The organism is Jannaschia formosa (assembly GCF_003340555.1).
GTDB lineage: Bacteria > Pseudomonadota > Alphaproteobacteria > Rhodobacterales > Rhodobacteraceae > Jannaschia > Jannaschia formosa.
This window is the reverse complement of sequence record NZ_QPLJ01000004.1, coordinates 224,927-265,976: the sequence shown is the minus strand read 5'-3', so window position 1 is coordinate 265,976 and position 41,050 is coordinate 224,927. Positions and strand designations below refer to the sequence as shown.

Below are 41,050 nucleotides of genomic sequence, written 5' to 3'. Positions count from 1 at the left end.
GCCCTCAAAACCCTCACCCCCCCAACCCACGACATGATCTCCGACCTCCACGGATCCCAAGACTACCGCAGACACCTCTGCAAGGTCATGACAACCAGAGCCGTCAAGGCAGCCGGGTGAGGCGCATCGCCGACCGATGAGCGGACTATTTCCGATCCAACCCCTACTGCGGTCACTGAAATATTTCGCCCCCTGTCGTGATTTCTCCGGCCGTGACGGGCGGCGTATCCTTCTTCCCACGGAGCCGTGAACCCGTGACCCACCTCCGCGTCCCCCCTCGGTCACGCAGGGAGGCCATCATGGCCGACACGAAGAAGAAGCCCGCCAAGAGCGACGGCGGCTCGAAGAAGAAGTAGTATACCCTCGAACGACGATGCGGCCCTCGGAGCGATCCGGGGGCCGCTCCGTTACGCCACCGCGCATCAGAGCGTCCGGAGGTCGCCCTCCGCCGAGACGAGCAGGATCTGCCGCAGGCCCGGGGCCGACCGCAGGCGGCGGGCCAGGGCCAGGTCCGCGTGGCAGAGCGCCGTGGACAGCCCGTCGGCCAGGGTCGCGTCCTCCGCCTCGACGGTGACCGTGGCCCAGAAGGGCGCCGCCCCGGGGCGTGCGGGGTGGAGGATGTGTCCCGTGCGCCCGAGCGGGGTCGCCGCCGGGCTGGAGGTCGCGACCGCGCCGTCGCGCAGCGTGATCGTGCCGACCAACCCCTGCGCCGGGTCCTCGACGCCGAGACGACGCGGCGCGCCCAGCGCCGCCTGCTCGCCGATGTCGACGAAGGCGTCCGACAGGCCATGGGCGCGCAGCACCGCGACGACCCGGTCGGTCGCGTAGCCCTGCGCGATCCCGTTCAGCGTCAGCTTCTGCCGGGCGCCGAGCCGGACGGAGCCGCCGTCGAGGCGGACGCGGGACCAGCCGACCTGCGTGATGCCGGGCGCGGTCTCGCCCCGGGCGAGGGCCTCCCAGACCGGCTGGACCGTCGGATCGAACAGGCCCCCGGTCAGGCGATGCAGCGCGTCCACCCGCGCCAGCAGGTCGCGGAACGGGGTCGGCGCCTCGTCGAGACGCCCCTCCGCGTTCAGCCGCGACAGGAGAGAGGCGGGGTCGTGGAGGCTGAAGAGCCGCTCCATCTCCCTGATCTCGGCCAGGGCTGCGGCCAGCGCGGGGCGCGCGACCGCCTCGGGCGCCGACAGGACCAGCGTGGCCTCCGCCCCCAGCGCAATGCCGGACCAGCGCGTGGGCGCGCCTGCGAAGGCCGGGAAGGCCATGAGCCCCGCCGCCAGCGTCAGAAACCGCCGCCGCCTCATTTCGCCGCCATGGCGCTGCGGCGTCCCCGCCCAGCGAGGATCAGCGGCACGCATTGCTTCGGGTCGTCGTGGATCGTCACGCAGTCGAGGCACTGGAAGCACTCCGAATAGTCGATTGCGCCCGACTTCTTTATGGCCCCGTAGCGGCACTTCACCCGGCAGAGCTGGCAGGGCGACCCGCAGGCCTCCCGCCGGGCGATCCAGTCGCGTCCCCGGACGACGCCGCCCAGCGCCATCAGCGCGCCCAGCGGGCAGAAATAGCGGCAGAAACCCTTGAACAGGACCATCGACAGAAGCAGCAGCCCCCCTGAGTAGGCGACGTAGTACCATTCACGAAGGAAGAAGGTCGTGACCGCGGTCTTGAACGGCTCCACCTCGACGGCGGCGTCGAGCGCGCCGGGCGCCGCGACGGCAAGCCCCACCAGCCCCACGAGAACGACGTATTTCAGGTATTTCAGCCGCGCGTCCCAGGCCGCCGAGGGCTCGACCTGCGGCAGGCGCAGCAGACGGCCCAGATGGGCCGCGAATTCCTGCATCGCGCCGAAGGGGCAGAGCCAGCCGCAGAAGAGGCCCCGGCCCCAGGCGACGAGGCCCGCGATCACCACGACCCAGATCAGGAGCGAGAACGGATCGTAGAGCAGGAAGGCGTAGCTGCCCCCCTCCAGCGCCGCCCGCAGCGCGGCGAGCGGCGTCACGATCGACAGCTGCCCCTGCCCCCACCAGCCGACGAAGCCGGTCACGACGGCCAGCACGCCCAGCCGGATCGCGGTGAAGTGCCGGTGCCCCGCCAGCCGGGTCATCCCCGGTCCGAGCGCCAGCGCCAGCCCCGCCAGCAGCACCGCCAGCAGCGCGATGTCGACGCCGCGCGCCCGCAGTGCGTCGAGCCAGGGGGGCGAGGGGACATAGGCCTCGGGACGGGCGAAGAAGCGGGCGTCGGTCTGATGCGGGATCTCGATGGTGACGGCGCCGATCTCGGGCTGGAACATCCCGTGCTCGCGCACCGCCTCGACCTTCAGCAGCCAGGGCGCGGCGGGGTCGAAACCCAGCCGCCGGTCGGTGCGCAGGATCAGACCGGCGCCGAAGTCGACGGCCTCCTGCAACTGCCACGGCACGTCCTCGTGAAGCTCGATCAGGAGGTCGGCATCGCGCAGGGCGATCGGAAAGCCGCCCTGCTCGGCGGCGACCCAGTCGGGCGAGGTGTTGCGCACGAACTCCTCGGAGACGAGCCCGTGTCGCGCCGTCTCGACCACAAGCAGCGGCTCGTCGGTGTCCGAGATCGCCATGAAGGCGTCGAGGGTCGCCAGCCCCGCCTCGCTCAGCACCGCGCGGGCGATGGACCGGGGGCCTAGATCGACGAGCCAGAGGTCGAGATAGATGCCCTCCGGATCGGTGCTCGCCTCCGGGTCGTCGTCGGCCCAGACGGTGCCGGCGAACTGCGCGTCGATCTCGCCATTCGTGACGACGTGCCGGGTGACGAGGCCCTGCTCGACCAGATCGTCCCAGGTCAGGTCCTCGTCGACGGCCGGATCGGGGTAGGAGGGCGGCCCGGCCGAGACGCCGCCCATCTTCTCGCGCGCGACCTGGAGGGCCGCGGCCAGCAGGCTCTCATGCGCGATGCGCACGCTCGCCGTGGCCTTGGTCACCCCGTCGAGATAGACCAGCGCGCTGCCGTCGGAGCCCGTGCCGTAGGGCGAGCCGACGACGAGGCTGTCCGAAATGGAATGCCCCTGATATTGCTCGAAGAAGTCGTAGAACAGCTTCTCGGGCAGGCCGGAGACGAAGATCGGCTCGTTATGCGACAGAAGCTGGACGTCGAGGAACCGCCCCTCGGTATCGAGCGTCACCAGCATGTTGACCGGCGCGCCGGAGAAGCCCGGCAGCGGCGCCATCGGCTCGGTCTCGAAGACGTAGCCGGCGAGCCCCCCGCCCGAGTTCAGAAGCTCGTAGACGCCCTTGTCGTTGACCGCCTCGCCCAGCTCCATCGGCGCGACGATCAGGGGGGCGATGGCCTCGCGCGGCAGCGGCTCCGCCCGCACGGGCAGGCATGCCGTCAGCCACAGCAGCGCGGCGACGGCGAGCCGGGTCGCATATGAAGCAAGGCCTCGCATCGCGGCGACGATAGTCAGGCGGCAGCGCCCGACCCATGCGACCTTGGTGGCGGATTGCACGGGCGCATCCGGTGGGCCACCCTCGGCCCATGAAGATCGAGACCCCGGACCCGCCAGGCCCTGTCACGGTGGCCATATCGCTCGGCGCGCTGCTGGCCGTCTGGGTCGTGGCCGCGCGGCTGACGGCGGACCCGACGATCCTGCCCGGCCCGCTGGCCGTCTGGCAGGTCATCCTGGAAGAGGCCGCCTCGGGCGAGCTCGGCCGCCATGTCGGGGCGACGCTCCGCCGGGTGGCGCTGGCCTTCGCGGCGGCGATGGCGTTCGGCACCGCTCTGGGCGTGGCGCTCGGCCTCTCGCCGCGCTTCGACCGCTGGGCGGGGCCCTGGGTGACGGTGGCGCTCAACGTGCCGGCGCTCGTGGTGATCGTGCTCTGCTATCTCTGGATCGGGCTGAACGAGACGGCGGCGATCACAGCCGTGGCGGTCAACAAGACGGCGATGGTGGCCGTCATCCTGCGCGAGGGCATCCGAAGCCTCGACCCCGGCGCCTCCGAGATGGCGAAGGTCTACCGGATGTCGCACATCGCCCGCATTCGCCACGTCGTGCTGCCGCAGCTCTGGCCGTTCTTCTCGACGGCGATCCGCAACGGCATCGCGATCATCTGGAAGATCGTCCTGGTGGTCGAGTTCCTCGGCCGCTCCGACGGGGTCGGCTTCCGCATCCACCTCTTCTTCCAGCTCTTCGAGATCGACCACGTTCTGGCCTATTCGGTGACCTTCATCGCGGTGATGCTGGCCTTCGAATACGGCGTCGTCCGCCTGCTGGAGACCCGCTCGACCCGCTGGCGCGAGGCGCGGGCGGCCTGACGGCCGTTCACCTTTCGTCAAGGTTAACGCCTGCCTCCTTCCTGTGGCCGAAAATACTCCGGGGGGCCGGCCGTCAGGCCGGCGGGGGCAGAGCCCCCTCCCCGCTCACGGCCGCAGCACCGCCAGGGCGAAGCGCGCCTGCGCGTCGGTGACAACCTCGCCGACCCGCCAGCCGGCATCGGAGGCCAGCGCCTCCAGCCGCGCGCGGTCGAACTTGCGCGACGCGCTGACATGGATGCGCTCGCCTGCCGCGAAGCCGATTGCCTCGCCGGCGAGATGCGCGACCTGGTCGCGGGTCGAGACCAGCGCCATGTCGATCCGCGCCCGGGCGGCGTCCCAGCGCGCTTCGTAGGCGAAGGCGTCGAGGTCGAAATCCGCCCCCTCACCGTTCAGCCGAACAAGGACGTTGCCGATGAACTCCGCCGTCACGCCCTGCGCGTCGTCATAGGCGGCGACCAGCGTTTCCGCCTCCTTGATGAGATCGGCGCCCAGCAGGAAGGCCTCCGCCCCGTCCCAGCCCCGTGCCCGGGCGAGCAGCGCGACGGCCTCCGCCCGTGGCAGGTTGCCGATGGTCGAGCCGGGGAAGAACCCCACTTTCGGCAGGGCGCTTACGGCCTCGGGCAGGTCGACCGGCCCGGTGAAGTCCCCCGCCACCGGATGGACGGCGAGGCCGGGATAGCGCGCGCGCAGGTCGCGCGCCGTGGCGGCGAGGAAGTCGGCCGAGATGTCGATGGGCACATAGGCCCCGAAATGCCGGCCCGCGTCGAGCAGGATCCGCGTCTTCACCGACGCGCCCGATCCCATCTCGACCAGCGCGCCGCCGTGCGGGACGAGCGCCGCGAACTCCGCCGCGTGGGCCCGCAGCAGCGCGGTCTCGGTGCGGGTCAGGTAGTATTCCGGCAACCCGGTGATCCGCTCGAACAGCTCGCTGCCGCGCCGGTCGTAGAGCCATTTCGGCGACAGCGTCTTCGGCCGGCCGCGCAGCCCCTCCAGCGCATCGGCGACCAGCGGCGACAGGTCCGCGAGGTCCCTCATGCCACGTCCCTCGCCAGCCGCAGGCCCATCATCTGCCAGCGCTGATGCGGGTAGAAGAAGGTCCGGTATGTCGGGCGCATCTGCTCGGACGGCGTCGCGCAGGAGCCGCCGCGCAGCACCATCTGGTTGACCATGAACTTGCCGTTGTATTCGCCCAGCGCGCCCTCGGGCGTGCGGAAGCCGGGATAGGCGGTGAAGGGCGAGGCGGTCCATTCCCAGACGTCGCCCCAGATGCCGGCCCCGGGCTTCGGGCGCATCAGGCCCAGCCGGTCGCCATCATCGAGGAAGTTGCCGGCCAGTTCGACGTCGCGGAACGCCACCTCGTGCTCGGCCTCGGTCGGCAGACGTGCCCCGGACCAGCGGGCGAAGGCGTCGGCTTCGTAGTAGCTGGCATGGCAGACCGGCGCGTCGAGTGCCACGGGCTGCGGCCCGCGCAGCGTGTAGGTCCACCACTGGTCGTCCTGCCGCCACCAGTAGAGCGGCGCGTCCCAGCCCTCCCGCTGGCAGACGGCGTGGCCCTCCATCAGCCAGTGGCGCGGGTCGGCATAGCCGCCATCCTCCATGAAGGCGATCCAGTCGCGGTTCGTCACCGGGCGGTCGGCGATCTCGTAGGGGTCGAGCCAGGTGCGGTGGCGCGGGCCCTCGCAATCGTAGGAGAAACCGGGCCCCTCATGGCCGATCTCGACCAGCCCGCCCTCGTGGCGGGTGAAGGCCAGCGGCGTCTCTCCGGGCACCGGCAGCGGCTTCGGGTCGGCATAGACCGGCAGCAGCGGGTTGAAGCTGAGGCCGTGCAGCAGGTCGGTCACCAGAAGCTCCTGATGCTGCATCTCGTGATGGCAGCCCAGTTCCACCAGCGCGGCGATGTCGTCGGCGTCGTCGCGGCCCGCGTTCAGCAGGTCGGCCAGCGCGTCCTCGACATGGGCGCGATAGGCGCGCACCGCCTCACCGCCGGGGCGGGAGACCATGCCCCGCTTGTCGCGCGCATGGCGCGGGCCGGCCTGGGTGTAGTAGCTGTTGAAGAGGAAGGCGAAGCGATCGTCGGGCGAAGCGTAGTCCGGATCGCGCGGCTTCAGGATGAACTCCTCGAAGAACCAGGTCGTATGGGCGAGATGCCATTTTGGCGGGCTCGCATCCTCCATCGACTGCAGCATCGTATCCTCCGGCGCGAGCGGCGCGACGATCGCCGCGCTGCGCGCACGGGTCCGCTCGAAGAGGCGCAGCGCGTCACGCGGCGGAAGGGGAAGGGGCTTGGCGAGGTTGCGCATGTGCAGTCTCCGGTCTGTGTCGCGACGGACGAGAGTCCGTTCTACCCTCGGTTGAAGGTGACGCGAGAGCCAGTCAAATCAACGTCAGGTCACAGACATGCGACGGTTCGCCGTCAGACCGTCTCCGTCACCTTGCGCAGGTGGCGCGGCGCGTCGGGGTCGACGCCGCGCGCCCGCGCGACCCGTTCGACGGTCGCGTAGAAGGTTGCGATCAGTGACACGGGGTCGAGCAGCGGGTGGCCCGTACGCGCGACCGGCAGCGCCGTGGCGCGCGTGGCGCGGTCGGAGGTGACGAAGACCGAGGCGCCCTTCCCGGCCATGCCGTCGGCGACCTCGACCAGCGCCGGCTCGGCGGCGTCGGCCGCGGCCAGGGCGATGACGGGAAAGCCCGGCTCGACGATCGAGACGGGCCCGTGCAGCACTTCGGCCGAGGAATAGCTCTCGGCATGGAGCTGGCAGGTCTCCTTGAACTTCAGCGCCGCTTCGCCTGCCATCGCGTAGGCCGGACCGCGCCCCAGGCAGTAGAGCGAGGAGCGCCCCTCCAGCCCGTCGGCCAGGGCGCCCCAGTCCTGTGCCACGGCGGTGCGCAGCACCTCGGGCAGGTTGCGCAGCGCGGTCAGCAGCGCCGCGTCGCGGCGCCATTCCGCCAGCAGCCAGACGCCTGCGACGACCGAGGTCACGAAGGTCTTGGTCGCCGCCACGCTCCGCTCCTCCCCGGCGTGGAGGGCGAGCGTGTGACCGCAGGCATGCGCAAGATCGCTGTCGGGGTAATTCGTGACGGCAAAGGTCTCGGCCCCGCCTTCGGCGGCCATGCGGGCCATCGCGACGATGTCCGGGCTCTTGCCGGATTGCGAGATGGCAAGGCAGGCGGCGCCGTTCAGCCGCAGCCGCGCGCCGTAGATCGAGGCGACCGAGGGGCCGACCGACGCGACCGGCACGCCCGCCAGAAGCTCTGCGCAATACTTGAAGCAGGTCGCTGCGTGGTCCGAGGAGCCGCGCGCGACGGTCACGAAGACCCGCGGGTCGAGGTCGCGCAGCGCGTCCCCGGCGGCGCGCATCGGTCCGGCGCCCTGCGACAGCAGCCGGTCTACGGCGTCGGGAATCTCCTGCACTTCTCGGTGCATATGGGTCTGGGTCATGTCGGCCTCCGTTGGTGATGTAGACCCCGGCGGCGTCCGGGCCACAACCCGTCAGTCGAACAGGTCGCCCTCGCGCCGCGGCGCGTCGAGCCCGAGATGCCGCCAGCCCTTGTGCCCCAGCATCCGGCCGCGCGGCGTGCGGGAGATCAGGCCCTGCTGCAGCAGGAAGGGCTCAATCACCTCCTCCAGCGCGTCGCGGCTCTCCGACAGGGCGGCGGCTATGGTCTCGATGCCCACGGGCCCGCCGCCGTAGTTCTCGGCGATGAGGGTCAGATAGCGCCGGTCGGCGCCGTCGAGGCCCAGCTGGTCGACGCCCAGCCGGGTCAGGGCGGAATCCGCCAGCTCCCGCGTGACGCGGCCATCACCCTCGACCACTGCGAAATCGACCACGCGGCGGAGAAGCCGCCCGGCGATGCGGGGCGTGCCGCGGGCGCGGCGCGCGATCTCGCGCGCGCCGTCGTCGGTGGCGGGGGCGCCCAGAAGGCGGGCGCCACGGGTGACGATCTGGTGCAGCTCGTCCTCGGTATAGAAGACCAGCCGCGTCGGGATGCCGAAGCGGTCGCGCAGCGGCGTGGTCAGCAGGCCCAGCCGCGTCGTGGCGCCGACCAGCGTGAAGGGCTGCAGGTCGATCCGCACGGTGCGCGCCGCCGGCCCCTCGCCGATGACGAGGTCGAGCGCGAAATCCTCCATCGCCGGGTAGAGAACCTCCTCCACCACGGGGCTCAGGCGGTGGATCTCGTCGATGAAGAGGACGTCGCGCGCCTCGAGATTGGTCAGGATCGCGGCGAGGTCGCCTGCCTTGGCGATGACCGGCCCCGACGTCATGCGGAAGCCGACGCCGAGCTCCCGCGCCATGATCTGCGCCAGCGTCGTCTTGCCGAGGCCCGGGGGGCCGTGAAACAGGACATGGTCCATCGCCTCGCCGCGCATCCGCGCCGACTGCACGAAGACCCGCAGGTTGGCGCGGGCCTCGGCCTGGCCGATGAACTCGTCGAGCGATTGCGGCCGGAGGGCGCGGTCGTCGCTCACGTCGTCGGGCACGGTCGGGTCGAGCAGCGGGTCGCGGTCCATCTACCTCTCCCCCGGGGCGAGCCGCCTCAGCGCGGCGCGGATCAGGCCCGCCGTGTCGTCGGCCTCGGCCGCCGCCTCGGCGACCGCCCGCGCGGCGTCCTGCGGCGCGTAGCCGAGATTGGTCAGGGCAGACAGCGCCTCGGACTGGGCCGAGGAGGCGGCGCGGGCGCGCGGCGCGGCGCCCATCGTGGGCGCGACCGGCGTGGGCGCCTGCGCGGCGGCGATGTCGGCCTCCGCCTCCTCCATCAGCATCATCGCGGGCGCCTTGCCCCGCAGCTCGTTCACCACGCGCTGCGCGATCTTGGGGCCGACGCCCGGCGAGGCCCGCACGGCCGCCGCGTCGCCCAGGGCGATGGCGCGGGCCACCCCCTCGGTCCCCAGCGTCCCGAGGATTGCCAGCGAGACCTTCGCGCCCACGCCCTGCACCGAAGTCAGCAGGCGGTGCCATTCCCGCTCCTGCACCGTCCGGAAGCCGAAGAGCTGAAGCAGGTCCTCGCGCACCAGAAGCTCGGTCCAGAGCGAGACCGGCGTCCGGATCGGCGGCAGCTCGGCCACGGTTCGCTCGGAGACGTGGACGACATAGCCCACGCCGCCGACATCGAGCAGCACCTGGTCGGTGCCCTTCCAGTCGAGCCGTCCGGTCAGCCGTCCGATCATTTGGCCGCCGCGATGGCGCTGGCCAGCCGGTTCGAGGTCTGCAGGTGGAACGCGTGGCAGAGCGCGACGGCCAAAGCGTCGGCGGCGTCGGGGCTGTCCGGATCGCAGCCAGGAAGCTGCATCCGCACCATGTGGTCGATCTGCTGCTTGGCGGCATGGCCCGCGCCGACGACGGTCTTCTTGACGAGGTTCGGCAGGTATTCCCCCACCACCAGCCCGGCCTGCGCCACGGCCAGCACGGCGACGCCCCGGGCCTGCCCCAGCTTCAGCGTGCCCAGCCCGTCGCGGTTGACGAAGGTCTGTTCCACCGCGGCGGCGTCCGGCGCGTGGCGGGCCACGACGGCCGACAGCTCCGCGTGAAGGCGCATCAGCCGCGGCGGCAGGTCGCCCGTGCCGGTGCGCACGGTGCCGTTGGCGACATGACGCAGGCGCGGGCCCTCGACCTCGATGACGCCCCAGCCGCAGGCGGCAAGGCCGGGGTCGATGCCGATGACGCGCATGGTGGGGCCTCGATGTTCGCCTCTCGTTCCAGCGGGGTTAGCACGGGCAGGCGACCGAGGCCAAGGGGCGGAGGACAGACATGCGTCGCACGCATGACGGGCATGCTTGCGCGATATTTGTGCGGAATGAAAACTCCCCCTACCTGCAGGCCATCCGCGGTTGCACAGCCGCCCCTCCCCCGTTCGATCCGGCCCTGGGCTGGATGCCAGCACATAAAAGGACTTCTTCCCATGGCCGCGTTCGACGCCTTCCGCCCCGCCCTCCCCGCCGCCCACGGCTCCGTCTTCTCGAACCTGCTGGGCAACCTCGTGGCCTGGAACGACCATCGGGTCACGGTGCGGATGCTGAACGGCCTGACCGACCGCGAGCTGTCGGACATCGGCCTGCAGCGCACCGAGATCGAGCGCTTCGCCGAGATCCGCCGCTAGAATCCTTCCGCATCCCGGACGCCCGCTCTCGACATGAGGGCGGGCGCTTCGATTCCGGTGGTGCCCGAACCGACGGCCTGGCGCCCATCGGATGGGCGATCCGCCCCTCTCCGCGACCGGGAATGCAAGCCGTTGCGGAAAAGCCATGGGATGGGCGCGATCCTCGACGGGCAGAGCGCGTTCCGCCGCGCCCGGAGGACGCCAGCGCCCGGCATGGATCCGTGTGGCTTCAGAGGGTTGCGGGCCGCCGTCGCGGGAACGTCATCCGGTGATGCCGGCACGCCTCCGGTTCCATGCAACCACGTCATGGGTGCCTTTCCCAACCCGCAATTGTGGCCGCCCGTTAGCGCTCACATATCCCTCTCGACAGCAACGCCCAACAGGAAAGGGACAAGCAATGATCAACCTATGCGACGCCCTCCACGCCGTTCGTGCCCGCCGGGCCGCCTATGCCGCCCTCGTCCGCCTGGACGAGCGCTCGCTGGAGGATATCGGCATGAACCGAGCCGACGTGGACAGGCGCTGGGGCTGACCCGGCGCATGAGGGGCCGGGCCCCTCGCCCAACCGAGACGCTGCGACCGCCCGAGGGACCGGGCCCGCAGCTTAACCGAACATGAAAGGGACCAAGCCATGTTCAACCTGCGCAACGTCCTCCGCGCCGCCCGTGCCCGCCGGGCGACCTATGCCGACCTGATCCGCCTCGACGAGCGGTCGCTCGAGGATATCGGCTTCAACCGCGCCGACGTGGACATCCGCTGGGGCTGAGCGTCGGGCTCACCGCGCCAGCGTCAGCGTCGTCCAGTCTCCCAGTTCCGCCCGGCGCACCGGGCGGAACCCCGCCGCCTCGTAGGCGGCGATCACCTCGTCGGCCTGCGGATTGAGAAGGCCCGACAGAATCACATGGCCGCCGGATGCGCGCGCCATGGCGGGGGCCAGCTCGATCAGCGGACCCTTCAGGATATTCGCGAAGATCAGGTCGAAGGGCCCGCCGAGGTCCGGATGGTCGAACCCTGCCGCCTCGACGCAGGCCACCTCCCCTTCCATGCCGTTGACGGCGAGGTTGGCCTCCGCCACCTCGACCGCAACCGCGTCGATGTCGGAGGCGATCACGTGCGCCTGCGGGAAGACCCGCTTCGCCGCCATCGCCAGCACCGCCGTCCCGGCGCCGATATCGGCGACCGAGGACGGCGCCCCCCCCTCTTCGATCAGCGCCTCGAGAGCCAGCAGGCAGCCCTGCGTCGTGCCGTGATGGCCGGTGCCGAAGGCCATCGCCGCCTCGATCAGCAGCGCGACGCGGCCCTCGGGAACGCGGTCGGCATCGTGGCTGCCGTAGACGAAGAAGCGCCCCGCCTCGACCGGCTGCAATTCTCGCCGGACATGGGCGACCCAGTCGGTCGGAGGGATTTCGGACACGGTGAAGGGCCGCGCACCATGGGCCGCAGCAAGGATGGCCAGCGCCGTCTCGTCAGGCGCCTCGGCGAAGTAGGCGCCGACCTCCCAGAGGCCCGAGCCATCCTCCATCTCGAAAACGCCGACCCCGTCGGGCTCCAGCTGCTCCTCCAGCATGTCGCCCAGCGCCTCGGCCTGGTCCTTGCCCGGAAGGGTGGTGAGCGCGCTCCAGGATGCGGGGGTGATGGTGTCTGACATGGGGGCCTCCGGCTTCGAGGGGCGCCTAGCGCGGGCGGGCCCGCAGGTCCAGCGCGGGAACAGTCCCGCTTGACGCAAGGGCACCGGACGGACACCGTGGAGAAACGGTCGCGATCCGGTCCGCGCCCGCATCGAAATGGGACAAGCATGATCCGTCGGGCATTCGCAGTGGCGGCCATGTTGGCCGCAGGGACCGGGACGGCGCAGGCCGTGACGATCAACGAGACCCTGACGGAGCTCGACTCGCAGGCACTTGCAGCGCCATTCGATGCGGTCGTTTCGCTCACGCTCGGCTGGCGCGGCTGCAGCGGATCGCTCGTCTCGACGACGCATGTTCTCACGGCGCGGCACTGCACCGACACGATCGCGGCGGGCAGCACCACCGTCACCTTCGACGACAAGACCAATCCCGCCTTCACGCGGAACGTCACCGCCATCGCCGAGATGCCCGATTTCGGGACGTTCTGGGACGGCACCGACATTTCGATCCTGACGCTCGCGCAGCCGGTCACGACGATCGCCCCGATGCGCCTGGCCATCGGCGCAGCTGTGGGCGAGGTCGCGCGGATGGTGGGCTACGGCGTATCGGCCGTGGCCGACGCCATCGACGGCACCGCCGACGGAGAACGCTGGGCCGCCGACAACATCATCGACAAGATCCAGAACTCCCTCATCGAGGCAGATTTCGACAACCCTCGGGCACGTCCAACACGCTCTTCAACTTCGGCAGTTCCGCCACGATGCTGCCCTTCGAGGGCGCGCCGGCAGTCGGCGACAGCGGCGGCCCCCTGCTGGTGAAACGGGGCGGCGAATGGCAGATCGCCGGCGTGCTGACCGGCGGGACGACGCCCTACGGGGAATACGGCGACATCTCGCAATGGACCTCGGTCTTCGCGCCCACGGCCCGCAGCTTCATCGAGAGCGAGAGCGCCGCCGCCTTCGCTCCGATCCCGCTGCCCGCGACGCTGATCCTGATGCTGGCCGCGCTGGCGGGACTAGGGGCGACACGACGCCGCGCGGGCTGACGCCGGCGCCCGGCGGCGCCGATCTGGACGATGCCTCCATGTCATGGCACCCCCGGGTCCATGACCCCTTTGACACCCGAGGCCGTCGAGGCCCTCTTCACCCGTTCCGACGACAGCTTTCTCTTCGCCCGCTGGGGCCGCCCCATCGCCCCGGTCATGTTCGGCGTCGAGGACAGCACCATCGCAACCTTCAAGGGCGCGCTCGAGGCGCTCTGCGTGCTCACCGGCCAGAAGATGGCCGAGACCGACCCGGAACTCGGCGCCAACATGATGGTGTTCTTCATCCGCGACTGGTCCGAGCTGACCGAGACGCCCAACCTCGACCGGCTGATCCCCGACCTCGGTCCGCTCGTCGCCCGCCTCGACGCGGCGGGGGCCAACCAGTACCGCATCTTCCGCTTCGACAGGACCGGCGCGATCCAGGCCTGCTTCGCCTTCCTGCGCATGGACGAGGAGCTGGGCGCCGTCCCCGCCGACATGCTGGCGCTGAACCAGATGGTGCAGGCGCTGCTGCTCTGGTCGGACCGCGCCTTCACCGATGCCTCGCCGCTGGCACTGATCGAGGATCGCGCGGTGCTGCGCCCCGACATCGCCGACCTGATGCGCGCGGCCTACGACCCGCTGATCCCGGCGATGTCCCAGGACAGGGCGACCGCGCTGCGCCTCGCCGCGCGGCTGGGGCGCGTGCAGTGACGCCGCATCGCTGGCCTCTCCGCGTCTATTACGAGGACACCGACATGGCGGGGATCGTCTACCACGCCAACTACCTGAAATACATCGAGCGCGCCCGCTCCGAGATGGTGCGGGAGGCGGGGATCGACCAGGCCGCCATGCGCGCCGAGGGCCGTGTCTTCGTCGTCGCGCGGATCGAGGCGGACTACCTGCGGCCCGCCTTCTACGACGACAGGCTGGTGGTCGAGACGCAGGCCACCAGCTTCCGCCCCTCGCGCTTCGTGATGAGCCAGGTCGTCACCCGCGAAGCAGTGCCGCTGTTCCGGGCCGAGGTGACGGTGGCGCTCACGGACATGCGGGGGCGGCCGCAGCGGCTGGGTCCGGAGATCGCGGCGCTCTTCGCGGGCTCCTGACCCCACGAAGCAGGGCAACCGTCGCCATGCACGGCGCGCGCGAGGGGGTGCTCGCCCGGCTTCTCCTCCCCTGCCAGAGCCGCGACCGGACGACGCAGGGTCCGCGCGGCCCAATCCGGAACGCGCGCCGGCCGGCCGGCAGAGGCACCGGCTGCGCCGCCGATTTCGCGACCCGCTCCTCGCCGGGGCGGCACGTGCCCCGCCTTCTTCCCTCCACAAATATCCCCGCCGGAGGCTCCGACCTCGCCGCCCGCACCTCCGGTCTCGGACCATGAGCCGCCGATGCGGCCGGGGGTCCGGGGGGCGTCCCCCGGCCCCTCCGCCGAGCGCGCCGCAGCCCGGATCGCACACCCTCCGCGGCGGGCGCGACATTCCGCCTATGCACGGATGGCCCTCGCCAAGGCGGCGGGATTCTGCTACCACCTCCGCCAATCACGAGCCGTGAACGGCCGAGAGCAGAGGACGGGGCAGTCCATGGAAACCGAAGTGCTGGCCGCCGCCAGCGAGATCGACTTTTCGATCTGGGCGCTGTTCTGGCGCGCGACCTTCGTCGTCAAGCTGGTCATGATCGCGCTCTTCGCGGCGTCGATCTGGGTCTGGGCGATCTTCATCCAGAAGATCGTGCAGTTCCGCCGTGCTCGTTCGCGCGCGGCGGCCTTCGACAAGGCATTCTGGTCCGGCGAGCCGCTGGACGAGCTCTACGACCAGATCGGCGACAAGCCGCGCTCCGCCTCGGAGCGGATCTTCGTCGCCGCCATGACCGAATGGTCTCGCAGCCATCGCGACGACGGCGGCCTGATCCTCGGCACCCAGGCGCGCATCGACCGAACCATGGACGTCGCCATCGGGAAGGAGCGGGACCGCCTGACCTCCGGCCTGACCTTCCTCGCCACGACCGGCGCGACGGCGCCCTTCGTCGGCCTGTTCGGCACGGTCTGGGGCATCAAGCACGCGTTCGAGCAGATCGCAATCAGCCAGAACACCAACCTCGCCGTGGTCGCACCCGGCATCGCCGAGGCGCTGCTGGCGACCGGCATCGGCCTCGTCGCCGCCATCCCGGCGGTGATCTTCTACAACAAGCTCAACCGCGACGCCGACCGCATCATGGGCAATTACGAGGCCTTCGCGGACGAGTTCGCCACCATCATGTCGCGCCAGCTGGACGCCGCCTGAGATGGCAGCGGGCACCATCCAGCCCGGCGGCTCGGGCGGCAATCCGCGCGGGCGCAGGCGGCGGGGCTCCGGCTCCGCGCCGATGGCCGAAATCAACGTCACGCCCTTCGTGGACGTGATGCTGGTGTTGCTCATCATCTTCATGGTCGCCGCGCCCCTTCTGACCGCCGGCGTGCCAGTCGAGCTGCCCGAGACCGCCGCCGCCCCTCTCCCGCAGGAGCAGGAGGAGCCGCTGGCCGTCACCGTCGCCGCCGATGGCGTGGTCCAGATCGGCTCGACCGAGGTCCCGCGCGACGAGCTCGTCACGCGTCTCCAGGCCATCGCAGGCGAGCGCGAGAGCGACCGCGTCTTCCTGCGCGCCGACGGCGCCGTGCCCTATGCCGAGATCATGGTGGTGATGGGCGCGCTCAATGCCGGCGGCTTCCGCAACATCGGCCTCGTGACCGAACCGGGCGGGCCGACGCTGACCGGGACAGGGTCCCCGGAGAGTCAGTAGGATGGAACGGCGCAAAGCCGTCGCGCTGTCGGCCACGGCCCATGGCGGCGTCCTCGTCTGGGCGCTGGTGGCCGGCTGGCTGCCGCCCGTGCCGGAAGAGGACAGCATCTCGGTGGCCGAGGTCTCGGTGATCTCTGCGGCGGAGTTCGACGCGCTGGTCTCGGCGCCACCCGCCGAGGCGCCGGCTCCCGCCGCGCCCGCATCCCCCGCCCCGCCGGAGGAGAGCGCGCCGCCGCCGCCCGCGCCGCGCGCCGAGGCGCCCCCCGTGCAGGCGCCCGCCCCCGAGGCCCCGGCGCCCACCCCGCCCGAGGCCGCGCCCGAAGCCGTGCAGATCGTCCCGCCGCCGCGCACCGAGGTCGCCCCCGAGACGCCCGAGGCGCCCTCCACCCCGTCGGAGGCGCCCGACGCGCCGATCTCCGAGCGCCCGGCGCCGCGCCCCGCGCCGCGGATCGCCGCGGCCCCCGCGCCCGCGCCGCCACCGGCGACCGAGACCGCGCCGGTCGCCGAGGCACCGCCGACCCCGACCGAGGTCGAGGAGCCGGTCGCCCCCGCCGAGACGGTCGCAGCCCCCGAGGAAGCGGCAACCGCCATCGCCCGCGAGGACGAGACGCCGTCGCGCGCGCCCGAGCGCTCGATCCGGCCGGGCCGCAAGCCCGCGCCGCCGCAGCAGGTCGCCTCCGCCGAGGCGCCCGCCCCTTCGCCGACGCCCGCCCCGTCGCCGACGCCCGCTCCGGCCCCCACGCCCGCGCCGGCCCCCGCCGAGGCGCCGCGTGCCATCGACACGACCAGCGCGCTCGCCGAAGCCCTGGGCAACGCGCCGGCGGAGGCCCCTGCCTCCGCGCCCGCTCCGGCTGCGCCGGCCGGCCCGCCGCTCACCCAGGGGGAGCGGGACGGGCTGCGCGTCGCGGTGTCGCAATGCTGGAACCTCGGCTCGCTCTCGACCGAGGCGATGCGCACCCGCGTGACCATCTTCATGCAGATGAACCGGGACGGAACGCCGCTTACGAACAGCATCCGGCTCGTCGGCTCCGAGGGGGGAAGCTCCGCCGCGGCCAGCCAGGCCTTCGAGGCCGGGCGCCGGGCGATCATCCGCTGCGGCAGCGACGGCTTCGACCTGCCGGAAGAGAAATACGAACAGTGGAAGGAGATCGAGATGACCTTCGACCCCGAACAGATGCGGTCACGATAGCATGTCGTGTCTTTTCGTGCTTCTTCTGGGCATTGCTTACTGCAGCGTCGATTTCCCAGCCGGTAGGGAGGCAAAGGTTCTCAGCGAGGGCATTCTGACAACACCGGCTGATCGTCGCCCGAGAGATGAACCTGCCCCTGAGGAACCAAGTTTCGAGGACGGAGCCGCCGCGCTACCTAACGAGGTTCTTCGCTGCTGGAACCTCGGCTCGCTCTCGGCCGAGGCGTTGCGTACCCGCGTGACCATCTTCATGCAGATGAACCGGGACGGCACGCCGCTCACGAACAGCATCCGGCTCATCCGCTCCGAGGGGGGAAGCTCCGCCGCGGCCAGCCAGGCCTTCGAGGCCGGGCGCCGGGCGATCATCCGCTGCGGCAGCGACGGCTTCGACCTGCCGGAAGAGAAATACGAACAGTGGAAGGAGATCGAGATGACCTTCGATCCCGAACAGATGCGGTCACGATGACGTGGTCCTTGTTGAGTATCCGCGACGATGCCGCGATAAGGCGGAAACCGTCGCCAGCCCGTATGAGGTGCGCGTGAGACATCTTCTGACAGCCCTTTGGCTCGCCGCGATCGCCGCGCTCGGCCTGACCGCTCCGGTCCTGGCCCAGGACGGCCCGCTGCGCATCACCATCACCGACGGGGTCATCGAGCCCCTGCCCTTCGCCGTCCCGACCTTCGTCGCCCGCAACGACGCGGCCGCCGACGTGGCACAGGACATCACCCGCGTGATCGCCGCCGACCTGACCAATACCGGACTCTTCCGCGAGATCCCGCAGGACGCGCATATTGCGCGCGTCTCCAGCTTCGACTCGACCGTGCAATGGTCCGACTGGAAGGCGGTGAACGCGCAGGCGCTGATCACCGGCTCGGTCCTCGTCGAGGGCGACGGGCGCCTCGTGGTGCAGTTCCGCCTCTTCGACGTCTTCTCCGAGGCGCCCTTGGGCGAGGGGCTGCAGTTCGTCGGCACCGTCGACGGCTGGCGCCGGATGGCGCACAAGGTGGCCGACGCCGTCTACAGCCGGATCACGGGCGAAGGCCCCTATTTCGACAGTCGCGTCGTCTTCGTCTCCGAGACGGGACCAAAGAACGCGCGGCAGAAGCGCCTCGCCATCATGGATTACGACGGCGCGAACGTGCAGTACCTGACCTCGTCGGACAGCATCGTGCTGGCGCCGCGCTTCTCGCCCGACGGGCGCCGGATCATCTATACCGGCTACGAGAGCGGCTTCCCGCGCGTGACGATCCTCGACGTGGCGACCCTGCAGCGGCGGACGCTGGGCGACCTGAACACCAACATGTCCTTCGCGCCGCGCTTCTCACCCGACGGCAACCGCGCCGTCTACTCGGCCGAGGTCGGGGGCAATACCGACCTCTACATGCTGGACCTGAACACCGGCGCCTCGACCCGGCTGACCACCGCCCCGTCGATCGAGACGGCGCCGAGCTTCTCGCCCGACGGCAGCCGCATCGTGTTCGAGAGCGACCGCTCCGGCGCGCCGCAGCTCTACATCATGCCGTCGAGCGGCGGAGAGGGCAGCCGGATCAGCTTCGGCGAAGGACGCTATGGCACCCCCGTCTGGTCGCCCCGCGGCGACCAGATCGCCTTCACCAAGCAGAACGCGGGCCGCTTCCATATCGGCGTGATGCGCGTCGACGGCTCGGAAGAGCGGCTTCTGACCGGCGCCTTCCTCGACGAGGGCCCGACCTGGGCGCCGAACGGCCGCGTCGTCATGTTCACCCGCGAAAGCCCGGGGGCGCAGGGCGCGCCGGCGCTCTATTCCGTGGACATCACGGGCCGCAACCTTCAACGGGCCGCAACGCCGGCCGCAGCCTCGGACCCGAGCTGGGGTCCGCTGCTTGACTAGGATCAAGAGCATGAAAATCCAGGTACTTCTTTTCGTCTCCGCCCTCGCGCTCTCCGGCTGCGCCGGCGGGATGTTCGGCAACGGGGGCGCGGGCGACGTCAGCGACCAGGGCTTCGACGGCACCGGCGCCGGCGGTTTCGGCGCGGGATCGGGCGGCGTCAACGACCCCTCCTCGGTGGCGTTCTTCCAGCAGAATGTGGGCGACCGCGTGCTGTTCGCCGTCGACCAGTCGACGCTCTCGCCCGAAGCGGAGTCGGTCCTGGCCGCGCAGGCGCAGTGGCTTCAGGCCAATCCGTCCTACACCGCGCTGATCGAAGGCCATGCCGACGAGCAGGGCACGCGCGAATACAACCTCGCGCTCGGCGGCCGCCGCGCGAACGCGGCCCGCGACTACCTCGTCGGCCAAGGCGTGTCCGCGTCGCGCCTGCGCACCATCTCCTACGGGAAGGAGCGGCCGATCCAGGTCTGCTCGACCGAGGCGTGCTACAGCCAGAACCGCCGCGCGGTGACCGTGCTCGCGCTCGGCGGCGGAGCGGGCGTCTGATGCGCCTTGCCCTCGCCCTGCTGCTGGCCACGGCCCTGCCCGCCTCGGCGCAGGACCAGAGCCAGACGCTGGCCGACATCCGCCAGCAGCTCTCGGTCCTGAACCAGGAAATGCAGGGTCTCCGGCGGGAGCTGTCGACCACCGGCGCCGCCGCGCTGGGCATCGAGGGGACAAGCTTCCCCGACCGGGTGACCGCGCTCGAAAGCCAGCTTCAGCAGCTGACGGCACAAACGGAGCAACTGTCCTTCCGGGTCGAGAGCGTCGCGCGCGACGGCGGCAACCGGATCGAGGATCTGCGGTTCCAGCTCTGCGAGCTGTCCACCGATTGCGACCTCGGCGCGCTGCCGAATCCCGGCCCCCTGGGCGCGGACACGCCCGCGCCCGCGACCGGTGGTCAGGTCGGCGCGGGCCAGGTCGGGTCCGGTCAGGTCGGGTCGGGTCCGGTCACCTCCGGTCCGGTCCCGGTGCAGCGTCCGACCGCCTCGGGCGGCGTTCTGGCGCCCGCCCCTGCGCCCGGGCCCGCACCGGCCCCTGCACCCGCGCCCGCCCCTGCCCCGCAACTGGCCGTCGGCGAGCAGTCGGAATTCGACGCTGCCCGCGCCCTGCTCGACCAGGGCCGGAACACCGAGGCCGCGGAGGCCTTCGGGCGCTTCGTGACCGCCTACCCCTCCGGCCCGCTGACCGGCGAGGCGCAGTTCTTCCGCGCCGAGGCGCTGGCCCGCGACGGGCAGGCCGCAGAAGCCGCGCGGTCCTATCTCGAGAGCTTCTCGGGCACGCCGCAGGGTCCCCGCGCGGCCGATTCGCTGCTGGGCCTCGGCCGGGCGCTGGGAACGCTGGGCCAGACGGAGGAAGCCTGCCTGACCCTGACGGAGGTCGGCGCGCGCTTCCCCTCCGCCCCCGCGGCGGTCGAGGCGCAGCAGGCGCGGGCGGAGCTTGGCTGCTCCTGAGCTTCGGCTGGACGCGCGCGACGCCCCTTTCGGCGTCGCGGTCTCGGGCGGGGCGGACAGCCTCGCCCTTCTTCTTTCCTGTCACGCCAAGGGCCTGGCCCACCGCGCCGTGACCGTCGATCACGGGCTTCGCCCCGAGGCGGCGGCGGAGGCGGCCTTCGTCGCGCGCCTTTGCGCCGCACGCGGCATCCCGCATGACGTGCTGCGGCTGCGCCTCGGCGACGGCCCTGCGCTGCAGGCCCGCGCCCGCGAGGCGCGCTATGGCGCGCTGGCCGCCTGGGCGCGGGAGCATCGTCTGGGCGCCGTCCTCCTGGGCCACACCGCCGACGACATCGCCGAAAGCTTCGTGATGCGGCTGTCCGACGGGGCGGGGCTGGACGGGCTCGCCGCGATGGAGCCGCGCATCCTCCGCGCCGGGACGGTCTTTCTGCGCCCTCTTCACGCATCCTTAAGGGATGACCTTCTAGCCTTCGTTAGGGCGGAGGGGATCGACCCCGTGAAGGACCCGTCCAACGCCGATCCGCGGTTCGAACGGGCGCGGGCGCGGCGCCTCCTGTCGGAGCTCGGGATCGGGACGGCGGCGATCGCGGCCTCGGCCACGGCGCTCCGCATGGCGAGGCACTCGCTCGACGCGCAGACGCGGAGGCTCGTGTCGCAGATCGTGACGGTCGACCGCGGCGACTGGCTGATTTCCCGGGACCGGATGGCTGCCCTGCTGGACGACGATCCGGAACAGGCCCGGCGCGTCCTGCTGGCCGGGCTGCGGGAGATCGGTGGCGGCGACCACCCGCCCCGCCGGTCCAAGCAGCAGGAATTGCTGCGGCGGATGGCGGCCGCCGAGACGACGACCTTGGCGGGGTGCCTGCTGACCTGGCGGACGGACCACCTCCGCCTCGCCCGCGAACCGGCCGCGGCGCTGGCCGCCCAGCCGGTTCGCCCGGGCGAGGTCTGGGATGGCCGCTGGCGCCTGAGCTACGACGGGACGCCGCCCGCCGAGGTCATGATCGGCGCGCTTGGCGACGCGGTCTCGACCCTTCCCTGGCGCGAGACCGGGCTGCCGCGCCGCTCGCTGATGGCATCCCCGGCGGTCTGGTCCGGCGGCCAACTGGTCGCCGCGCCGCTGGCGTCCGAGGCGGGGTCGTGGCGGGCGGAGCTTGTCCCGCGGCGAGCGGAGTAGCGGGCAGGAGCACGGTCCGTCCGTCGGATCGAAGCGAAGGTTTGGGGGACTGCGGTCGCCCGGAACGCCGCCATGGCTGCTGCGGCCCTTGCCGAAGCCGCACGGATCGCGTGACGCGGAGGCCCGTTCCGTGCATGGATGGCCACAAGGACGCCGGGCGGAGGCGATGCGCCGCAATCGCCGTCCGACGGAAACGCGTTGAACCCGGGGCTGCAATCCCTATCTTGCCTGCTAACTGACGCGCGGTCGCACCGGTTCCGCGCAAAACGGAGGAAACCCCTTGGGTAACGCGCGATCCATCGCATTCTGGGTGGTCCTTTTCGTCCTCGTCATGGCCCTGTTCCAGCTCTTCTCGGGTGGACAGTCGTCGATGTCGGCGCGGGAGGTTCCCTATTCGGAGTTCGTCAACCAGGTCCGGAACGGCTCGGTGAGCTCGGTCCGCCTCGACGGGGAGCGGATCGAGTTCCGCGGCTCCGGCGGGACGGAGCAGATCACGATCAAGCCCGCCGATGTCGACGTGACCGAGACGCTGCTCGCCAACGACGTCGCCATCAGCGCCGAGAGCCAGGAGCAGTCGGGCTTCATGTCCGCGCTGGGCCTCTGGCTGCCCTTCCTCGTCCTCATCGGCATCTGGATCTTCTTCATGAACCGGATGCAGGGCGGCGGCAAAGGCGGGGCCATGGGTTTCGGCAAGTCGAAGGCCAAGCTGCTGACCGAAAAGCATGGCCGCGTCACCTTCGACGACGTGGCGGGCATCGACGAGGCGAAGGAAGACCTCGAAGAGATCGTCGAGTTCCTGCGCAACCCGCAGAAGTTCAGCCGCCTCGGAGGGAAGATCCCGAAGGGCGCCCTGCTGGTCGGCCCTCCGGGCACCGGCAAGACGCTGCTCGCCCGCGCCGTGGCCGGCGAGGCGGGCGTGCCGTTCTTCACCATCTCGGGCTCGGACTTCGTCGAGATGTTCGTCGGCGTCGGCGCGTCCCGCGTCCGCGACATGTTCGAGCAGGCCAAGAAGAACGCCCCCTGCATCGTCTTCATCGACGAGATCGACGCCGTCGGCCGCTCGCGCGGCGTAGGCTATGGCGGCGGCAACGACGAGCGAGAGCAGACGCTGAACCAGCTTCTGGTCGAGATGGACGGGTTCGAGGCCAACGAGGGCATCATCATCGTCGCGGCCACAAACCGCCCCGACGTGCTGGACCCCGCGCTGTTGCGTCCGGGCCGCTTCGACCGCCAGGTCCAGGTTCCGAACCCGGACATCAAGGGGCGCGAGAAGATCCTCGGCGTCCATTCCCGCAAGGTGCCGCTGGGCGCCGACGTCGACCTGCGCATCATCGCGCGCGGCACGCCCGGCTTCTCGGGTGCCGACCTCGCCAACCTCGTCAACGAGGCGGCACTGATGGCCGCCCGCATCGGCCGCCGCGTCGTCACGATGGAGGATTTCGAGAGCGCGAAGGACAAGGTCATGATGGGAGCCGAGCGGCGGTCCATGGTCATGACCGAAGACGAAAAGAAGCTGACCGCCTATCACGAGGCGGGCCATGCCATCGTCGGCCTGAACGTCCCGCAGCACGACCCGATCCACAAGGCGACCATCATTCCGCGCGGCCGTGCGCTGGGCCTGGTGCTATCGCTGCCGGAGCGCGACCAGCTGTCCGTCAGCTGGACCAAGTACACTTCCAAGATCGCCATGGCGATGGGCGGCCGCGTCGCCGAGGAGCTGATCTTCGGCAAGGAGAACGTGACGTCGGGCGCCGCCTCGGACATCCAGCAGGTCACGCGGATCGCCCGGGCGATGGTGACGCAGTTCGGCTATTCCGAGGAGCTCGGCATGGTCGACTACGCCAACGAGCAGCAGAGCTATCTGGGCAACTACCAGGGCGGCGGCAACGTCTCGCCCGCCACGCAGAAGCTGATCGACGAGAAGGTCAAGGAACTGGTCGAGACCGGCTACGAGACTGCCAAGCGCATCCTCACCGAGAAGCGCGACGATCTGGAACGGCTCGCTCAGGGTCTGCTCGAATACGAGACGCTGACCGGGCCGGAAATCATGAAGGTGATCAACGGCGAGCCGCTCAAGCGCGACGACGACGATGACGGCATTGACCACGGCGGAAGCAGCCTGACCGCGATCCCGAAGACGAAGCCGAAGCGCAAGCCGCCCGAGATCGGCTCCGGCCCGGAGCCCGAGCCCTCGGCCTGAGACGACAGACCCCGGCGCCGCGGCGCCGGGGTTTTTCGTTCGTGATGCTTTCGTGACGCTTCCATCGGTGGTAAGCGCCGCGGATGCCTGCTGCAGTTTCCACCCTTCCCCGGCCCGTCCTCGTCGTCGTCCTCGCGACCGGAGCCGGAATCCTCGCGATCCTGCTGTTCCTGCGCGGAAGTTCCGGCCTCTACGGCGAGGACGGCCCGGTCGAGATCGCCTCGGTCGTCGCTTATCTCGGTGCAGCCGTGGCCTATGCCGCCGCCGCCCCCGGCCTTGCGGCGGGCCGCTACTGGCAGATACCGGCGACGCTGCTGCTGGCCGCCGCGCGTGAGATGGATCTGGACAAGTCCCTGCTGTCGGGCGGCATCCTCAAGTCCCGCTTCTACACCGGCGACTTTCCCCTGTGGGAGAAGCTGGTCGGCCTTGTCATCGTCGTGTTCGCGCTCTGGGCCGGCCTGCGCCTCATCCGGCATGGCGCGGGGCCGGTCTGGCGCGCGCTCCGCTCCGGCCGGGGCTGGCCCTGGCTCGTCGTCGGGGCGCTGGTCGGGGTGGTGGTGGCCAAGGGCTTCGATGGGATCGGCCGCAAGCTGCGCCCGCTGGGCATCGAGGTGTCGCAGGCGCTCAACGATCAGCTCGGGGATGTCGAGGAATGGCTGGAACTCGGCGCGGCGGCCGCGATCCTGCTGGCCGTCGCCTTGTGGGCACGAAGCCGCGCCCGCCCCACCTGAAAGGTCCGCATCGATGCCCGCACTCAAGCCGACCGCGATCACGGGAGGGATCGTCTGGCTGGGCGTCGTCGCCGACCGCGAGGCCGCCCTTGCGAGCACCCGGCGCGAGACCCTGGCGCTCAGCTTCGCGGGCCCCGAGGGCGAGGCGCATGGCGGGCTGACCCGGCCCTCCTGCTCGCGGGTGGTGTCGCAGCATCCGAGGGGAACGGAGATCCGGAACGTCCGTCAGCTCTGCGTGATGTCCGAGGAAGAGCTTGCCGAGATCGCCGCCGCAATCGGCGTCACGCGGTTCGACCCGTCCTGGGCTGGGGCGAGCGTCGTCGTCTCGGGCATCCCGGACTTCACGCATCTGCCACCATCCTCCCGCCTGCAGGCCGAGGACGGCGCGACGCTGGTCGTGGACATGGAGAACCGGCCCTGTCATCTGCCCGCGCCGGTCATCGACGCGGACGCCCCGGGTCACGGGCGCGGCTTCAAGGCCGCCGCGCGGGGCCGCCGCGGCGTGACGGCCTGGGTCGAGCGGGAAGGATGCCTACGGCTGGGTGGCACTCTGCGCCTGCACGTGCCCGATCAGCGGGCCTGGCGCGGTGCCTGACGAAGGCGCCTGGGGCGCGCCGACCCCCTGAGGGACAGGTCAGGATCGACGCGCCGCGCAGGCAGGGGCGGAGGGGACGCCCCAGTGTCCGGACCGCGTCCTAGGGGACGAGACACGGCCCGGATCGGAATGGCTCAGGCGAGCACGATGCCGGTCATCATGGCGAGGCCCAGCCCCGCGACGAATCCGGCATAGATGAACAGCGATGGGGCGGTCATGTCAGGGGCTCCGGCTTGGGGTCTGGCTGGCGGCAGCTCCATGCTGCCGCGTCGGGGAGGTAACGAACGACCTCGAAACAGGTTCCCGCGGACCGCCGCCTCGCGCATTCGTGACCACGATCGGCGTCCGCGTTTCCGATCCGCGCCCGCCGATCGCGCGGAGGCCGCGCGCAAGTCGCGCAAGGTCGCATTTCGGCACAGTCCGCCCCTGTCCGAGAGGCTAGCAGTCGTGCGAAGCCCGGGCTGCGAAGGAAGGACCGATCCACCATGCCTCTGACCGACATCGAGATCGCGCGTGCCGCGAAGAAGCGCCCCATCCAGGAGATCGGCGAGAAGGTCGGGATCGGTGCGGAAGACCTGCTGCCCTACGGCCATGACAAGGCGAAGGTGTCGCAAAGCTTCATCGACAGCGTGAAGGACCGCCCGAACGGCAAGCTGGTACTGGTGACGGCGATCAACCCCACCCCGGCGGGCGAGGGCAAGACGACGACGACCGTGGGACTGGGCGACGGGCTGAACGCCATCGGCAAGAAGGCGATGGTGTGCATCCGCGAGGCGTCGCTCGGCCCGAACTTCGGGATGAAGGGCGGCGCCGCCGGGGGCGGCTATGCGCAGATCGTCCCGATGGAGGACATGAACCTCCACTTCACCGGCGACTTCCACGCGATCACCAGCGCCCATTCCCTGCTGGCCGCGATGATCGACAACCACGTCTACTGGGGCAACGAACTCGACATCGACATCCGCCGCGTCGTCTGGCGCCGGGTGGTCGACATGAACGACCGCGCGCTGCGCCAGATCACGGCGAGCCTCGGCGGCGTCGCCAACGGCTTCCCGCGGGAGACCGGGTTCGACATCACCGTCGCCTCCGAAGTCATGGCCTGCCTCTGCCTCGCCACCGATCTGGCCGATCTGCAGAAGCGGCTTGGCGACATGATCGTGGCCTACCGGCGCGACAGGACGCCGGTCTACTGCCGAGACATCAAGGCCGACGGCGCGATGACGGTGCTGCTGAAGGACGCGATGCAGCCGAATCTCGTCCAGACGCTCGAGAACAACCCCGCCTTCGTCCATGGCGGCCCCTTCGCCAACATCGCCCATGGCTGCAACTCGGTCATCGCGACGACGACGGCGCTGAAGCTTGCGGATTTCGTCGTGACCGAGGCGGGCTTCGGCGCGGATCTCGGCGCCGAGAAGTTCATGAACATCAAATGTCGCAAGGCCGGCATCGCACCCGACTGCGTGGTTCTGGTCGCGACCGTGCGGGCGATGAAGATGAACGGCGGGGTGGCCAAGGCCGATCTGGGCGTCGAGGACGTGGAGGCGGTGAAGCGCGGCTGCGCCAATCTCGGCCGCCATATCGGCAACGTGAAGAGCTTCGGCGTCCCCGTCGTCGTCGCGATCAACCACTTCACCGGCGACACCGAGGCCGAGGTGCAGGCGGTGAAGGAATACGTGGCCACCCAGGGCTCCGAGGCGATCGTGTCGAAGCACTGGGCCGACGGGTCGAAGGGCTCCGAGGCGCTGGCCCGCCGCGTGGCCGAGATCGCCGAGGCCGGGACGGCCAACTTCGCGCCGATCTATCCGGACGAGATGCCGCTGTTCCAGAAGATCGAGACCATCGCCAAGCGCATCTACCACGCCGACGAGGTGCTGGCCGACAAGAAGATCCGCGACCAGCTGAAGGCCTGGGAGGAGGACGGCTACGGGCACCTGCCGATCTGCATGGCCAAGACCCAGTACTCGTTCAGCACCGACCCGAACCTGCGCGGCGCGCCCACGGGGCACTCGGTCCCGGTGCGCGAGGTGCGGCTCTCGGCGGGCGCGGGCTTCGTCGTGGTGATCTGCGGCGAGATCATGACCATGCCTGGCCTGCCCCGCGTGCCCTCGGCCGAAAAGATCGGGCTGAACGCGGCGGGAGAAGTCGAGGGGCTGTTCTGAGGCCTTGCGCCGACCTTCGTCGTCGCGCCAATGCGCGCGGGCCGGGGCATCGAGCCCCGGCCCGCGCGGTGCCTCCGGCGGGCATATTTTCGGAGCATCGAAAGGGGCAGGTCCCCGTGAAGCAAGGCCGCTGAGGCCGGGAGATTGGAATGACGGCGGAGATCATCGACGGGAAGGCCTTCGCGGCGACCATCCGGGACAGGATCGCGGCGGACGTGGCGCGCGTGAAGGCGGCGGGCGTGACACCGGGCCTCGCCGTCGTGCTGGTGGGCGAGGACCCGGCGAGCGAGGTCTATGTCGGCCACAAGCACAAGGCGACCGTCGCCGCCGGGATGGAGAGCTTCGAGCACCGTTTGCCCGCCGACGTGCCCGAGGCGGAGCTCTTCGCGCTGATCGACCGGTTGAACGCCGACCGGGCCGTCCACGGCATCCTCTGCCAGTTCCCCGTGCCGGACCATCTGGACGAGCGGCGGACCGTCGCGCGCATCGACCCGGCGAAGGACGTGGACGGGCTGAGCGTGGCCAATGCGGGGCTGCTGGCGACCGGCGGCGACGCGCTGACGCCCTGCACGCCCCTCGGCTGCCTGATGCTGCTGCGCGACCGGCTGGGGGACATGGCGGGCAAGGAGGCGGTGGTGATCGGCCGCTCAAACCTCTTCGGCAAGCCGATGGCGCAGCTTCTGCTGCGGGAGGACTGCACGGTCACGGTGGCGCACTCCCGGACGCGGGACCTGGCGGCGGTCTGTCGCCGCGCGGACATCCTGATCGCGGCGGTGGGGCGGGCGCGGATGGTCCGTGGTGACTGGGTGAAGCCCGGCGCGACGGTGATCGATGTCGGCATCACTCGCATGCCGCATCCCGATCAGCCGGGCCGGACGCGGCTGGTCGGCGACGTGGACTTCGACAGCGCGGTGCAGGTCGCGGGCGCGATCACGCCGGTGCCGGGCGGCGTCGGGCCGATGACCATCGCCTGCCTGCTGGCCAACACGCTGACCGCCTGCTGCCGCGCCCACGGGCTGGAGGAGCCGGAGGGCCTGACGGCCTGACCCGTCAGCGCAGCCGCCGTCGCAGACGGGCGCGGCGCAGCCGCGACAGCGTCCAGAGCGATACCGCCCCCGCCGCCAGATAGGGCGAAGCGGACATCCCGGCCGAGACGCAGAGATGCACGCCCGGACCCTGACGGATCGTGACGGTCGGATACATCTCGCCCATCACCACATCGACCGACAGGTCGGCGCAGGCGGCGAAGACGGCGACAGCATCGAGCAACGGTTCCATGGTTAACCGATAGACTGTCCCTGTGTCGCGGAGGTGACGCAGATCGGGCGGCGAGGTGGCATTCATCGCCAATCGTCAGCCGTCGAGGAAGACCCGGACCGCGGCCTCGAACTCCCGCGGCTTCTCGGCATGCAGCCAGTGCCCCGCGCCGGGAATCCGGGCGAACTTCGCCTTCGGGAAATGCGCGAGGATCGCCTCGCGATGCTCCGGGCGGACATAGGTGCTCTCGCCGCCGGACAGGAACAGGGTCGGCCCTTCGAACCGGCCGTGGATCTCGGGAAAGGCGATGATCCTCGGCATCTCGGCGGCCAGAGCGTCGAGGTTGAGGGCCCAGCGCTTCCCGGCGACGTCGAGCGACTGCAGCAGGAAGGACCGCGTCCCGTCGTCGGGTACCTGCGGCAGCTGCGCGGCGGCGTCAGACCGGCGCGCCACGCGCGACAGATCGACGGCGCGCATCGCGTCGATCAGATGGGCCTGCGTATGGCCATAGGCCACCGGCGCGATGTCGGCGACGACGAGGCGCCCGACGGCCTCGGGCCGCGTCAGCGCCAGCACCATCGCCGCCTTGCCGCCCATCGAGTGGCCCAGCACGTCATGCGGCACCTCGCCGATCACCCCGGCCAGATCGGCGGCGAGATCCGGGTAGCCATGCGCCGCGTCCCACGAAGAGCCACCGTGGTTGCGCATGTCGACTGCCACGACCTCGCCCCGGTCCGACAGGCGCTTGGCGATCACGCCCCAGTTTCGCGCCGAGCCGAACAGCCCGTGCGCGATCAGGAGCGGGGGACGGTCGGTCGGGGCGCCATGGCGGATCGTGTTCAGCATGGAAACCGGTTATCCCCCCGCCGGCGCGATGGCCAGTGGGCCGCGCAGGCCATAGGATGCGCGCGATGGAGGGGATGCATCGGGATATCGCCGCGCGGATCGACGCGGTCGAGGCCGCGCTGGGCGAGCGGCTGCACCTGTCCGGCCCGCTCAAGGCCAAGCTCGCCGGGGCGCGGGGCCGTCTGCCCCGCGCGGCGCTGGCGCAGGCGCGCGAGTTGCTGGCCGCGCGGGCGATGCTCGACAACCCTGCCACCGCGCGCCACCTCGACGCCGGGCGCATCCGCGACACCTGCGCCATGCTGGAGCGTCACCTCGCCGCCGTGCCCGAGGGGAAATATCGGCGACGGGCACGCTCGGCGATGATCGGCGGGGCCGCGCTGCGGGTGCTGGCGGTGCTGGCCGCCTTCCTCGCCTTCGTCGCCTGGCGCGGGCTGGCCTGAGGCGGCGCGCGTCACTGGCTGACGCGGACCTCCTCCAACGGGTAGCCCATCGAGTCCGACGCGTCGAAGTTCTGGTGGCAGTCGTGGCAGAAGGACTGGCTGACGTTCAGCGCCTGCCCGGTCGGCTGTACGCCGGAATAGCGCCAGCCGTCGGTTTCGGGCGCGTCCGCAACCTTGGTCATGATCAGGAGCGGCGCCCGCCGGGCGGCGCCGTCGTCGGTGACCCCGATCATCTCCTTCGCCAGAACCGAGCCGACGGGCATCTCGAAATCGCCCTCGGCATATTTCAGGTACTGCTCGGCCGCCACGTCGTTGACGAAGGTGTTGAGGAAACGCTCTCCGTGGACGCCGGCGACGGCCGGGCGGGTCGAGGCCTGCGTCCAGTCGCGATAGGCCGTCGCGATCTCGTTGCCTTGGGACTGGTAGCCCTCGATCATGTAGGCAGACATGCAGTCGTACATCGCCTCGATCTGTTCGGCGCTCATGTCATAGCGGTCGGCGGGAAGCGGGCAGCTCGGGGCGTCCTGCGCGGCGGCGGGCAGGCCGAGGCAGAGCGCGGTGGCGGCGAAGGCGATATGTCGCATTGTAGACTCCCTTGGGACTTCCCCGGAGAAAGCACGAGGCCGCGCTCACCTCCTATGCACGTTGGCGTGAGGGGGCTGCTGCGTTGACAGGTCGCGCGTTTCGGGCGATGCCGGGCGCCTCAACCCTACGGAAAGGACCACGGAGATGATCTCGCCAATCCTCCCCACCTACAACCGCGCGCCCCTGAGCTTCGTCTCGGGCGAGGGCGCCTGGCTGGTGGAGAAGGACGGGCGACGCTTCCTGGACCTCGGCGCCGGCATCGCGGTAAACGTGCTGGGCCATGCCCATCCCGCGCTGACCGAGGCGCTGACAGCGCAGGCGGGGCAGCTCTGGCACACGTCGAACCTCTACCACATCCCCCGGCAGGAGGAGCTGGCCGAGAGGCTGGTCGCCGCCACCTTCGCCGATACCTGCTTCTTCACCAATTCCGGGACCGAAGCCTGCGAACTGGCTGTCAAGATGGCGCGCAAGTACTGGTCCGAGAAGGGCCAGCCGGAGCGTCACGTCATCCTCGCCTTCACCGGCTCGTTCCACGGACGCTCCTCCGCGGGGATCGCGGCGGCCGGGTCCGAGAAGATGACCAAGGGCTTCGGCCCGCTGCTGCCGGGGTTCCGGCACGTGCCCTTCGGCGATCACGAGGCGCTGCGCGCCGCCATGGCCGAGCCGGACGTGGCCGCCGTCATCCTGGAGCCGGTGCAGGGCGAGGGCGGCATCATCCCGGTGCCCGACGTCTGCCTGAAGGGTCTGCGCGATCTCTGCGACGAGACCGGGGCGCTGATGATCCTCGACGAGGTGCAGTGCGGCATGGGGCGGACCGGCAAGCTGTTCGCCCATGAATGGGCGGGGATCGCGCCCGACATCATGATGGTCGCGAAGGGGATTGGCGGCGGCTTCCCCCTCGGCGCGCTGCTCGCCACAGAGGATGCCGCCAGCGGCATGAGCGCGGGCAGCCACGGCTCGACCTATGGCGGCAACCCGCTGGCCTGCGCGGTCGGCAACGCGGTCATGGAGATCGTCGCCGAGGAGTCCTTCCTGTCGGAGGTGCGCCGCAAGGCGGGCCTGCTGCGCCAGGCGCTGGAGGGGCTGGTCGCCTCCCATCCCGAGGTGTTCGAGCTGGTGCGCGGATCGGGCCTGATGCTGGGGCTCAAGTGTCGCGTGCCCGCGGGCGACGTCGTGCAGGCGGCCTACGGGCAGCAGCTCTGCATCGTTCCAGCAGCCGACAACACCGTTCGCCTGCTGCCGCCGCTCAACATCGAGGACGAGGACATCCGCGAGGCCGTCGCCCGTCTCGACCGCGCGGCGGTGTCGCTGGTCCCGGCCCCGCAGGCCTGACCCGTTCTCCTGCCTGATGATCCCGGGGTCCGGGGGCATTCGGAGGGGGACGGGTCCCCTGGCCCCTCTTTCGCCCCCCGTCGCCCCCGGCCTTTCCGCCGAAAGCTGCCGATGCCCCATTTCCTCGATATCCACCGCACCGACCCTGCCGAACTCCGCGCGATCCTCAAGTCCGCCGCCGAGATGAAGGCGGCCCGGGGCGCCCGCCCGAAGGGCACGCCCGACGATGCCCTGCCCCTGACGGGCCATGTCGTGGCCCTGATCTTCGAGAAGCCCTCGACCCGCACCCGGGTCAGCTTCGATGTGGGCGTCCGGCAGATGGGCGGCACCTCGATCGTGCTGTCGGGCGCCGAGATGCAGCTCGGCCATGGGGAGACCATCGCCGACACGGCCCGCGTGCTCAGCCGCTACGTCGACCTCATCATGATCCGCACCTTCGGCGAGGACATCCTGGCCGAGATGGCAGAGCACGCGGCCGTGCCCGTCATCAACGGGCTGACCGACACCTCCCACCCCTGCCAGATCATGGCCGACGTGATGACCTTCGAGGAACATCGCGGGCCCATCAGGGGCAAGCGCGTCGCCTGGATGGGCGACGGCAACAATGTGGCACAGAGCTTCCTGCATGCCGCGGCGAGCTTCGGCTTCCACTTCACCTTCTCGGGTCCCCAGCAGCTCGACCCCGATCCCCGTCTCGTCGGCGCCGCGCGCAACGCGGGCTGCGAAGTCCGGATCGAGCGCGACCCCGCGGTCGCGGTGCGCGACGCCGACCTCGTCGTCACCGACACCTGGGTCTCGATGGGCGACCCGGAGTCGAGCCGCCAGCGCCGCCACAACCTGCTGCGCCCCTACCAGGTGAACGAGCGCCTGATGCAGGCCGCCCCGGACCACGCGCTGGTCATGCACTGCCTGCCCGCCCATCGCGGCGAAGAGGTGACGGACGAGGTGCTGGACGGCCCGCGCTCGGTCGTGTTCGACGAGGCCGAGAACCGGCTGCATGCGCAGAAGGCGATCATGCGCTGGTGCCTGGGTGTCTGACACCCCCGCCCTGCGCGAGGAGTTCGGCCCCCGCAGCACCGCCGCCGCCTTCATGGTCGCGGCCGCGGCCTTTATCGCCGCGACGACGCTGCTGGCGAAGGCGCTGGGGACGCCGGCACTCGGCGCTCCGCTGCATCCGTTCCAGATCACCTTCGGGCGCTTCGCCTTCGCCGCACTCGCGGTGGGCGCGGTCGTCGTGGCGCTCCGCCCCGCGATCGGTTTCGGCCAGTGGCGCTGGCATGCCTTGCGCGTCCTGTTCGGCTGGGGCGGCGTGACGCTGATGTTCGCCTCGGTCGCCACGATCCCGTTGGCCGAGGCGACCGCGATCAGCTTCCTCAACCCGATCGTCGCGATGGTGCTGGCCGTCCTGTTCCTGGGCGAGCGGGTCGGCCCCGTCCGCTGGAGCGCCGCCGCCATCGCGCTCGCCGGCGGGCTGCTGCTGATCCGGCCCGGTGCCGGAGTCTTCGCGCCCGGCGCGCTGCTAGCGCTGGGTGCGGCGCTGGCGCTCGGGGCCGAGGTGCTGCTGATCAAGCGGCTGACCCGCCGCGAGGGGCCGCTCACGATCCTCGCCTTCTCGAACGGGATCGGCGTGATCTTCGCGACGTTGACCGCCCTGCCCGTCTGGCAGGCGCCGACCGGGGCGCAATGGACGGCGATGGCGGCGCTGGGCCTCGCCATGGCCTGCGCGCAGGGCTGTTTCGTCAACGGGCTCCGCCGGGCGGAGACCAGCTTCGTGACGCCCTTCACCTACCTGACGCTGGTCTTCGCGGGGGTCTACGACCTGATGCTGTTCGGCACCCTGCCCGACGCGGTCGGCTGGACCGGCGCGGGGCTGATCGTCGCGGGCGCGCTGACGCTGGCCTGGCGCGAGGGGCGCGCCGTCAGGGCTTGAGCCGATAGCCCGTCCGGAACATCCACCACGCGCCGGCGCAGACCAGGGCCGTCGCCGTCAGCACGATGACGAAGCCCAGCCAGGGCGAGGAATCCGACACGCCGAGGACGGAGCTCCGGAGCCCGTCGATCAGGTAGAAGACCGGATTTGCATGGCTGATCGCGGCCAGCACCGGCGGCATCGTGTCGAGCGAGTAGAACGTGCCCGACAGGAAGCTGAGCGGCGTGATGATGAAGTTGGTGATGGCCGCCACCTGGTCGAACTTGTTGGCGAAGATGCCGGCCATGATGCCCAGAGCGCCGAGGAAGGCCCCGCCCAGCACCACCCAGACCAGCGCCATCAGCGGGTTGGCGACGCCCAGCCCGATCGTCGGGAAGATCGCTAGGGCGATGGCCACCGACACGATCACGCCGCGCGCGATCCCGCCGGCCAGATAGCCGGTCAGCAGCTCTCCGGCGGAAAGCGGCGGCATCAGCGTGTCGACGATGTTGCCCTGCACCTTGGCCGAGGAGATCGAGGAGGAGACGTTGGCGAAGCTGTTCTGGATCACCGTCATCATCAGAAGGCCCGGCGCCAGGAAGTGCAGGAAGCTGACGCCCATCACCTCGCCCCGCCGCTCGCCCACGGCGATGGTGAAGATCATCAGGAACAGGCCTGCGGTGACAATCGGGGCCAGCAGGGTCTGGGTCCAGACGGCCATGAAGCGGCGCACCTCCCGCTCGACCAGGGTCGCCGTGCCCAGCCAGTTGACGCGGCCGAAGCGGCGAACCCCCTGATCCTGCGGGCTGGGGCGTGTCGCGGCGGCGTCGGTCGGCATGGGCTTCTCCTGCATCGGTCCGGGGGCCGCTTGTAACGGCGGCGTCAGACCTTACAATAGGACAACCCCGGGGATCGGCCCGTGCGTGCCCGCACAGGCTCGTTTCGGCGACGCCCCCTGCAGATTACGGAGACGAGAATGGCCTGGACCGACGAGCGCGTCGAGACGCTCAAGCGCATGTGGGGCGAGGGCGCGAGCGCCTCGCAGATCGCCAAGGAACTGGGCGGCGTGACGCGCAACGCGGTCATCGGCAAGGTCCACCGCCTGGGCCTGTCGAACCGCAACCAGGGCAAGGAAGACGAGGCCGCGCCCGCCGAGGCCTCCGAAGCCGTCGCCGCCGCCCCGGAGCCGGAGGCCGATCCCGCCCCCGAGCCAGAGTTCGCCGCCGCCCCCGAGCCGGACGAGTCCGACGAGGAGGAGGACGACGACGACGAGCCGCGCACCATGGCCGCCGTGCCGCAGGGCACAAACGTCACGCCGCTCCGCAAGCCGCTGATGGCGGGCCAGCCCCTGCCGCCGCAGCCCTCGGCCAACGAGATCAGCGCCGAGGCGCTGGCCAAGGTCAACGCGGTCGAGAAGACGGCGAAGAAGATCAGCCTGATGGAGCTGACCGAGCGGACCTGCAAATGGCCCATCGGCGATCCCGCGACCGAGAAGTTCTGGTTCTGCGGCCTGCCCGTCCAGGCCGGCAAGCCCTATTGCGAGGCGCATGTCTCGGTGGCGTTCCAGCCGATGTCCTCGCGCCGCGACCGGCGCCGCTGATCCTGACCTGACCGGAGGCCCCATGGCCAATCTCGTGGTGAACGGGGGGCGTCCGCTGTCGGGCACGATCCGCCCGAACGGCAACAAGAACGCCGTGCTGCCGATGCTCTGCGCGACGCTGCTGACCGATGCGCCGGTGCGGCTGGAAAACGTGCCCGACATCACGGACGTCGACAAGTTCCTCGACTATTTCCGCGCGCTGGGCAGCCAGGTCAGCTACGACAAGGCTGCGCAGGTGCTGGAGGTCGACCACCCCGAGCGCCTGATTCCCGACGCGATCGAGAAGCTGCCGCTGCGCATCCGCTCGGCGATCATGCTGCTGGCGCCGATCCTGCTCCGCCACGGGCATCTGCGCTTCGACGTGGACGCCAAGGGCTGCGCGCTCGGCATCCGCGAGATCGACCCGCATATCGCAATCCTCAAACGCTTCGGCGCGGTGCAGGCCGACACGGACGAGATCGACCTGACGCTGTCCGGGCGGCCGGACGCGCAGGCGATATGGGCCGAATACGCCTCGGTCACCGCGACCGAAACCTTCCTGCTGATCGCGTCCATGGCCGAGGGGACCAGCGTCCTGACCAACGCCGCGTCGGAGCCGCATGTCCAGTCGCTCTGCCACATGCTGGTCGAGATGGGCGCGCAGGTCGATGGCATCGGCACCTCGCGCCTGACGGTGACGGGGGCGGCCTCGCTCGGCGGGGCCACGCGCCGCGTCCCCGACGATCACCACGAGGTCGCGACCTTCCTCGCGCTCGGCGGCGTCTCGGGCGGGCGGGTGACGGTCGAGACCGACATCCTCGACGAGATGCCGCTGATCCTCGACCAGTTCGGCAAGCTCGGCCTGCAGTTCGACCTCCGGCCCGGCGCCGTCACCGTCACTGGCTGGACCCGAGACGTGACGCCGCCGCTGACGGCGCAGATGACGCCCAAGATCGAGGCCGCGCCTTGGCCCTACTTCCCCGCCGACCTGCTGCCGCAGGCCATCGGCGTGGCGGTGGGCTGCACCGGCGACGTGATGTTCTGGAACAAGGTCTACGAAGGCGCGATGGGCTGGTCGGCGGAGCTGGCCAAGTTCGGCGTGCGCTGCCACCTTTCGGACCCCCACCGCCTGATCGTCTTCGGCGGCAATCGCCTGAAGCCCGCCGAGGTGGAGGCGCCCTACATCATCCGCGTCGTCGTCGGCCTGCTGATCGCGGCGATCCAGATCGACGGGCCGTCGCGCATCCTGAACGCGGGGCCCGTCAAGCGGGCGCATCCGAACTTCACCGAGAACCTCACGCGGCTCGGCGCCGACATCGCCTGGGAAAACTGAGCGCCCGCGCTCAGGCGGCGGCCTTCACCGGCCGCAGCCGCAGGAAGGTGAACAGCCCCAGCGGCGCCAGCCCCTCGCGCGCGACCTCCTCGACATGGCCGGACTCGAGCACCGTCGAGATCTCGAAATCCGAATGCCAGCCCATCCGGTCTGCAAAGGGGCCCATGAACCGCTCCAGCCGGTTCAGCGGGCCCGTCTCGGCGGCGAAATGGTTGACGATGACGATCTCGCCCTCGGGCTTGCAGACGCGCGCCATCTCGGCCAGCACCCGCTGCGGCTCCGGCACGACAGAGATCAGGTACATCGCCACCACCACGTCGAAGCTGTCGTCCGGAAAGTCCAGCGTCCGCGCATCCATCTGCCGCAGCCCACCGACCCGGCTGAGGCCCTGCGCCGAGACGCGGTCGCGCGCCAGCGCCAGCATCTCCTCGCTGAAGTCGATACCCGTGACTTCGACGCCCTCGCCGTAATGGCCGAGCGCAAGGCCGGTGCCGACCCCGACCTCCAGAACGCGCCCGCCCGAGGCGTTCACATGGGCGGTGGCACGCCGCCGGCCCGGCGAGGTCACGCGCCCGAAGGTCGCGTCGTAGATCGGGGCCCAGCGGCGATAGGTGCGGGTGACGGCGTCGGCGTCCACGAAAGCTCCTTGGATCAGTGGGCGCGGCGGCGCCGTGCGGCGCCCAGCAGGATCAGCGCCAGGTAGATGACGGTCGCGCAGACATGGAACAGCCACAACCGGGTGAGCATCAGCCCGATCACGACCGCCGCGCCCAGCAGAACGTAGACGGCGTTGTCGCGGCTGACCTTCATCGCCTTCAGCGAGATCGTCGGGAAGCGCGCGATCATCAGCCCGCCAACGAACAACATCCAGATGGCGATGAGGAACTGCCAGTCGCGCAAGTCCGCGAAGCCCGCAAGGAACAGCGTCAGCGGGAAAAGGCCCAGCATCGCGCCCGCGGGCGCGGGCACCCCGGTGAAGGAGCCGCTGTCGTTGGTCTCGTCCTTCGCGGCCACGTTGAAGCGCGCAAGGCGCAGGCAGCAGCAGATCGCGAAGGTCAGTGCGGCGATCCAGCCCAGCCCCAGCACGTCCTTGAGGCCAAACTGGTAGACGATCAGCGCCGGCGCCACGCCGAAGCAGACGAAGTCCGACAGCGAGTCGAGCTCCGCCCCGAAGGGCGAGGCCGCGTTGAGCCGGCGGGCCAGCAACCCGTCCATGCCGTCGATCAGCGCCGCGAGGATCAGGAGCCCGGCCGCCAGTTCATAGCGCGATTCGACGGCGAAGCGGATGGCGGTCAGCCCGAAGCACAGGCCGACGATGGTGACGAGGTTGGGGATCAGGGCGACGACGCGGATCGGGCGGCCGGTCTCCTCGGGGATGTCCTCGGGGGTATCGTCGGCCATGTCAGATCTCGCGCGCGGTCGCCTGGACCGGGTCGCCGAGGATCGCGATGACGGATTCGCCCGCCGTCATCTTCTGCCCGACCGAGACCTTCGGCGCCGTCCCCTCGGGCAGGTAGACGTCGAGCCGCGATCCGAAGCGGATGATCCCGAAGCGCTCGCCCCGGGTCAGAAGCGCGCCCTCGTCCGTCTCGCAGAGGATGCGCCGCGCCACGAGGCCCGCGATCTGCACGACGCCGATCCGCGTGCCGTCCGCCATGGTCAGGACCAGCCCGTTGCGTTCGTTCTCGTCGGAGGCCTTGTCGAGCTCGGCCGAGAAGAACTTGCCCGGGTGATAGGCGATCTTCGTCACCTCTCCCTCGACCGGGGCGCGGTTCACGTGGCAGTCGAAGACCGACATGAAGACCGAGACACGCATCCGCGGCTCGGGCCCGAGGCCAAGCTCGGCCGGGGGCACGGCCGGTTCCACCAGCGAGACAAGTCCGTCGGCGGGCGAGACCACCTGCCCCGGCTCCATCGGGACGATGCGGTTCGGGTCGCGGAAGAAGTAGTAGCACCAGATCGTCAGGACGACGCCGAGGATGCCGAGCGGGTCCCACAGGATGCCGCCGATCACCGCCGCGATGGCGAAGATCGCGATGAATTTCGGCCCCTCCGGATGGAGGGGCTTGATGACGGTGTCCTTGAGGCTGACGCTCATGGTCTGTTCGCTCCGGTCCGGGTGGCGCCGCAGATAGCGCGCCCGGCCTGTAGGGTCCACCCGAAGCGAGACCGCTTAACGGTTGCGCAGCGCGTCCAGCAGCTGCGCGCCGACCCGGTCGCGGATCGCCGCCTCGATCGCCTCGCGGGAGCCCAGCGCCTCGACATTGACGTTCAGCTCGTCGGCCAGCTTCTGGCGCGCGACCTGCTCGGCGCGGCGGGCGGCTTCCTCGGCCTCGGCACGGACGCGGGCCTCGATCTTCTCGGCCTCCACGCGGGCGCGGGCCTCCAGCTCGCGGCGGGCGAGCCATTCGAGGTCGGGCCGGATCGAGACATCGGACCACGGGCCCTTGAACAGGATCGGGACGATGATCCCTTCGCTCTCGGCCGAGCGGCGCAGGTTGGCCATCAGCCGGTAGTCGAGCCGACGCGCGCCCAGATCCACGGTCCCCGCGCCGGTCGCCGCCAGAAGCGGCGCGGTGAAGGCGAGGTCGTCGCCGCGCGCCACGCCGTCGGTCACGGCGAAGCTCGCCGAGATGCCGTCGAAGATCGTCTTCTGCCCCGCGCCTCGATACTCGAGGTCCAAGGTCCGAATCATCCCGGCGAGGTCGAGGCCCAGCAGTTCGCCCTTGCCGACGAGGAACGAGACCTCGCCGTCGAGGCTGCTCATCAGTGCCTGCGCCGTGTCTCCGACGCCCAGCAGGTTGACCGAGATGTCGGCCTGCCCGACCAGCCGGTCGAAATCGGTGAATTCGGTCAGGAAGGGCTCCATCTGCAACCCCTTCAGGTCCAGCACGGCGCGGGTGGACAGCCCGCCGCGCCCGTTGACGACCCATTCGCCGGTGATCTCGCCGCCATAGGCGCGGATCGGGCGGAAGATGGCCACGGCGCGCCCCTGGTCGAGCGTCGCCGCCATCGACACCGCATCGAGCCGCGCGTCGCCCAGCGTGACCGGACCCGAGGTGAAGGTCAGTTCGCCATCGGCAGCGAACAGCGCCGAGACGTCGATCGTCTCGCGCCCCCAGCCGGTCTCGGCGACCAGAGCGCTCTCGCCGCCCTGCCCTTCGCGGCTGAGCGCGGTGAGGTCCAGCGCCGGCGCCTGCAGGGTCGCAGTGATGCGCGGCCGCTCGGCCCCCTGCACCAGGTCCAGCCCGCCCGACAGCGCGTTGCCGTCCAGCGTCAGGTCCATGCCGCGCAGGTGCAGGCTGCCCTCGGGGGCGAGCGTCATCTCGGCCATCAGCGCCAGCCGGTCGCGGCCGAGGCCCGGCGGCAGGTCAAGCGGTGCGCCCCCCAGCGCGGCCAGCAGCGCGAGCCTGTCGTCGCTGGAGACGTCCAGCCGCCCCGCGAAGGAGAGCGGGTCGAGATCGGCACGGCCCTCGGCCACGATCTCGGTGCCTGCGGAGCGCAGCGAGACGCGCACCGGCGTCAGCGCGCCCGAGGCCAGCGCCGAGACGCCGTCGACCCGCGCGTCGAGCGCCAGCGCGACGCCGTTCATCAGCGCGGTGCCCTTCAGTCCGAGCGGCTGGTCCAGCCCCGGCAGCGCGGCGGTCAGGTCGACCGCCTCAAGAAGCCAGGTCTGTTCGGCCGCGCGGTCGGTGAAGCTGATGCGCGCGCCCTTCAGCACCGCGCGGTCGATGGAGACTGCCCGCGCCTCGGCCGTGGCCCCGCCGCCGCCGGCAGAGGCCGCGCTTGGAAATTCCCAGTTGCCGGTCCCATCGGCGCGGCGTTCCAGCGCGAGCTGCGCGCCCTCGACCTGCAAAGCCTTGATCGCCACCTCGCCCTGCAGCAGCGCCATCGGGTCGATCCCGATCTCCAGCGCGCGGGCCTTCAGCATCGGCTGCGCGCCCGCCCAGTCGGCGTTGGAGACCGAGACCCCCTCGGCCGTCACCCCGATCCGGGGCCAGAGCGTCGCGCGGACGGGGCCCTCGACGGTCAGCACCCGGCCGGTCTCGGCCTGGAACCGCTCGGCAGCGAGTCGGACGACCGGCTCGGCGGGGACGAACATGACGGCCAGGACGGCCGCGACGACAAGCGTCAGAAGCGTCAGCGTGACGCGGAAGAGCCATCTCATCTGCTCGGCCTCTCTGGCTGGACCTTTTTTCGCCACGCTATCGTCACCGGGGCCTTCCGCAAGGGGTTCCCGTGCAACTCGCCCGGCCCTATGTGGCGCCCATGTCTCAGAACCCGCCCGACCTGCGCCCGGACCTGGCGCCGAAAGCCACCGTGCCCAGCGACGCCCGCCCCGGTCAGCCCCGGATCGGCATGGTCTCGCTCGGCTGCCCCAAGGCGCTGGTCGACAGCGAGCGCATCCTGACCCGGCTCAGGGCCGAGGGCTATGCGATCTCGCCCGACTATGCGGGCGCCGAGGCGGTGATCGTGAACACCTGCGGCTTTCTCGACTCGGCCAAGGCCGAAAGCCTCGACGCCATCGGCGAGGCGCTGCGCGAGAACGGGCGCGTCA

Annotated in this window: 46 protein-coding genes (1 of these 46 only partly in view); 28 read left to right on the top strand and 18 right to left on the bottom strand. The window is 70.7% G+C overall.

Translation table 11 applies throughout. The features are described 5' to 3' along the window. Nucleotides 1-422: 422 nt before the first annotated feature. Nucleotides 423-1,301 carry an FAD:protein FMN transferase gene (locus DR046_RS07050; protein WP_115381339.1) on the bottom strand — a complete coding sequence of 293 codons (879 nt, stop codon included), beginning with the start codon at nucleotides 1,299-1,301 and terminating at the stop codon, nucleotides 423-425. Then, nucleotides 1,298-3,409, bottom strand: coding sequence for a 4Fe-4S binding protein (locus DR046_RS07045; RefSeq protein ID WP_115381383.1), 2,112 nt, complete (start codon nucleotides 3,407-3,409; stop codon nucleotides 1,298-1,300). The genes DR046_RS07050 and DR046_RS07045 overlap by 4 nt, the downstream gene beginning before the upstream one ends. Nucleotides 3,410-3,498: 89 nt before the next feature. Here DR046_RS07045 and DR046_RS07040 point away from each other — a divergent pair, with 89 nt between their 5' ends. Continuing rightward, on the top strand, nucleotides 3,499-4,275 hold the full coding sequence (locus tag DR046_RS07040) for an ABC transporter permease (protein WP_115381337.1): 777 nt from the start codon (nucleotides 3,499-3,501) through the stop codon (nucleotides 4,273-4,275). Nucleotides 4,276-4,380: 105 nt separating this feature from the next. On the opposite strand, the gene egtD is transcribed toward DR046_RS07040, so the two are convergent. The 6 genes from egtD to ruvC form a co-directional block, all read right to left on the bottom strand. Then, a complete protein-coding gene (gene egtD, locus DR046_RS07035) occupies nucleotides 4,381-5,310 on the bottom strand; it encodes an L-histidine N(alpha)-methyltransferase (protein ID WP_115381335.1) in 930 nt (309 codons plus the stop codon). After that, complete coding sequence (gene egtB / locus DR046_RS07030; protein WP_115381333.1) at nucleotides 5,307-6,575, bottom strand: ergothioneine biosynthesis protein EgtB; 1,269 nt, start codon at nucleotides 6,573-6,575, stop codon at nucleotides 5,307-5,309. The genes egtD and egtB overlap by 4 nt, the downstream gene beginning before the upstream one ends. 113 nt (nucleotides 6,576-6,688) lie before the next feature. Then, nucleotides 6,689-7,714, bottom strand: a complete 1,026-nt coding sequence (locus DR046_RS07025) for an SIS domain-containing protein (RefSeq protein ID WP_115381331.1) — start codon at nucleotides 7,712-7,714, stop codon at nucleotides 6,689-6,691. A 51-nt stretch (nucleotides 7,715-7,765) separates the two neighbouring features. Further along, entirely contained in the window at nucleotides 7,766-8,785 is a 1,020-nt protein-coding gene (gene ruvB, locus DR046_RS07020) for a Holliday junction branch migration DNA helicase RuvB (RefSeq protein WP_115381329.1), read from the bottom strand. Then, complete coding sequence (ruvA, locus tag DR046_RS07015; RefSeq protein WP_115381327.1) at nucleotides 8,786-9,442, bottom strand: Holliday junction branch migration protein RuvA; 657 nt, start codon at nucleotides 9,440-9,442, stop codon at nucleotides 8,786-8,788. Then, complete coding sequence (gene ruvC / locus DR046_RS07010; protein ID WP_115381325.1) at nucleotides 9,439-9,942, bottom strand: crossover junction endodeoxyribonuclease RuvC; 504 nt, start codon at nucleotides 9,940-9,942, stop codon at nucleotides 9,439-9,441. The genes ruvA and ruvC overlap by 4 nt, the downstream gene beginning before the upstream one ends. Before the next feature lie 231 nt (nucleotides 9,943-10,173). Here ruvC and DR046_RS23585 point away from each other — a divergent pair, with 231 nt between their 5' ends. The 3 genes from DR046_RS23585 (at nucleotide 10,174) to DR046_RS06995 (ending at nucleotide 11,137) form a co-directional block, all read left to right on the top strand. Further along, on the top strand, nucleotides 10,174-10,371 hold the full coding sequence (locus DR046_RS23585) for a DUF1127 domain-containing protein (protein ID WP_167766952.1): 198 nt from the start codon (nucleotides 10,174-10,176) through the stop codon (nucleotides 10,369-10,371). 397 nt (nucleotides 10,372-10,768) lie between these two features. Further along, entirely contained in the window at nucleotides 10,769-10,903 is a 135-nt protein-coding gene (locus tag DR046_RS23580) for a YjiS-like domain-containing protein (protein ID WP_167766949.1), read from the top strand. Between the two features lie 99 nt (nucleotides 10,904-11,002). Then, nucleotides 11,003-11,137 carry a YjiS-like domain-containing protein gene (locus DR046_RS06995; protein WP_115381321.1) on the top strand — a complete coding sequence of 45 codons (135 nt, stop codon included), beginning with the start codon at nucleotides 11,003-11,005 and terminating at the stop codon, nucleotides 11,135-11,137. A gap of 9 nt (nucleotides 11,138-11,146) precedes the next feature. Here the strand turns inward: DR046_RS06995 and DR046_RS06990 are convergent, their stop codons facing one another. Beyond that, entirely contained in the window at nucleotides 11,147-12,019 is an 873-nt protein-coding gene (locus DR046_RS06990; RefSeq protein WP_115381319.1) for a 50S ribosomal protein L11 methyltransferase, read from the bottom strand. 147 nt (nucleotides 12,020-12,166) lie between these two features. Between DR046_RS06990 and DR046_RS06985 the strand changes: the two genes are divergently transcribed. From DR046_RS06985 to DR046_RS06920, 15 genes are all read left to right on the top strand, one after another. Next, complete coding sequence (locus tag DR046_RS06985) at nucleotides 12,167-12,817, top strand: trypsin-like serine protease (protein ID WP_115381317.1); 651 nt, start codon at nucleotides 12,167-12,169, stop codon at nucleotides 12,815-12,817. Then, on the top strand, nucleotides 12,814-13,044 hold the full coding sequence (locus DR046_RS06980) for a VPLPA-CTERM sorting domain-containing protein (protein WP_167766947.1): 231 nt from the start codon (nucleotides 12,814-12,816) through the stop codon (nucleotides 13,042-13,044). The genes DR046_RS06985 and DR046_RS06980 overlap by 4 nt, the downstream gene beginning before the upstream one ends. A 60-nt stretch (nucleotides 13,045-13,104) precedes the next feature. Continuing rightward, nucleotides 13,105-13,737, top strand: a complete 633-nt coding sequence (locus DR046_RS23945; RefSeq protein WP_209313555.1) for a hypothetical protein — start codon at nucleotides 13,105-13,107, stop codon at nucleotides 13,735-13,737. After that, nucleotides 13,734-14,129: a tol-pal system-associated acyl-CoA thioesterase gene (gene ybgC, locus DR046_RS23940; protein ID WP_280652825.1), complete on the top strand. Its 396-nt coding sequence runs from the start codon at nucleotides 13,734-13,736 to the stop codon at nucleotides 14,127-14,129. Before DR046_RS23945 ends, ybgC begins: the two co-directional genes overlap by 4 nt. Before the next feature lie 474 nt (nucleotides 14,130-14,603). Beyond that, nucleotides 14,604-15,302, top strand: a complete 699-nt coding sequence (gene tolQ / locus DR046_RS06970; RefSeq protein WP_115381312.1) for a protein TolQ — start codon at nucleotides 14,604-14,606, stop codon at nucleotides 15,300-15,302. 1 nt (nucleotide 15,303) lies between these two features. Further along, on the top strand, nucleotides 15,304-15,798 hold the full coding sequence (gene tolR, locus DR046_RS06965) for a protein TolR (RefSeq protein WP_115381310.1): 495 nt from the start codon (nucleotides 15,304-15,306) through the stop codon (nucleotides 15,796-15,798). Nucleotide 15,799: 1 nt separating this feature from the next. Next, nucleotides 15,800-16,987 carry a cell envelope integrity protein TolA gene (gene tolA / locus DR046_RS06960; protein WP_115381308.1) on the top strand — a complete coding sequence of 396 codons (1,188 nt, stop codon included), beginning with the start codon at nucleotides 15,800-15,802 and terminating at the stop codon, nucleotides 16,985-16,987. Between the two features lies 1 nt (nucleotide 16,988). Further along, on the top strand, nucleotides 16,989-17,453 hold the full coding sequence (tolA, locus tag DR046_RS24745) for a cell envelope integrity protein TolA (RefSeq protein WP_135227266.1): 465 nt from the start codon (nucleotides 16,989-16,991) through the stop codon (nucleotides 17,451-17,453). Between the two features lie 85 nt (nucleotides 17,454-17,538). Continuing rightward, nucleotides 17,539-18,858: a Tol-Pal system beta propeller repeat protein TolB gene (tolB, locus tag DR046_RS06950; protein WP_245190840.1), complete on the top strand. Its 1,320-nt coding sequence runs from the start codon at nucleotides 17,539-17,541 to the stop codon at nucleotides 18,856-18,858. 10 nt (nucleotides 18,859-18,868) lie between these two features. Then, the gene (gene pal, locus DR046_RS06945) at nucleotides 18,869-19,402 is read left to right on the top strand and encodes a peptidoglycan-associated lipoprotein Pal (protein WP_115381304.1); all 534 of its coding nucleotides are present in this window, start codon (nucleotides 18,869-18,871) and stop codon (nucleotides 19,400-19,402) included. After that, a complete protein-coding gene (gene ybgF / locus DR046_RS06940) occupies nucleotides 19,402-20,349 on the top strand; it encodes a tol-pal system protein YbgF (protein WP_115381302.1) in 948 nt (315 codons plus the stop codon). Before pal ends, ybgF begins: the two co-directional genes overlap by 1 nt. Beyond that, on the top strand, nucleotides 20,336-21,526 hold the full coding sequence (gene tilS / locus DR046_RS06935; RefSeq protein WP_115381300.1) for a tRNA lysidine(34) synthetase TilS: 1,191 nt from the start codon (nucleotides 20,336-20,338) through the stop codon (nucleotides 21,524-21,526). The genes ybgF and tilS overlap by 14 nt, the downstream gene beginning before the upstream one ends. A 280-nt stretch (nucleotides 21,527-21,806) precedes the next feature. Further along, nucleotides 21,807-23,726, top strand: a complete 1,920-nt coding sequence (ftsH, locus tag DR046_RS06930; protein ID WP_115381297.1) for an ATP-dependent zinc metalloprotease FtsH — start codon at nucleotides 21,807-21,809, stop codon at nucleotides 23,724-23,726. A gap of 83 nt (nucleotides 23,727-23,809) precedes the next feature. Continuing rightward, nucleotides 23,810-24,457, top strand: coding sequence for a hypothetical protein (locus tag DR046_RS06925; RefSeq protein WP_115381296.1), 648 nt, complete (start codon nucleotides 23,810-23,812; stop codon nucleotides 24,455-24,457). Nucleotides 24,458-24,470: 13 nt separating this feature from the next. Beyond that, on the top strand, nucleotides 24,471-25,052 hold the full coding sequence (locus DR046_RS06920; protein ID WP_115381294.1) for an MOSC domain-containing protein: 582 nt from the start codon (nucleotides 24,471-24,473) through the stop codon (nucleotides 25,050-25,052). Between the two features lie 134 nt (nucleotides 25,053-25,186). Here DR046_RS06920 and DR046_RS24585 read toward each other — a convergent pair whose 3' ends face one another. Next, entirely contained in the window at nucleotides 25,187-25,312 is a 126-nt protein-coding gene (locus tag DR046_RS24585; RefSeq protein ID WP_280652824.1) for a hypothetical protein, read from the bottom strand. A 225-nt stretch (nucleotides 25,313-25,537) separates the two neighbouring features. Between DR046_RS24585 and DR046_RS06915 the strand changes: the two genes are divergently transcribed. Both DR046_RS06915 and folD read left to right on the top strand, forming a co-directional pair. After that, a complete protein-coding gene (locus DR046_RS06915) occupies nucleotides 25,538-27,211 on the top strand; it encodes a formate--tetrahydrofolate ligase (RefSeq protein WP_115381292.1) in 1,674 nt (557 codons plus the stop codon). Between the two features lie 149 nt (nucleotides 27,212-27,360). After that, a complete protein-coding gene (folD, locus tag DR046_RS06910) occupies nucleotides 27,361-28,257 on the top strand; it encodes a bifunctional methylenetetrahydrofolate dehydrogenase/methenyltetrahydrofolate cyclohydrolase FolD (RefSeq protein ID WP_115381290.1) in 897 nt (298 codons plus the stop codon). A gap of 4 nt (nucleotides 28,258-28,261) precedes the next feature. Here the strand turns inward: folD and DR046_RS06905 are convergent, their stop codons facing one another. Together DR046_RS06905 and DR046_RS06900 are read right to left on the bottom strand one after the other, a co-directional pair. After that, nucleotides 28,262-28,489 carry a hypothetical protein gene (locus DR046_RS06905; RefSeq protein WP_115381288.1) on the bottom strand — a complete coding sequence of 76 codons (228 nt, stop codon included), beginning with the start codon at nucleotides 28,487-28,489 and terminating at the stop codon, nucleotides 28,262-28,264. A gap of 75 nt (nucleotides 28,490-28,564) precedes the next feature. Next, nucleotides 28,565-29,314, bottom strand: coding sequence for an alpha/beta fold hydrolase (locus DR046_RS06900; protein WP_115381286.1), 750 nt, complete (start codon nucleotides 29,312-29,314; stop codon nucleotides 28,565-28,567). Nucleotides 29,315-29,379: 65 nt separating this feature from the next. On the opposite strand from DR046_RS06900, the gene DR046_RS06895 reads away from it, so the two are divergent. Beyond that, nucleotides 29,380-29,754, top strand: a complete 375-nt coding sequence (locus DR046_RS06895; protein ID WP_115381284.1) for a hypothetical protein — start codon at nucleotides 29,380-29,382, stop codon at nucleotides 29,752-29,754. Between the two features lie 11 nt (nucleotides 29,755-29,765). Here the strand turns inward: DR046_RS06895 and DR046_RS06890 are convergent, their stop codons facing one another. After that, on the bottom strand, nucleotides 29,766-30,338 hold the full coding sequence (locus tag DR046_RS06890) for a cytochrome P460 family protein (protein WP_115381282.1): 573 nt from the start codon (nucleotides 30,336-30,338) through the stop codon (nucleotides 29,766-29,768). A 145-nt stretch (nucleotides 30,339-30,483) separates the two neighbouring features. Between DR046_RS06890 and DR046_RS06885 the strand changes: the two genes are divergently transcribed. From DR046_RS06885 to DR046_RS06875, 3 genes are all read left to right on the top strand, one after another. Beyond that, complete coding sequence (locus DR046_RS06885) at nucleotides 30,484-31,671, top strand: aspartate aminotransferase family protein (protein ID WP_115381280.1); 1,188 nt, start codon at nucleotides 30,484-30,486, stop codon at nucleotides 31,669-31,671. 111 nt (nucleotides 31,672-31,782) lie between these two features. After that, entirely contained in the window at nucleotides 31,783-32,709 is a 927-nt protein-coding gene (gene argF / locus DR046_RS06880) for an ornithine carbamoyltransferase (RefSeq protein WP_115381278.1), read from the top strand. Next, nucleotides 32,702-33,601, top strand: coding sequence for a DMT family transporter (locus DR046_RS06875; RefSeq protein WP_306418031.1), 900 nt, complete (start codon nucleotides 32,702-32,704; stop codon nucleotides 33,599-33,601). Before argF ends, DR046_RS06875 begins: the two co-directional genes overlap by 8 nt. Here the strand turns inward: DR046_RS06875 and DR046_RS06870 are convergent. Next, nucleotides 33,591-34,418, bottom strand: coding sequence for an ABC transporter permease (locus tag DR046_RS06870; RefSeq protein ID WP_115381274.1), 828 nt, complete (start codon nucleotides 34,416-34,418; stop codon nucleotides 33,591-33,593). The two genes, DR046_RS06875 and DR046_RS06870, sit on opposite strands and share 11 nt — an antisense overlap. A 138-nt stretch (nucleotides 34,419-34,556) precedes the next feature. On the opposite strand from DR046_RS06870, the gene DR046_RS06865 reads away from it, so the two are divergent. After that, nucleotides 34,557-35,180: a GcrA family cell cycle regulator gene (locus DR046_RS06865; protein WP_115381272.1), complete on the top strand. Its 624-nt coding sequence runs from the start codon at nucleotides 34,557-34,559 to the stop codon at nucleotides 35,178-35,180. 22 nt (nucleotides 35,181-35,202) lie between these two features. After that, nucleotides 35,203-36,492 (top strand): UDP-N-acetylglucosamine 1-carboxyvinyltransferase, encoded by a 1,290-nt coding sequence (locus DR046_RS06860; protein ID WP_115381270.1) that lies wholly within the window; start codon nucleotides 35,203-35,205, stop codon nucleotides 36,490-36,492. Nucleotides 36,493-36,502: 10 nt separating this feature from the next. Here DR046_RS06860 and DR046_RS06855 read toward each other — a convergent pair whose 3' ends face one another. The 4 genes from DR046_RS06855 to DR046_RS06840 all read right to left on the bottom strand — a co-directional run bounded on the left by DR046_RS06855 (nucleotide 36,503) and on the right by DR046_RS06840 (nucleotide 40,660). Beyond that, nucleotides 36,503-37,129: a class I SAM-dependent methyltransferase gene (locus DR046_RS06855; RefSeq protein WP_115381268.1), complete on the bottom strand. Its 627-nt coding sequence runs from the start codon at nucleotides 37,127-37,129 to the stop codon at nucleotides 36,503-36,505. A 14-nt stretch (nucleotides 37,130-37,143) separates the two neighbouring features. Further along, a complete protein-coding gene (gene pssA, locus DR046_RS06850; protein WP_115381266.1) occupies nucleotides 37,144-37,893 on the bottom strand; it encodes a CDP-diacylglycerol--serine O-phosphatidyltransferase in 750 nt (249 codons plus the stop codon). A 1-nt stretch (nucleotide 37,894) separates the two neighbouring features. After that, nucleotides 37,895-38,590, bottom strand: a complete 696-nt coding sequence (locus DR046_RS06845) for a phosphatidylserine decarboxylase (protein WP_115381264.1) — start codon at nucleotides 38,588-38,590, stop codon at nucleotides 37,895-37,897. A 75-nt stretch (nucleotides 38,591-38,665) separates the two neighbouring features. Further along, the gene (locus DR046_RS06840) at nucleotides 38,666-40,660 is read right to left on the bottom strand and encodes an AsmA family protein (RefSeq protein WP_115381262.1); all 1,995 of its coding nucleotides are present in this window, start codon (nucleotides 40,658-40,660) and stop codon (nucleotides 38,666-38,668) included. Between the two features lie 101 nt (nucleotides 40,661-40,761). Here DR046_RS06840 and rimO point away from each other — a divergent pair, with 101 nt between their 5' ends. Next, nucleotides 40,762-41,050 carry the beginning of a 30S ribosomal protein S12 methylthiotransferase RimO gene (gene rimO, locus DR046_RS06835; RefSeq protein WP_167766946.1) on the top strand. The gene runs 1,085 nt beyond the window's last position, so only the first 289 of its 1,374 coding nucleotides appear in the window; the start codon lies at nucleotides 40,762-40,764; its stop codon lies beyond the right edge, outside the window.

Coding starts and splice junctions, on each gene's coding strand:
- ruvC (WP_115381325.1), bottom strand. CDS start 9,942: ATGCGCGTCATCGGCATCGACCCCGGCCTTGCCGCCTGCGGCTGGGGC.
- tolA (WP_115381308.1), top strand. CDS start 15,800: ATGGAACGGCGCAAAGCCGTCGCGCTGTCGGCCACGGCCCATGGCGGC.
- DR046_RS06865 (WP_115381272.1), top strand. CDS start 34,557: ATGGCCTGGACCGACGAGCGCGTCGAGACGCTCAAGCGCATGTGGGGC.
- pal (WP_115381304.1), top strand. CDS start 18,869: ATGAAAATCCAGGTACTTCTTTTCGTCTCCGCCCTCGCGCTCTCCGGC.
- DR046_RS06895 (WP_115381284.1), top strand. CDS start 29,380: ATGGAGGGGATGCATCGGGATATCGCCGCGCGGATCGACGCGGTCGAG.
- DR046_RS06890 (WP_115381282.1), bottom strand. CDS start 30,338: ATGCGACATATCGCCTTCGCCGCCACCGCGCTCTGCCTCGGCCTGCCC.
- DR046_RS06840 (WP_115381262.1), bottom strand. CDS start 40,660: ATGAGATGGCTCTTCCGCGTCACGCTGACGCTTCTGACGCTTGTCGTC.
- tolA (WP_135227266.1), top strand. CDS start 16,989: ATGTCGTGTCTTTTCGTGCTTCTTCTGGGCATTGCTTACTGCAGCGTC.
- egtD (WP_115381335.1), bottom strand. CDS start 5,310: ATGAGGGACCTCGCGGACCTGTCGCCGCTGGTCGCCGATGCGCTGGAG.
- DR046_RS23580 (WP_167766949.1), top strand. CDS start 10,769: ATGATCAACCTATGCGACGCCCTCCACGCCGTTCGTGCCCGCCGGGCC.
- DR046_RS06985 (WP_115381317.1), top strand. CDS start 12,167: ATGATCCGTCGGGCATTCGCAGTGGCGGCCATGTTGGCCGCAGGGACC.
- DR046_RS06990 (WP_115381319.1), bottom strand. CDS start 12,019: ATGTCAGACACCATCACCCCCGCATCCTGGAGCGCGCTCACCACCCTT.
- DR046_RS06905 (WP_115381288.1), bottom strand. CDS start 28,489: ATGGAACCGTTGCTCGATGCTGTCGCCGTCTTCGCCGCCTGCGCCGAC.
- pssA (WP_115381266.1), bottom strand. CDS start 37,893: ATGGCCGACGATACCCCCGAGGACATCCCCGAGGAGACCGGCCGCCCG.
- DR046_RS06995 (WP_115381321.1), top strand. CDS start 11,003: ATGTTCAACCTGCGCAACGTCCTCCGCGCCGCCCGTGCCCGCCGGGCG.
- DR046_RS23585 (WP_167766952.1), top strand. CDS start 10,174: ATGGCCGCGTTCGACGCCTTCCGCCCCGCCCTCCCCGCCGCCCACGGC.
- DR046_RS06925 (WP_115381296.1), top strand. CDS start 23,810: ATGCCTGCTGCAGTTTCCACCCTTCCCCGGCCCGTCCTCGTCGTCGTC.
- ruvB (WP_115381329.1), bottom strand. CDS start 8,785: ATGGACCGCGACCCGCTGCTCGACCCGACCGTGCCCGACGACGTGAGC.
- DR046_RS07025 (WP_115381331.1), bottom strand. CDS start 7,714: ATGACCCAGACCCATATGCACCGAGAAGTGCAGGAGATTCCCGACGCC.
- DR046_RS07040 (WP_115381337.1), top strand. CDS start 3,499: ATGAAGATCGAGACCCCGGACCCGCCAGGCCCTGTCACGGTGGCCATA.
- ruvA (WP_115381327.1), bottom strand. CDS start 9,442: ATGATCGGACGGCTGACCGGACGGCTCGACTGGAAGGGCACCGACCAG.
- argF (WP_115381278.1), top strand. CDS start 31,783: ATGCCCCATTTCCTCGATATCCACCGCACCGACCCTGCCGAACTCCGC.
- ybgF (WP_115381302.1), top strand. CDS start 19,402: ATGCGCCTTGCCCTCGCCCTGCTGCTGGCCACGGCCCTGCCCGCCTCG.
- tolR (WP_115381310.1), top strand. CDS start 15,304: ATGGCAGCGGGCACCATCCAGCCCGGCGGCTCGGGCGGCAATCCGCGC.
- DR046_RS06885 (WP_115381280.1), top strand. CDS start 30,484: ATGATCTCGCCAATCCTCCCCACCTACAACCGCGCGCCCCTGAGCTTC.
- tolQ (WP_115381312.1), top strand. CDS start 14,604: ATGGAAACCGAAGTGCTGGCCGCCGCCAGCGAGATCGACTTTTCGATC.
- DR046_RS06860 (WP_115381270.1), top strand. CDS start 35,203: ATGGCCAATCTCGTGGTGAACGGGGGGCGTCCGCTGTCGGGCACGATC.
- DR046_RS07050 (WP_115381339.1), bottom strand. CDS start 1,301: ATGAGGCGGCGGCGGTTTCTGACGCTGGCGGCGGGGCTCATGGCCTTC.
- DR046_RS23945 (WP_209313555.1), top strand. CDS start 13,105: ATGACCCCTTTGACACCCGAGGCCGTCGAGGCCCTCTTCACCCGTTCC.
- folD (WP_115381290.1), top strand. CDS start 27,361: ATGACGGCGGAGATCATCGACGGGAAGGCCTTCGCGGCGACCATCCGG.
- DR046_RS24585 (WP_280652824.1), bottom strand. CDS start 25,312: ATGGAGCTGCCGCCAGCCAGACCCCAAGCCGGAGCCCCTGACATGACC.
- DR046_RS06870 (WP_115381274.1), bottom strand. CDS start 34,418: ATGCCGACCGACGCCGCCGCGACACGCCCCAGCCCGCAGGATCAGGGG.
- DR046_RS07045 (WP_115381383.1), bottom strand. CDS start 3,409: ATGCGAGGCCTTGCTTCATATGCGACCCGGCTCGCCGTCGCCGCGCTG.
- DR046_RS06900 (WP_115381286.1), bottom strand. CDS start 29,314: ATGCTGAACACGATCCGCCATGGCGCCCCGACCGACCGTCCCCCGCTC.
- DR046_RS06915 (WP_115381292.1), top strand. CDS start 25,538: ATGCCTCTGACCGACATCGAGATCGCGCGTGCCGCGAAGAAGCGCCCC.
- egtB (WP_115381333.1), bottom strand. CDS start 6,575: ATGCGCAACCTCGCCAAGCCCCTTCCCCTTCCGCCGCGTGACGCGCTG.
- DR046_RS06845 (WP_115381264.1), bottom strand. CDS start 38,590: ATGAGCGTCAGCCTCAAGGACACCGTCATCAAGCCCCTCCATCCGGAG.
- DR046_RS06920 (WP_115381294.1), top strand. CDS start 24,471: ATGCCCGCACTCAAGCCGACCGCGATCACGGGAGGGATCGTCTGGCTG.